Origin of the sequence: Paraburkholderia sp. Ac-20340, from assembly GCF_017104965.1 — a bacterium.
GTDB lineage: Bacteria > Pseudomonadota > Gammaproteobacteria > Burkholderiales > Burkholderiaceae > Paraburkholderia.
Genome location: NZ_JAAGPR010000007.1, coordinates 115,344 through 172,002, shown reverse-complemented (window position 1 = coordinate 172,002; position 56,659 = coordinate 115,344). Strand labels below are relative to the sequence as shown.

The 56,659-nt window shown below is 61.7% G+C and carries 53 protein-coding genes and 1 riboswitch (1 of these 54 running past the window's edge); of the genes, 30 read left to right on the top strand and 23 right to left on the bottom strand.

Annotated elements, in window-relative coordinates:
- The 3 genes in view from G3N59_RS11945 to G3N59_RS11935 are tightly spaced (each overlapping or abutting the next) and all read left to right on the top strand, a layout consistent with a single transcriptional unit that may run on beyond the window.
- Positions 1–1,566, top strand: partial view of a molybdopterin cofactor-binding domain-containing protein gene (locus tag G3N59_RS11945; RefSeq protein ID WP_205982815.1) — the 3' portion only. Its footprint begins 1,284 nt before the window's first position; 1,566 of the gene's 2,850 nt are visible here — the last part of the coding sequence; the start codon falls outside the window, past its left edge; the stop codon is at positions 1,564–1,566.
- The gene (locus tag G3N59_RS11940; RefSeq protein ID WP_205982814.1) at positions 1,563–2,228 is read left to right on the top strand and encodes a (2Fe-2S)-binding protein; all 666 of its coding nucleotides are present in this window, start codon (positions 1,563–1,565) and stop codon (positions 2,226–2,228) included. Before G3N59_RS11945 ends, G3N59_RS11940 begins: the two co-directional genes overlap by 4 nt.
- Complete coding sequence (locus G3N59_RS11935; RefSeq protein WP_205982813.1) at positions 2,225–3,478, top strand: cytochrome c; 1,254 nt, start codon at positions 2,225–2,227, stop codon at positions 3,476–3,478. The genes G3N59_RS11940 and G3N59_RS11935 overlap by 4 nt, the downstream gene beginning before the upstream one ends.
- 33 nt (positions 3,479–3,511) lie before the next feature.
- On the opposite strand, the gene G3N59_RS11930 is transcribed toward G3N59_RS11935, so the two are convergent.
- A complete protein-coding gene (locus tag G3N59_RS11930) occupies positions 3,512–4,819 on the bottom strand; it encodes a chloride channel protein (RefSeq protein ID WP_205982812.1) in 1,308 nt (435 codons plus the stop codon).
- Positions 4,820–4,906: 87 nt separating this feature from the next.
- Positions 4,907–5,326: a MarR family winged helix-turn-helix transcriptional regulator gene (locus G3N59_RS11925; RefSeq protein ID WP_205982811.1), complete on the bottom strand. Its 420-nt coding sequence runs from the start codon at positions 5,324–5,326 to the stop codon at positions 4,907–4,909.
- Between the two features lie 145 nt (positions 5,327–5,471).
- Here G3N59_RS11925 and G3N59_RS11920 point away from each other — a divergent pair, with 145 nt between their 5' ends.
- On the top strand, positions 5,472–5,843 hold the full coding sequence (locus tag G3N59_RS11920) for a hypothetical protein (protein WP_205982810.1): 372 nt from the start codon (positions 5,472–5,474) through the stop codon (positions 5,841–5,843).
- Between the two features lies 1 nt (position 5,844).
- On the top strand, positions 5,845–6,798 hold the full coding sequence (locus G3N59_RS11915; protein WP_205982809.1) for a 4-hydroxy-tetrahydrodipicolinate synthase: 954 nt from the start codon (positions 5,845–5,847) through the stop codon (positions 6,796–6,798).
- Here G3N59_RS11915 and G3N59_RS11910 read toward each other — a convergent pair.
- The 3 genes from G3N59_RS11910 to G3N59_RS11900 form a co-directional block, all read right to left on the bottom strand.
- Positions 6,707–7,975 (bottom strand): D-amino acid dehydrogenase, encoded by a 1,269-nt coding sequence (locus G3N59_RS11910; RefSeq protein WP_205982808.1) that lies wholly within the window; start codon positions 7,973–7,975, stop codon positions 6,707–6,709. The genes G3N59_RS11915 and G3N59_RS11910 overlap by 92 nt on opposite strands.
- Before the next feature lie 165 nt (positions 7,976–8,140).
- Positions 8,141–8,231, bottom strand: a riboswitch (glycine riboswitch).
- Between the two features lie 180 nt (positions 8,232–8,411).
- Positions 8,412–9,521 carry a porin gene (locus G3N59_RS11905; protein WP_346777877.1) on the bottom strand — a complete coding sequence of 370 codons (1,110 nt, stop codon included), beginning with the start codon at positions 9,519–9,521 and terminating at the stop codon, positions 8,412–8,414.
- Positions 9,522–9,740: 219 nt separating this feature from the next.
- A complete protein-coding gene (locus G3N59_RS11900; RefSeq protein ID WP_205982807.1) occupies positions 9,741–10,469 on the bottom strand; it encodes a GntR family transcriptional regulator in 729 nt (242 codons plus the stop codon).
- Positions 10,470–10,646: 177 nt separating this feature from the next.
- Between G3N59_RS11900 and G3N59_RS11895 the strand changes: the two genes are divergently transcribed.
- The 7 genes from G3N59_RS11895 to G3N59_RS11865 all read left to right on the top strand — a co-directional run bounded on the left by G3N59_RS11895 (position 10,647) and on the right by G3N59_RS11865 (position 18,033).
- Positions 10,647–11,072, top strand: a complete 426-nt coding sequence (locus G3N59_RS11895; RefSeq protein ID WP_205982806.1) for a heme-binding protein — start codon at positions 10,647–10,649, stop codon at positions 11,070–11,072.
- A 12-nt stretch (positions 11,073–11,084) separates the two neighbouring features.
- Positions 11,085–12,113, top strand: a complete 1,029-nt coding sequence (locus tag G3N59_RS11890; RefSeq protein WP_205982805.1) for an amidohydrolase family protein — start codon at positions 11,085–11,087, stop codon at positions 12,111–12,113.
- Position 12,114: 1 nt separating this feature from the next.
- Positions 12,115–13,026 carry a VOC family protein gene (locus G3N59_RS11885; protein ID WP_205982804.1) on the top strand — a complete coding sequence of 304 codons (912 nt, stop codon included), beginning with the start codon at positions 12,115–12,117 and terminating at the stop codon, positions 13,024–13,026.
- A gap of 51 nt (positions 13,027–13,077) precedes the next feature.
- Positions 13,078–13,944, top strand: a complete 867-nt coding sequence (locus G3N59_RS11880; RefSeq protein WP_205982803.1) for a fumarylacetoacetate hydrolase family protein — start codon at positions 13,078–13,080, stop codon at positions 13,942–13,944.
- Positions 13,941–15,527, top strand: a complete 1,587-nt coding sequence (locus G3N59_RS11875) for a bifunctional 3-(3-hydroxy-phenyl)propionate/3-hydroxycinnamic acid hydroxylase (protein ID WP_205982958.1) — start codon at positions 13,941–13,943, stop codon at positions 15,525–15,527. The genes G3N59_RS11880 and G3N59_RS11875 overlap by 4 nt, the downstream gene beginning before the upstream one ends.
- A 102-nt stretch (positions 15,528–15,629) precedes the next feature.
- Positions 15,630–17,036: an MFS transporter gene (locus tag G3N59_RS11870; RefSeq protein ID WP_205982802.1), complete on the top strand. Its 1,407-nt coding sequence runs from the start codon at positions 15,630–15,632 to the stop codon at positions 17,034–17,036.
- Between the two features lie 85 nt (positions 17,037–17,121).
- Positions 17,122–18,033 carry a LysR family transcriptional regulator gene (locus G3N59_RS11865; RefSeq protein ID WP_205982801.1) on the top strand — a complete coding sequence of 304 codons (912 nt, stop codon included), beginning with the start codon at positions 17,122–17,124 and terminating at the stop codon, positions 18,031–18,033.
- Between the two features lie 21 nt (positions 18,034–18,054).
- Here the strand turns inward: G3N59_RS11865 and G3N59_RS11860 are convergent, their stop codons facing one another.
- From G3N59_RS11860 to G3N59_RS11845, 4 genes are read right to left on the bottom strand one after another with little or no spacing between them, the layout of a single operon-like run.
- Positions 18,055–18,951, bottom strand: coding sequence for a transporter (locus G3N59_RS11860; RefSeq protein WP_205982800.1), 897 nt, complete (start codon positions 18,949–18,951; stop codon positions 18,055–18,057).
- Positions 18,952–18,996: 45 nt separating this feature from the next.
- Entirely contained in the window at positions 18,997–19,911 is a 915-nt protein-coding gene (locus G3N59_RS11855) for an alpha/beta hydrolase (protein WP_205982799.1), read from the bottom strand.
- 25 nt (positions 19,912–19,936) lie between these two features.
- Entirely contained in the window at positions 19,937–21,193 is a 1,257-nt protein-coding gene (locus tag G3N59_RS11850; protein ID WP_205982798.1) for an amidohydrolase family protein, read from the bottom strand.
- A 50-nt stretch (positions 21,194–21,243) separates the two neighbouring features.
- Complete coding sequence (locus G3N59_RS11845) at positions 21,244–22,410, bottom strand: MFS transporter (protein WP_205982797.1); 1,167 nt, start codon at positions 22,408–22,410, stop codon at positions 21,244–21,246.
- A 204-nt stretch (positions 22,411–22,614) separates the two neighbouring features.
- On the opposite strand from G3N59_RS11845, the gene G3N59_RS37300 reads away from it, so the two are divergent.
- On the top strand, positions 22,615–25,260 hold the full coding sequence (locus G3N59_RS37300; protein WP_205982796.1) for an alpha-L-rhamnosidase C-terminal domain-containing protein: 2,646 nt from the start codon (positions 22,615–22,617) through the stop codon (positions 25,258–25,260).
- A 29-nt stretch (positions 25,261–25,289) separates the two neighbouring features.
- Complete coding sequence (locus tag G3N59_RS11835) at positions 25,290–25,469, top strand: hypothetical protein (protein ID WP_205982795.1); 180 nt, start codon at positions 25,290–25,292, stop codon at positions 25,467–25,469.
- A gap of 48 nt (positions 25,470–25,517) precedes the next feature.
- Here G3N59_RS11835 and G3N59_RS11830 read toward each other — a convergent pair whose 3' ends face one another.
- Positions 25,518–26,885 (bottom strand): amidohydrolase, encoded by a 1,368-nt coding sequence (locus G3N59_RS11830; RefSeq protein WP_205982794.1) that lies wholly within the window; start codon positions 26,883–26,885, stop codon positions 25,518–25,520.
- 115 nt (positions 26,886–27,000) lie between these two features.
- Between G3N59_RS11830 and G3N59_RS11825 the strand changes: the two genes are divergently transcribed.
- From G3N59_RS11825 to G3N59_RS11805, 5 genes are all read left to right on the top strand, one after another.
- Complete coding sequence (locus G3N59_RS11825; RefSeq protein WP_205982793.1) at positions 27,001–27,891, top strand: LysR family transcriptional regulator; 891 nt, start codon at positions 27,001–27,003, stop codon at positions 27,889–27,891.
- Between the two features lie 58 nt (positions 27,892–27,949).
- Positions 27,950–28,555 (top strand): TetR/AcrR family transcriptional regulator, encoded by a 606-nt coding sequence (locus G3N59_RS11820; protein ID WP_205982792.1) that lies wholly within the window; start codon positions 27,950–27,952, stop codon positions 28,553–28,555.
- Between the two features lie 114 nt (positions 28,556–28,669).
- Positions 28,670–29,362 (top strand): type 1 glutamine amidotransferase domain-containing protein, encoded by a 693-nt coding sequence (locus G3N59_RS11815; protein ID WP_205982791.1) that lies wholly within the window; start codon positions 28,670–28,672, stop codon positions 29,360–29,362.
- Between the two features lie 107 nt (positions 29,363–29,469).
- Positions 29,470–30,624, top strand: a complete 1,155-nt coding sequence (locus G3N59_RS11810; protein WP_205982790.1) for an alkene reductase — start codon at positions 29,470–29,472, stop codon at positions 30,622–30,624.
- Positions 30,624–31,364, top strand: a complete 741-nt coding sequence (locus tag G3N59_RS11805; protein WP_205982789.1) for an SDR family oxidoreductase — start codon at positions 30,624–30,626, stop codon at positions 31,362–31,364. The genes G3N59_RS11810 and G3N59_RS11805 overlap by 1 nt, the downstream gene beginning before the upstream one ends.
- A gap of 127 nt (positions 31,365–31,491) precedes the next feature.
- On the opposite strand, the gene G3N59_RS11800 is transcribed toward G3N59_RS11805, so the two are convergent.
- A complete protein-coding gene (locus tag G3N59_RS11800) occupies positions 31,492–32,403 on the bottom strand; it encodes a LysR family transcriptional regulator (protein ID WP_205982788.1) in 912 nt (303 codons plus the stop codon).
- A gap of 230 nt (positions 32,404–32,633) precedes the next feature.
- Between G3N59_RS11800 and G3N59_RS11795 the strand changes: the two genes are divergently transcribed.
- Positions 32,634–33,995 carry a multidrug effflux MFS transporter gene (locus tag G3N59_RS11795; protein WP_241023384.1) on the top strand — a complete coding sequence of 454 codons (1,362 nt, stop codon included), beginning with the start codon at positions 32,634–32,636 and terminating at the stop codon, positions 33,993–33,995.
- Positions 33,996–34,048: 53 nt separating this feature from the next.
- On the opposite strand, the gene G3N59_RS11790 is transcribed toward G3N59_RS11795, so the two are convergent.
- The 3 genes from G3N59_RS11790 to G3N59_RS11780 form a co-directional block, all read right to left on the bottom strand.
- Positions 34,049–35,338 carry an SUMF1/EgtB/PvdO family nonheme iron enzyme gene (locus G3N59_RS11790; RefSeq protein WP_205982787.1) on the bottom strand — a complete coding sequence of 430 codons (1,290 nt, stop codon included), beginning with the start codon at positions 35,336–35,338 and terminating at the stop codon, positions 34,049–34,051.
- A 145-nt stretch (positions 35,339–35,483) separates the two neighbouring features.
- Positions 35,484–36,239, bottom strand: coding sequence for a helix-turn-helix domain-containing protein (locus G3N59_RS11785; RefSeq protein ID WP_205982786.1), 756 nt, complete (start codon positions 36,237–36,239; stop codon positions 35,484–35,486).
- 174 nt (positions 36,240–36,413) lie between these two features.
- A complete protein-coding gene (locus tag G3N59_RS11780) occupies positions 36,414–36,884 on the bottom strand; it encodes a universal stress protein (RefSeq protein WP_205982785.1) in 471 nt (156 codons plus the stop codon).
- A gap of 384 nt (positions 36,885–37,268) precedes the next feature.
- Here G3N59_RS11780 and G3N59_RS11775 point away from each other — a divergent pair, with 384 nt between their 5' ends.
- On the top strand, positions 37,269–38,843 hold the full coding sequence (locus G3N59_RS11775; RefSeq protein WP_205982956.1) for an MFS transporter: 1,575 nt from the start codon (positions 37,269–37,271) through the stop codon (positions 38,841–38,843).
- A gap of 167 nt (positions 38,844–39,010) precedes the next feature.
- On the opposite strand, the gene G3N59_RS11770 is transcribed toward G3N59_RS11775, so the two are convergent.
- Complete coding sequence (locus G3N59_RS11770) at positions 39,011–39,601, bottom strand: acyl-homoserine-lactone synthase (protein WP_205982784.1); 591 nt, start codon at positions 39,599–39,601, stop codon at positions 39,011–39,013.
- Positions 39,602–39,769: 168 nt separating this feature from the next.
- On the opposite strand from G3N59_RS11770, the gene G3N59_RS11765 reads away from it, so the two are divergent.
- Positions 39,770–40,096: an XRE family transcriptional regulator gene (locus G3N59_RS11765; RefSeq protein ID WP_205982955.1), complete on the top strand. Its 327-nt coding sequence runs from the start codon at positions 39,770–39,772 to the stop codon at positions 40,094–40,096.
- On the opposite strand, the gene G3N59_RS11760 is transcribed toward G3N59_RS11765, so the two are convergent.
- From G3N59_RS11760 to G3N59_RS11750, 3 genes are all read right to left on the bottom strand, one after another.
- Positions 40,080–40,784 (bottom strand): LuxR family transcriptional regulator, encoded by a 705-nt coding sequence (locus tag G3N59_RS11760; RefSeq protein WP_205982783.1) that lies wholly within the window; start codon positions 40,782–40,784, stop codon positions 40,080–40,082. The genes G3N59_RS11765 and G3N59_RS11760 overlap by 17 nt on opposite strands.
- 166 nt (positions 40,785–40,950) lie before the next feature.
- Entirely contained in the window at positions 40,951–41,094 is a 144-nt protein-coding gene (locus G3N59_RS11755; protein WP_205982782.1) for a hypothetical protein, read from the bottom strand.
- Between the two features lie 234 nt (positions 41,095–41,328).
- On the bottom strand, positions 41,329–41,781 hold the full coding sequence (locus G3N59_RS11750) for a DUF3005 domain-containing protein (protein WP_205982781.1): 453 nt from the start codon (positions 41,779–41,781) through the stop codon (positions 41,329–41,331).
- A gap of 326 nt (positions 41,782–42,107) precedes the next feature.
- Between G3N59_RS11750 and G3N59_RS11745 the strand changes: the two genes are divergently transcribed.
- Together G3N59_RS11745 and epsC are read left to right on the top strand one after the other, a co-directional pair.
- Complete coding sequence (locus G3N59_RS11745) at positions 42,108–42,341, top strand: hypothetical protein (RefSeq protein ID WP_205982780.1); 234 nt, start codon at positions 42,108–42,110, stop codon at positions 42,339–42,341.
- Between the two features lie 98 nt (positions 42,342–42,439).
- Positions 42,440–43,363, top strand: coding sequence for a serine O-acetyltransferase EpsC (epsC, locus tag G3N59_RS11740; RefSeq protein WP_205982779.1), 924 nt, complete (start codon positions 42,440–42,442; stop codon positions 43,361–43,363).
- Positions 43,364–43,468: 105 nt separating this feature from the next.
- Here the strand turns inward: epsC and folE are convergent, their stop codons facing one another.
- The 4 genes from folE to G3N59_RS11715 all read right to left on the bottom strand — a co-directional run bounded on the left by folE (position 43,469) and on the right by G3N59_RS11715 (position 47,073).
- Positions 43,469–44,140: a GTP cyclohydrolase I FolE gene (gene folE, locus G3N59_RS11735; protein ID WP_205982778.1), complete on the bottom strand. Its 672-nt coding sequence runs from the start codon at positions 44,138–44,140 to the stop codon at positions 43,469–43,471.
- A 113-nt stretch (positions 44,141–44,253) separates the two neighbouring features.
- Entirely contained in the window at positions 44,254–45,177 is a 924-nt protein-coding gene (locus G3N59_RS11730) for a LysR family transcriptional regulator (protein WP_205982777.1), read from the bottom strand.
- Between the two features lie 214 nt (positions 45,178–45,391).
- The gene (locus G3N59_RS11725; protein ID WP_205982776.1) at positions 45,392–45,865 is read right to left on the bottom strand and encodes a hypothetical protein; all 474 of its coding nucleotides are present in this window, start codon (positions 45,863–45,865) and stop codon (positions 45,392–45,394) included.
- Positions 45,866–46,506: 641 nt separating this feature from the next.
- Positions 46,507–47,073, bottom strand: coding sequence for a hypothetical protein (locus G3N59_RS11715; protein ID WP_205982774.1), 567 nt, complete (start codon positions 47,071–47,073; stop codon positions 46,507–46,509).
- Positions 47,074–47,659: 586 nt separating this feature from the next.
- Here G3N59_RS11715 and G3N59_RS11710 point away from each other — a divergent pair.
- Positions 47,660–48,379 (top strand): hypothetical protein, encoded by a 720-nt coding sequence (locus G3N59_RS11710; protein WP_205982773.1) that lies wholly within the window; start codon positions 47,660–47,662, stop codon positions 48,377–48,379.
- 147 nt (positions 48,380–48,526) lie between these two features.
- A complete protein-coding gene (locus G3N59_RS11705; RefSeq protein ID WP_241023382.1) occupies positions 48,527–50,227 on the top strand; it encodes a DUF4041 domain-containing protein in 1,701 nt (566 codons plus the stop codon).
- A gap of 662 nt (positions 50,228–50,889) precedes the next feature.
- Here G3N59_RS11705 and G3N59_RS11700 read toward each other — a convergent pair.
- Complete coding sequence (locus tag G3N59_RS11700) at positions 50,890–51,990, bottom strand: hypothetical protein (RefSeq protein WP_205982772.1); 1,101 nt, start codon at positions 51,988–51,990, stop codon at positions 50,890–50,892.
- A gap of 1,359 nt (positions 51,991–53,349) precedes the next feature.
- Here G3N59_RS11700 and G3N59_RS11695 point away from each other — a divergent pair.
- The 4 genes from G3N59_RS11695 to G3N59_RS11680 all read left to right on the top strand — a co-directional run bounded on the left by G3N59_RS11695 (position 53,350) and on the right by G3N59_RS11680 (position 55,930).
- Positions 53,350–53,775, top strand: coding sequence for a hypothetical protein (locus tag G3N59_RS11695; protein WP_205982771.1), 426 nt, complete (start codon positions 53,350–53,352; stop codon positions 53,773–53,775).
- 558 nt (positions 53,776–54,333) lie between these two features.
- Complete coding sequence (locus G3N59_RS11690; protein WP_205982770.1) at positions 54,334–54,657, top strand: hypothetical protein; 324 nt, start codon at positions 54,334–54,336, stop codon at positions 54,655–54,657.
- A 152-nt stretch (positions 54,658–54,809) separates the two neighbouring features.
- On the top strand, positions 54,810–55,253 hold the full coding sequence (locus G3N59_RS11685) for a hypothetical protein (RefSeq protein ID WP_205982769.1): 444 nt from the start codon (positions 54,810–54,812) through the stop codon (positions 55,251–55,253).
- Between the two features lie 269 nt (positions 55,254–55,522).
- Complete coding sequence (locus tag G3N59_RS11680; RefSeq protein WP_205982768.1) at positions 55,523–55,930, top strand: hypothetical protein; 408 nt, start codon at positions 55,523–55,525, stop codon at positions 55,928–55,930.
- Positions 55,931–56,659: the final 729 nt, after the last annotated feature.

The window sequence follows — 56,659 nt, the reverse complement described above, 5'->3', positions numbered from 1 at the left end:
CCGAAGAACGACTTCGCGGCCGTGGCGATTGCGTCGCGCGCCATCGACGCGGGTTCCGCCCGCGGCTACGGCACGCTGCAAAGCATGGCCGCAACCGAAATGGCCGTCGATGAAATCGCCGCTCAACTGGGTGTCGATCCGATCGATTTCCGCATCAAAAATGCGCTGCGTTCCGGCATGAAAAACACGCAGGGCGCGATTCCCGCCGGTGCGATCCGCGTGGACGATGTGCTCGAGCGTGCGAAGGTGCATCCGCTCTGGACCGGTCGCGCGAAACGCAAGACCGAGTACGAAGCGGCGAATCCGGGCAAGCGCTATGGCGTGGGTTTTGCCTGCGTGCAAAAAGACTTTGGTACGGGATCCGAAGCATCGCTTGCGAAAGTCGAATTCGACGAAAACGGCAATATCGCTTTGCAGCATACGGGCGCGGAAATCGGCACGGGAATGTCGACTTCGCAGGCCGTGGCGGTGGCGAAGTGGCTCGGCAAGCCCGCAGCGGATATTCGCGTGGCCGTGACGGACTGGCCGGATCTGCCGGTCGTCACGAGCGGCGATCCTTATATGATGAGCCAGGCCGATCAGGACAAGGCCAGTGCGAATCCGCGCTGGACGCCCAATATCGCCTCGCCGTCGAGCGCGACGAATTCGGCGTTCTACTTCACGCATAGCACGCGCGAAGCGGCGCGCGCGCTGTTTCGCTTCGGCCTGTGGCCGGCGGCGATGGCGATCTGGGGGCAGGGCATCGGCGGTGGCCAGGCAGCGCCGCTGGTGGTGCGTATCGAAGACGCGCGCTGGGTCGATGGCAAGCTCACCGCAGCCGGGCTCGAACCGCTGCCGCTCGAACGGCTTGCAAAGCAGGCGCATACGATGGGCTTGCCGACGGGCGCGGCCGTGCACGTGTTCAACCGCTGGCAATGGGCCGAAGCCGAGTTCGATATGGGCGGCACGATCGAGCGCATGCCGATCGACGCGTTGTCGCTGCGTTACGGTAAGGGCGATAACAGCGCAGCCAGTAACAAAACCGTTGCGCCCGCAACGTTGCCGGTGACTGCAAACGGTTACCGTGTGCTGGACCGCAAGCGCGTTTTCATTCCGCCGATGAGCCGCAATAACGCGGCCGTGACTTACTACAGCGCGGTCGGCACGCTGGTCGAACTCGCGGTGCACGAAGCCAGCGGCAAGGTCGAACTGCTCACGCATCACTCGATCATGGAGTGCGGTAATCAGATCTCGCCGCAACTGGTTTCTGGCCAGTTGCAAGGCGGTCTGGCGATGGGCATCGGCCACGCGCTGCACGAATATCTGCCGCTCTATGAGGACGGCCCCGGCAACGGCACCTGGAACTTCAATCGTTACCAGTTGCCGCGCGCATCGGACGTGGCCGTCTGGTCGCAGACCGGCGAAGTGCTCGCGCCGCTGTCCGATACCGATCCGCCCAAGGGCATCGCCGAAGTGGTGATGATTCCCGTGGTTGGCGCGATCGTAAACGGCATCGCGCACGCCATCGGCCATCGTTTTACCGACCTGCCGGTGACCCCGCAAAACATTCAGGAGGTGCTCGCATGACGCAGGCCCAATCCGCTGCTTCCGCGGTGAGCGCCAGCGCCGCCGCGGCGTCCGCCACCGCGGCTTCGGCCGTGCCCGCTCAGCCGGCTGCGCCGGTCGAGCGTCCGCTCGTGCAATACAAGCCCAAGGCGCTTGCGCTGACGATCAACGATAAAGCCGTCGGCCCGATGCAGGTTCCCGAAGGTCTCATGATGATCGAGTTCCTGCACGAGTACGCGGGCCTCACGGGCTCGCGTCTGGGCTGCGGGCAGGGCGTGTGCCACGCCTGCGTGGTGATCGTCGATCAACCCGACGGCACGAGCGAGGAAATGCGTACCTGCATCACCGGCGCGCACTTCTTCAATGGCCGCAAGATTCGCACGATCGAAGGCCACGCGAAGCGCAACGAAGCGGGCGAAGTGGTCGAGCTTTCGCCGGTGCAGCAGAAGTTTCTCGAACACTTCAGCTTCCAGTGCGGCTACTGCACGCCGGGCTTCGTCAACGCCGCAACGGTGCTGATCGAACGCCTCAAGCGCGAACCCGTTGCGAAGGCCGATGTCGAAAGCACCATCATGAGCGCGCTCGACGGCCATCTGTGCCGTTGCACGGGCTACGTGCGCTACTACGAGGCAGTCAAGGACGTGGTGATGAGCACGCCCGGTCTCGTGAAGGACGCGGCATGAAGCGCGCTCTCGTTGATCGATTCGCGCATGGCGTGCTGGCGGCGGCCTGCGCGCTGAGTGTGCTCACGCTGGCGGCCTGCGGTCAGGAAGAATCGACCCCATCGCACGACGCCTTCACGCCCACGCCCGAACAGGTCGCGCACGGCCGCTATCTGGTCAAGGCCGCCGACTGCGCCGCGTGCCATACCTCGCAGGACGGCGCGCCGTTCGCGGGCGGCGTGAAAATCGCCTCGCCTTATGGTGCGTTCTACGGCTCGAATATCACGCCGGACAAGCAACACGGCATCGGCAACTGGAGCGCCGACGACTTCTATCGCGCCCTGCACGACGGCAATGCACGCGGCAAGCATCTGTATCCGTCGATGCCTTACACGTCGTACCGGCAGCTCACGCGCGCGGATTCGGACGCGATCTACGCCTACCTGATGACGGTGAAACAGGCGCCGGTCGAGAACCACGCGCACGACCTCAAGTTCCCGTACAACCTGCGCTTCGGCATGGCGTTGTGGGACATGGTGTTCCTGAAGGATACGTTGCCGGATGCCTCGGCGGGGCAATCGGCGGACTGGCAACGCGGACGCTACCTCGCGAACGCGCTCGGCCACTGCGCCGAATGCCATACGCCGCGTAATTTCGCGGGCCAGCTGGTGGATGCGAAACCGCTTTCGGGCGCGGCGCTCGGGCGCGTGATTGCACCGGACATCACGCCGGCGGGTCTCGCGGCGCGCGGCTGGACGGCCGCCGATCTGCAGCGTTTCTTCAGCGTGGGCATCGCGCCGCAAGGCTCGGCGTTCGGCGAGATGTATCCGGTCGTGCATCTGAGCACGCAATACCTCACGAACGACGATGTGCGCGCGCTGGGTGTCTATCTGCTCGGCGATACGCCGCCTGCGCCGCAACCGCTGCCGGCGGTCTCAGCCGATGGCGCTGCGCTCGCGGCAGGACGTTCGGTCTATCTGGCCGTGTGTGCGGGTTGTCACGGACTGGCGGGCGAGGGCAAGCCGCACGTTGCGGTGGCGATGAACGGCAATTCCACGCTGCGTCAGGCCGATCCGCACAACCTGCTGGTGGCGATGCTCGATGGTATCGATACGCAGAAGTTCGCGGGCGTCGAAAACATGCAGGCAATGCCGGCGTTTGCGTCGACCTTGAGCGACGAGGAACTCGCGCAACTGGCGAACTATCTGCGCGCGACGTGGGGCGGGCAAGCCGCTAACGTGGCCGCAGGCGATGTGAAGGCGCTGCGTTAATCGCGTGCGAGGAGGACGGTGCTTGCACCGTCCTCATGCGCGGATATAGCGCTTCGCCAGCGCCTCATAAAGCGGCGGCGCGAAAATCTTCGACACCTGGCTCGAAATCAGCGCGGTCGCCATCAGCGAAAGCACCAGCGCGTGTCCGTTGATCATTTCGATCACGATGACAAACGCCGTAATCGGGCTTTGCGTGACCGCGGCCAGGTAACCCACCATGCCGAGCGCGATCAGCATCGGCAATTGCATTTGCCCGAACACCATATGCAGGGCATTGCCGATGCCCGCACCAATCGCCAGCGACGGCGCGAACAGACCGCCCGGCGTGCCCGGCAGATACGAACCCACCATCGACGCCATCTTGAGCAGCGGATAAGCCGCACCGAGTTGCGAATGTCCTTCGAGCATGTTGCGCGCTTCCGCGTAGCCGCTGCCGAACAGATGCCCGCCGCTGGCCACGCCGATCACGGCGATAAAGAGCCCGCACGCGGCGCCGAATACCACCGGTCGTTGCGTGCGCAACGTCAGCAGTTTCGACGGCATCCAGCGCGGCGTATTGAGCAATAGCCAGCAGAAAAATCCGCCTGCCACACCCGTCAGCACGCCCACGAGCAAGACGGCCGCCGCGAGCAGATTCGGAAAATGCCCGTCGATGGCGATGGTGCCGAAATAAACGTAATTGCCTTGCAGCGCGAGCGAAACGACGCCTGCAAAGATGATTGCCGTAATCAGCACGCCGCTGGTGCGCTGCTCGAAACTGCGCGTCAATTCTTCGATGGCGAACACGACGCCCGCAAGCGGCGCGTTGAATGCCGCCGACAGGCCGGCCGCCGCGCCCGCAAGCGCGAGCTTGTGTTCGAGCCCGACGCCATAGATGCTGCGCAGCCGCGCCGGATAGAAACGCCGCAGGCTGAACATCAGCGCCGCGCCGACGTGGATCGTCGGACCTTCGCGGCCAATGGTGAAGCCGCCGAGTATCGCCAGAAACGAAACCGCGATCTTGCCGACCAGAATGCGCAGCGTCAGCAGACGCGGGCCGAGTGTGCGCACGTCATGCAGCGTGGCGATGACCTGCGGAATGCCGCTGCCTTCCGAACCCGGGAACCATCGGCGGGTGATCCAGACGCCCAGCGCCGCGACCGCCGGCGTGACGATCAGCGGCAGCCAGAAGGCGTGCGCGGTCATCTTCAGGAACAGGTCGTAGCCGTAGTCGATCAGCCGCGCGTAGAGCACCGCGACGAGACCCGTCACGACCGCGCCGAGCCAGAACATGCCGAAATAGAGCCAGCGTCGCTGGCTGCGCAGGATGGCGCGGCGGTCGATAAGGGTCAGGATTCGCATAAGAGCGCTGGGAAAATGCCGATTAAGGCATATTGTGACATAAATTTTAACGTCACCCAGGCCGCGCGGGCAAAGCGAGGCCTGGTGCTACTCGGCGGCTTGATCGAAGACCCAGCGGAACGCGCCGTACAGCGCCTTGTGCTGGGCCGCGAGATCGAGCAGGAAAGACTCGCCTTTGGGCGTGAGATGCACCTGTACCTGACGGCGATCGGCGGGATCGGTTTTACGCGTCACGAGTCCGGCCGATTCGCAGCGGGAAACCAGCGCGGCGGTGCCGTTGGGCGCGGCCTGCAGGCGTTCGGCCAGTTCGCCCACGGTGGCCCATTGCCGGTCCGGGAAGCCGCAGACATGCAGCAGCAACTGATATTGGAGCGTGGTGATGCCGGCGGCATTGGCGATTTCCTCGGACGCGCGCAGGAATTTACGCAAGTCGTAGCGGAAGGCCGACATGGCTTCGAGGTCGTGCTTGTGCGGAAGCGTGGGGCGGGCGGGTTTGGCGGGGTTCATCTGTGCTCCTTGGTGCGTTGCCGGCTGTGCTGTACAGGTGCCAGCACGGCCAGCCGCCAGGAGGTTACCACGCGCCTGCATTCACGGTCTTTGCGGCGCTGCCCATGATTTTTACGCCTGCTTTACGCGAAGCCCGATACGCTGCTTGTCATCGACACAACGCACGCTTGCCGTGCCCAATCGCATGCAACACGCTCATTCCGTAGCGGTTTCTTCGACGCTTCCTGTCCTGCGCCGTTCGAGCGCCGCGGTTCTGCCGTTTCGCGCGCCGCGCGCGTGGCTCGATATTGCGCTCGAAAGCAAGACGCTGGCCGATTCGCGCGCAAATCTGGTGGCGCTGCTGCATTCGGCATTAGGTGTCTATGTGACGCGCACGTGCGAGCGCGGCGAGTCGGTGATCGTTCGGCTCGATATCGCGCCCGAGGATTTCGGCTTCACCTTGCATACGCTGCTGGGTGTCGTGCCGGAGGCAACGGTGAGCGCACTGCGCCCGCGCCACGACAGCGAGGCGAACTAATATGTACAAAGGAATCTGGCTGCCGCTCGTGACACCGTTTCGCGAAGGCACCGTGGACGTGGCCGCGCTCGAAGTCTTGACGGAACTATCCGTCGATAGCGGAATCGCAGGGCTCGTCGCATTGGGGACGACCGGCGAGGCGGCCTTACTGGACCGCAGCGAACGCAGCACGGTGATGCAGGCGATTATCGAAGTCGTCGCGGGACGTATTCCCGTGATCGCAGGCGTGGGCGGTATCGACACGGCAGATTTCGTCGATGAAATCCACCGGCTGGAAGTCTGGGATCTGGCCGGTTATCTGGTGAGTGCGCCGGCGTATCTGTGCCCGAATCAGGCTGGGCTGCTCTGGCATTTCACTCAGACGGCTCAGGTCACCGGGCGCGATATTGTGCTTTACGATGTGCCGCATCGAACTGGAGTTGGTATTTTTGCGGAGACAGTTTCCGAATTAATACGTATTCCTAATATAAAGGCGATCAAGGCATGCGCGCGCGAACGCTTCGATGCGTTCGGCGCGCTGCCCATCGCCATGTTGTGCGGCAACGACGATGCGTTTCTCGATTGCCTGCGTGCAGGCGCAACCGGTGGCATTCTGGCGAGCGCCCACGTGTGTGCCGATCTGCTCGCACACGTGCAACAGCTTTTCAGCGCAGGGCAGGGAGAAGAAGCAACGCAGTTATTCGCGCATCTCGAACCGGTTCTACGTTTGCTGTTCGCCGCGCCCAACCCCAGCGCAATCAAGGCGATGATGTCGCTCGACGCAAGCATGCGCGCCGAAACGCGCATGCCCATCACGCCCGCCGACGAGACTCTCGTGCGCCGCCTCGCAGCGGCGCGCATTGAACTCGACGAATTGCGGGCGCTTATCGGCCAGCCGCAGCCGCCTGCGCAACAAGCGGCGCACGCGCTGCTGCGACGTCTTCGTCAACCAGCGACGCGACCGCATCGGCCGTAGCCGCCGAAAGCGTCCAGCCCAGATGCCCGTGCCCCGTGTTGTAGAAGACGTTGCGCTGCCGCCCGCGTCCGACCTTCGGCAACATGCTGGGCAGCATCGGCCGCAGACCCGCCCACGGGATCACGCGCGAAGTCGAGATCGAAGGGAAGTGCTCACGCGCCCAGCGCACCAGCGGCTCGATGCGATCCGAGCGGATATCGCGATTCGCGCCATTGATTTCGGCCGTGCCGGCGATGCGAAAACGATCCGCTCCCAGCCGGCTCGTGACGATTTTTGCGGCGTCGTCGAGCAGGCTCACCCACGGTGCGGAGGCGCGGCTCGCTTCGTCGTCCAGACACACGGTAATCGAGTAGCCTTTCACGGGATATACGTTGACGTGATCGCCCACCTGCGCGGCCAGAGCGCGGCTGCCTACGCCCGCGCAAATCACGACGCGGTCGAATGTGGCCGTCGAAGGCAAGGCGTCGCGCACGGAAGCGATTTCAACTTTGCCGCTTGAAGCATCGACAATCGATTGCACGCTTGTGTCGTATTGAAACGCCACGCCCAGACGCTCGCAGGCTTGCGCGAGACCCCGCGTGAATTTATGAATATCGCCGGTGGAATCGGATTCGGTGAAGAAGCCGCCGAAGAAGTCACCCTGAAGCGTGGGTTCGATGGCGCGGATTTCATCGGGCGTGACGGCGCGCCGGTCGAGTCCGCCTTCGCGCAAGAGCGTATTCACTTTCGTCGCGGCATTGAATTCATTTTTCGTTGCATAGAAGTGCAAAATACCGCGCTGTTCGTGATCGAAATCGATGGACTCTCTTTGCGCAATCGAAAAGAGATGTTCGCGCGCCGCAATGGCGAGCCGCACCGTTTCGATCGTATTGCTGCGGTAGTTTGGAATCTGGCGCAGAAACTCGCCAATCCACGAGTATTTATGCCAGTTGGGGCGCGGATTCATCAGCAGTGGCGCATCGCGCCGCATCATCCAGCGCAGGCCTTTTAGCACCGTGGCGCGGCTGTTCCAGACTTCCGCATTGCTGGCGGATAGCTGGCCGCCGTTCGCAAACGACGTTTCCATCGCTGCATAGCGGTGACGATCGATGACGGTGACGCTATGGCCGCGCCGTGCGAGTGCATAGGCGGTGGTGACGCCGGTAATGCCGGCGCCGATAACGGCGATTCGTGACATGACATGGTCCAGAGTGCGTGAAGCGCATTAGGCATCGCCGGCCGATTGCAACCGGCGCCGATGCCCCATCTGTCCATGTACCTGAGAGTTTCGCCTGCGTGCTTACGGCGCGCGAGGCTCCCCTTCGGTGGGCGCCATCGTTGCGATGCGCCGCTCTCCAGATGTTCCGGCTGCGTGGTCCTTTTGCCTGAGAGTTTCCGGGGCGGTTGCTCCGTCGGCGTCGTTCCGGTAGGACGATCTCTTCCATGCAGCGTATGAGAACGCCTCAAGATTAGCGGGGCACAGTGCTCACGGCAACCGCTTTTTCAAAATTCGCTCTGCGATGTTTCGCCGATAGATTTTCTATCGCGCGGCGCGATGGCGTTCTATCGGCACGCGTGCGGCACCGATTTGCGCGGCTTGCCCGCGGCATCCGCCATCGCTTTTAATTCGCGTATCAGAAGTTGTGCACCAGACCGATGATTTCCGTCGTGATGTTTTTGCCCGCGCCCACGGCGATGCCTGGGCCGGCGGCATCGGTCACGGTAAATGCCGTCGATCCGTGGTTGCGCACGCCCGCCACGCCCGCGTAAAAACCCGTGCGTTTCGACAGCAGATAGTCATAGCGCAAGGCCCACGAGAGCGCGTGGCCGTCGCCGCCCGAACGCAACCAGTACTGGCCGAAGCTCGCCAGCAGCGAGCCGCCCGCAACATGGCGGATCAAGGCGTTCACTTCGTAGAAGTCGTGATTGGGCGTGGCGTAGGCACTCGAAATCGAACTGCTCACGCCGGTGGCGTTGCGGTGCATCTGATAAAGCGCGGCGGTTTTCACGGCGCCGAAATCGTATGACGCGCCGATCAGGTAATAGCGCCCGGTGCCGACTTGCGTGCTCGTCGTGAGCGTGGCGGTGGGCGCGAAACGCTGCTGCAGATAATCGACATCGGCGGAAAACGCGCCTGCCTTGAAGTTCACGCCTGCCGAAAGCGTGTCGCCCAGCGACGCCGGCACGCCGCCCGATCCGTTCGCGCCGCGTGCATAGAGCGCGCGCAGCGTGAAGCCCGCGATTTCCGGCGACACATAACGCAGCGAGTTCGCCGTGCGCGCAACCGGCACGAACACGTAGTTGTTGGTGGCGTTGCCCCAGGCCAGCGCATTGAGTTCGCCGATCGAATAGGTCACGTAGCTCAGGAACAGCGGCGTGTAGTTGTTGCCCGCCTGAATCTGCCCGAACGGACCGCGGATGCCAACCCACGCCTCGCGGTTGAAGAGCGCAGTGCTGCTGGCCATCGCGCCCGAATTCACGTTGAAGCCGTTTTCCAGCTTGAAGACGACGGTATAGCCCGCGCCCAGATCCTCCTTGCCGAAGAAGCCCCAGCGCGAAGGTGCGACGGAACTGGACGCCTCGCGCACGACGGTCTGGCCGCCCGTGTTGGCGACCTGGATGGCCGTATCGACGATGCCGTAGAGCGTGACCGACGATTGAGCGTGGGCGCAAGGCGTGCCGAGCGCGGCGGCGGCCAGCGTGACCAAAGCGGTGGTGGCGAAGGTTGCGGATTGGGGCTTCACGGTGTCTCCTGAATGGCGCCGTCGAAATGCAGCGCTCTGTGGAAACAGGAGTTTTGTGTACGAGCGAAGCTTGGTCAACAAAAAATATACAAAACTATCGAAAACACCAGGTTATGTATTCGATGAGCGAAAAACGCGCGCACGCGTTCCGCGCGCCTCGAAGGGCACGCGGAACGGCTCTGGAAGGGGAAAAACGGGGAGCGCGCCTGGCCGGACGGCTTAGCGCGAAGGCGGGAACAGATCGGCGTCCGCGAGGATGATGTCCGCGGTCTGGCGGTAGTGCGTGGTCAGCAACTGGATGGCGAGCGCGGCGTCGCCGGCCACCACGGCGTCGAGCATCGACTTGTGTTCGGCGCCTTCATGGCGTTTGGGAAACACGCGCCGCACCGAAAGCTGGCGATAGCGATAAAGCTGGTCGGCCAGTTGCTCGCAGAAGTTGATGAGCCAGCGCGACTGGCAGCCGCCGATCAGCGCGCGATGGAATTCGCGGTGACGGCGCTCCCACTCGGGGTTCTCCTTGTACTCGCTGTCGCTGAGCGAACGCGGCACTTTCGAAAGTCGGTGATAGGCCAGCACGACTTCCTCTTCCCACTCGACCGAGCGGCTTGCGAAAGCCTCGCGCAGCGCGACTTCCTCCAGCCAGCAGCGCGTTCGGGTGATTTCCTGCAGATCGCTCGCGCTGATGCCGGCCACCGCGAAGCCGCGCTGGTCGCGCCGCTCCACCAGGCCGTCCGAGGTCAGGCGATTGAGCGCTTCTCGCACGGGCGTCTGTCCGGCCTGATACTGGTCGCACAGAAACTCGATCTGAAGCTTGCGCCCCGGTTCGAGCTTGCCGTCGAGCAGGTCGGCGCGGATGCGGTCATACAGGTTCGTGGCCAGCGTGGCGGCGCTTGCGCCGCCCGCGCCCGCGGGTGTCGCGGGATAAGTCACTGTGCGGGACAAGTTCACACCTCTGCAATGTTTCGTTTGCGAGAAAGTATATCCGATCCGCGAATGTTTCCCGCTGCCTGGCTGGGCTATGGGGTTTTCCCCATGTAAATACACAAAATTATCGACATCGACGTTTTGTATATATTATGATCATCGACAGATCGAATCGCTAGACGCATGCAGGAGACAGGAAAGATGGAGACGTTGACGCTGGATCAGGCCAACCGCATTGCCACCGCCGCGCTGGGCGCCGCCCGCCGCGACAGGTTGCGGCCGATGTCGCTCGTGGTGCTCGACGAAGCAGGCCACGTCAAGCTCGTGACGCGCGAAGACGGCGCCACGCAACTTCGCACGGATATCGCCCAGGGCAAGGCCGCCGCCGCATTCGGCATGGGCGTCAATACGCGCACGCTGCACGAACGCGCGAGCGGCAACCCGGTGTTCTTCAACGCCATCGGGCCCGCGAGCGGCGGCAAGTTCATCGCGCAGACCGGCGCGGTGGTCATCGTCGCGGCCAGCGGGCAGGTCGTGGGTGCCATCGGCGCGAGCGGCGGCACCGGTGACGAAGACGAAGCCATCTGCATCGAAGGCCTGCGCGCAGCCGGCCTCGCACACCGCTAGGAGCGTCGCGCAATGCAGACCGCTTATCGCTGCGCCTGCCACGGCATCGACATTCACACGCATATCGTGCCCGCCGAATTCCCGCGCTATCTGGGCGCGCGGGTGCCGCGCGACTGGCCGTCGATGCAGGACGCGCACGCCTGCCATCGCCATGTGGTGATCGACGAGAAAATCTATCGCACGGTCGCCGATCTCTGCTGGGACACCGACAAGCGTCTCGCCGATATGGACGCGCAGAACGTGGCCATCCAGGCCATTTCGCCGATGCCCGAGCTGCTCTCCTACTGGATGGAGCCCGCCGACGCGCTGCCGCTGCTGCAATACCTCAACGACACGATTGCGCGCATGTGCGACGCCAGCGCGGGCCGCATGGTGGGGCTCGGCGCGGTGCCGTTGCAGGACGTCGACATGGCGATCCGCGAACTCGAACGCTTGATGCTCACGCCGGGTTTCGCGGGCGTGGAGATCGGCAGCAATATCAATGGTGCGCCCATCGGTGCGCCGCAATTCGAGGCGTTTTTTGCCGCCTGCGAAGCGCTGGGCGCGGCGGTGTTCGTGCATGCGCTGCGGCCCACCGGCAAGGAGCGTCTGGTCGGCCCGGCGCAACTGGTGCAGGCGCTGGCGTTTCCCACCGATGTCGGCTTGGCTGCCGCATCGGCCATCACATCGAATCTGATCGTCAGGCATCCGAAGCTTCGTATCGCCTTTAGTCACGGCGGCGGCACGCTGGCTTCGCTGCTGCCGCGTCTGGAGCAGGCCAGCCACGTATTCGCGCCGTTGCGCGAATCGCTGGAGCAGACGCCGCGCGAGCAGGCGCGCCGCCTCTGGTACGACTCGCTGGTGTTCGACACGCCTACCTTGCGCCATCTCGTCGATACCTTCGGCGACACACGCGTGATGCTGGGCACCGATTACCCGTTCGCGTTCCGCGAGCGCGACCCCGTGGGCGGCGTGCAGGCGCTCGGCCTCGACGCGGCCGCCGCCGAACGGCTCATCTATCGCAACGCCCGGGATTTCCTGGGCATCAGGAATGGAGCATGACATGACGCAGTGCCTCGTTACGGGCCTCAGAGGCATCGAGATCGGCGTGCCCGATCTCGAACTGGCCGCGCGCTTCTACGCGGACACCTGGCATCTCACCGAACTCACGCGCCGTCCGGAAAAAGTCTATTTTCGCGGCACCGGCGAGACGCATCACATTCTCACGCTGACACAAAGCGATCGCGCCGATGTGCGCGCTGTCGAATTCAGCGTGGCCGAAGTGGCGCATCTGGATACGCTCGCGCAGGCGATTGTCGAGCATGGCGGCCAGATCGTTTCCGGTCCTGCGCCCACGACCATGCCGGGCGCGGGCACGATGCTCGAAGCACTCGATCCGCAGGGCCGTGTGCTGCGCTTTATCGCGGGCGGCCGCAGCCATGCGAATACGGAAAGCGTGAAAGACCGGCCGATCAAGATCACGCACGTCGTCCTCAATAGCGAGAATGTGGCGGTGGCGCAGGCGTTTTTCGAAAACGCGCTGGGATTCAGGCTTTCGGACCGCACGCGCATCATGGCCTTCATGCGCTGTTCGAGCGATCACCACAGCATTGCGCTGGCGGACGCGCAGGAGAACAGCCTCAATCACATCGCTTTCGTGATGCCGGATCTGGATTCGGTGATGCGCGGCGGCGGCCGCATGAACGATGCGGGTTATCCGATCGAGTGGGGCGTGGGCCGTCACGGTCCCGGCAACAACGTGTTTGCCTATTTCCTCGGACCGTTCGATTTCGTTATCGAATACACGGCCGAAGTGCAGCAGGTGGACGACAGCTATCCCACGGGCGGCCCGGAAGACTGGAAGTGGCCGCCGGGACGTATCGATCAATGGGGCGTGGGCCGTCACCCGTCCGACAAGCTGAAGACCGCGCAAAAGACCATCTTCTTTCGCCCGGCGCAAGTCGACGCAAGCTGAATAAAGAATAGTTCGTATAACAGATCAATTCAAAAGGTTAGATAAAACATCATGAAACTGGTTACTTTCCGTTCGGGCGATAGCACGCGTCTTGGCGTTATCGATGGCGACGACGTTGTCGATCTCAACAAAGCCGATCCTTCCGTGCCCGCCGATCTGCGCGCCGCGCTCAAGGCCGGTGTCGATCTGAACGCGGCGGCGCAGCGCGCCATCGCCAGCGGCGAGCATCGCGCGCCGTATGCGTCGCTCGACCTCGCGCCGGTCGTGCCGGAGCCGGGCAAGATCGTCTGCCTCGGTCATAACTTCTACGATCACGCGAAAGAAGGCGGCAATCTCAAGCCGGTTTATCCGCTGATTTTCTTCCGCGGCGCCTCGTCGCTGATCGCGCATGAAGATCCGGTGATCCGTCCGCGCGTGTCGGAAAAGCTCGACTACGAAGCGGAACTCATGATCGTGATCGGCAAGCGCGCGCGTCATGTCAAGCGCGAAAACGCGCTCGACTACGTGTTCGGCTATGCGTGTTTCAACGATGTGTCGGTGCGCGATTATCAGAAGCGCACTTCGCAATGGACGATTGGCAAGAACTTCGACGGCACCGGCGCATTCGGTCCGTGGCTCGTGACCGCCGACGATCTGCCGCCGGGCGCCGAAGGCTTGTCGCTGCGACTGATCCTCAACGGTCAGGTGATGCAGCAGGCCAGCACGAGCGACATGATCTGGGGCGTGGCCGAAACCATCGAGCTGCTCAGCGAATGTCTGACGCTCGAACCGGGCGATGTCGTGGCGATGGGCACGCCGGCCGGTGTGGGCTGGGCGCGTGAACCGTCGGTGTGGCTCAAGCACGGCGACCGCGTGGAAGTCGATATCGAACGCGTGGGCCGTCTGCAAAACACGGTGCAGGACGAACAGAGCGCATAACGATGGCGGCGAACAATCATTACGAAGTGCTGGTGGCCGGCTTCGGGCCGTCCGGCGCGGTGGCGGCGGGCCTGCTCGGCCAGCGCGGGCGCAAGGTGCTGTGCGTCGACCGCGCGCGCGAGGTCTACGACAAGCCGCGCGCGATTGCCGTCGATCACGAAATCATGCGGGTTTTTCAGGGCCTGGGCGTGGTCGAGCGCATTGCCGAACACGTGGCCGTGTTTCCGCCTTCGGAGTTTTACGGCGTCGACGGCCAGCTGATCAAGCGTATCGACACGGTGGCCAAACCCTGGCCGCTCGGTTACATGCCGACGATGGTGTTCACCCAGCCGCCGGTGGAAGCCGCGCTGCGCGAGCATGCGTGCGCGTATGAATCGGTCGAAGTGGCGCTGGGCACGGAACTCGTAAGCTTCGAGGAAAGCGCGCAAGGCGTGAGCGTGCAACTGAAGGACGATGCGGGCAACACGCGCACGGTGACCTGCGATTACCTGATCGGTTGCGATGGCGCGTCGAGCACGGTGCGCACGCAACTGGGCATCGCCTACGAAGACCTCGTGTTCGACGAGCCGTGGCTGGTGGTGGATGTGCGCGTGAACGAGAGCGGCATTGCGAAGCTGCCGAAGACGGCGATCCAGTATTGCGAGCCGTCGCGGCCGTGCACGTATATCGTCGGTCCGGGCGGTCATCGCCGCTGGGAAATCATGCTGATGCCGGGCGAAGACCCGCGCGACATGCAAAGCGAAGCGCAGGTGTGGAAGCTGCTCTCGCGCTGGCTCACGCGTGAAGACGGCGAATTGTGGCGCGCTGCCAGCTATCGCTTTCACGCGCTGGTCGCGCAGGAATGGCGGCGCGGGCGCGTCTTTATCGCCGGCGATGCGGCGCATCAGCAGCCGCCGTTTATCGGCCAGGGCATGTGCCAGGGCATCCGCGACGTGGTGAATCTCGTCTGGAAGCTCGACGCCGTGATGCAGGGCGAAGCGCAACCGGCGCTGCTCGACAGCTACGGCGAAGAGCGCGGCCTGCACGTGCGGCGCCTGACCACGCGCATCAAGGAGATCGGCAAGCTGATCTGTGAGCGCGATGTGGCGGCGGCGCGCGAACGCGATGCGCGTCTGCTGCGCGAAGCGGGCGGCGAAGTGAAGACGATCGCGCGTCAGGACATCGTGCCGAAGCTCGAAGCGGGTCTGCTCGTCAGCACGCAGCACGCGGCGAACGGAACGTTGTTCCCGCAACCTTTCGTGCAGCATGCCGACGATGCCGCCTTGCTCGACCTCGTCGCGGGCGGCAACTGGCGTGTGGTGACGCTGGGCGCGGAGCCTGCCAGCGAAGCCGTGCAACTGGCCGCGAAACGCATTGGCGCGCAGATCATCGAGCTTGCGCCCGATGGCGATGCGCATCACGCAGCGGTGCTGCCCGATACCCATCGCATCGTCGAAATCGACGGCGTGCTGGCGGCGTGGTTCAAGCGTAACGAGTGCTGCGCGGCGATTGTGCGTCCGGACCACTACGTCTACGGCGTGGCGGCCGATGCTGGCGCGCTGGCGGCGGCGCTCGCGCAACTGGATGAAGCGCTGCACGGCTGAAGTACCGGCGTAGCGGGGCGCCGATTGCCGGCGTCCCGCAAACGCTGACCGGTTAACTGCCCAGAAGAGGCGGTGCCGGCAACCAACAACACGGAGACAACCTTGGCAACATCGATCAATGTCAGGGAGGAGCTGGCGCACGCGCGCATCGGCGGCTTCCATCTGCGCTTTGCCGTACTCGTCGCGTTCATCATGTTTTTCGACGGTTACGATCTTTTCAACGCTGCCTATGTGATCCCGCTCGTGCGCCACGCGTGGCAGCCGTCGCCCGCGATGATCGGCATGATGCTGTCGAGCGGGATCGTCGGTTTATCGATTGGCTCGGTTTTGCAAGGGCTGATCGCGGACCGCATCGGCCGGCGCAAGGTCATGCTCGGCGCGCTCTGGACGCTCACGGCGGCAAGCGCGCTGCTGGCAACCGTGGTGCATTCCGCGGTGGAATTTGCGCTCGCGCGTCTGGTGCTGGGCACGGCGCTGGGCATGGTCACGCCGCTTGCGCTCACCTGCATCAACGAATGGGCGCCGCGCCGCAATGCCAATACCTTTGCGACCTGGGTGTTTCAATTCGGCTTCTCGGCGGGCGGCATTTTCGCGGGCATCGCTGGGCTCACGCTCACGTCGCGGCTCGGCTGGCAATCGCTCTATTTCGTGGGCGTGCTGTCCGCGTTCGTGGCGTTAGCGGCGATGCGCTGGTTGCCCGAATCGGCGCAATTCCTTGCCTTGCGCGGCCGCACGGACGACGTGCGCAAGCTGCTCGCCGCCGCGCGGCCCGAACGCGCCGAGGTCTATCGCGACGCCACCATCCAGTCGATGCGGGCCGCTTCGCGCACCGGTTCCGTCGCCGATCTGCTTTCGCGCGAGTATCGCCATAACACGCTCGTACACTGGATCGCGGGCGCGCTCAGTCTCTTTTGCATTCACGGTCTGACCGGTTGGCTGCCTTCGCTGGTGGTGGCGAGCGGCGGCGGGGTGTCGTCGGCGTTTGGTTATGGCACGCTGGTGATGGTCGCGTCGGTGTTCGGCGGGATTTCGATGGGCTGGCTCGCGGATCGCCTGCAGAGCCGTATCCGCGCGATGATCGTCGGCTATCTGGGCGCGGGCCTGTTCATGGCGGTGCTGTCCGTCGCGCTGGGCAAACCGTTCGCGATGGTGCTGGTGGCGGGCGCGGGTTTCTTCGTGTTCGGCGCGCAGGCTGTCATGAACAATTACCAGGCGATGTGTTATCGCACCGAGATTCGCGGCACCGGCATGGGCATGGCGGTGGGGTTGAACCGGATAGGCGGGATACTCGGGCCTGTTATCGTGGGCGTCGTCGCGTCGATCAACCCCGATCCGATGTGGACCTTCGCGCTCTTTACCGGCGCGCTGGTCGTGGCCGCTGGCGTGATCGCGCTGGGCCGCACCGAAATTGCCGCCTTGCCCGCCGACGTACCCCACACCGATCGGATCGACCCTAAAGCCGATACCGGGCAAGGCAATGTAAGCCACGACCCCGGCGTGGCCGGATAAGCGTCGCGATGCGCCAATGCGCATGAGCCTTTGAAACACGACAGGGCCGCCCGGCGAGGCGGCCTTTTGCATGGAGACGCGCGCGATGCGCTTCAACAGACTGGACCTGAATCTGCTCGTCACGCTCGATGCGTTACTCGACGAGCGCCGTATCACGCGCGCGGCGGAGCGCCTGAACCTGAGCCAGTCGGCGATCAGCGGCATGCTCGCCAAGCTCAGGGAATATTTCGACGACGAACTGCTCGTGCCGGTCGGCCGCAACCTCGAACTCACGCCGCTCGCGCAGGAACTGGTGCAGCCGGTGCGCGATCTGCTGCTGCAAGTGCAGACGATCGTTGCCATCGACCCGGCTTTCGAGCCCGCGCAGGCGCGCCGTCACTTCAAGATCGCCACCTCGGACTATGTGATCAACGTGCTGATGCGCCGCGTGATTCCCGCCATCGAAGCGGTCGCGCCGCACATCACGCTGGAATTCATGCCGCAAGTGGAGGATTCGGCGGAAAAGCTGCGGCGCGGCGAATACGATCTGCTGATCATTCCCGAGCCTTTCATCGCGAACGATCATCCGCATCGTCCCTTGTTCGACGATAGCTATACGTGCGTGGTGTGGGAGGGCAATACGCAGGTGGGCGAGCGCCTGAGCATGGAGGAATTCGAGCGTCTCGATCATATCGCCGCCTTGCTGGGCTGGCCGCGCGCGCCGACTTACGACAGCCGCTATATGGAGGCGCAAGGCATACGCCGCCGCGTGCGCGTGACGACATCGGATTTCAGCTCGATTGCGCCGACCTTGATCGGCAGTCAGATGATCGCGACGATGCACCGGCGGTTCGCCAATGAACTGGCGCGCACCATGCCGCTGCGGCTGGTCGAGCCGCCGCTGGCGATTCCCACGGTGCGGGAGTTTCTGCAATGGCACGAGTATCGCGAGAAAGACCCGTGCCATCGCTGGCTGCGCGAGCGCATCGTCGAAGCCGCCGCCGCGCTCGCGGCTTGAGCGCGGCGCGGCATCCGCCATTTAGAACTTCACGAAGAGGTTGAGCCAGAGCAGATCGCCCTTGGCCGTATTGCGTGCGTAGACCTGATGCTGCCACGCCAGATAGCCGCCGTACTTCTGCGTGCCCCAGCCCACCTGCGGACCGACGGCGACATCGCGCACGCGATAGCCGTCTTCGTCCACCACGTTGCCGTTGAGCGTGTCGTTGGTGAGCTGGTTGTGCCAGTAGCCGCCGACGCCCGCGAAAAAGCCATACGGCAGGTGATAGTTGAGCGCGTAGTCGAGATCGGTTTCGATACCGGATTTATAGCCGTCCGAGTGATTCTTCGCGTTGAAGATCACCTTGAACATGCCGCTCAATTCCCAGCCGCGCGCGAAGAACCAGCTTGCCGCGTAATCCGCCTGCAGCGCGTAGTAATTGCGGCCCACGTTGACCGCGCGCGTGGCTTCGTACGAGCCCGTGGGCAGCACGGCGAGCAGCGAGACCATCTGGTGAAAGGTCGGGCTATGCCAGCCGATCGACGGCCCGAGCGACGTATCGCCGATCCCGCTGCTATGGCCGTTCGCGTAGAGCGAACTCAGGTTCGAATCCACATAGGCCGAGGCGACTTCGAACGCCGTATCGCCGCCCGCGATCTTGAAGTTTTCGAACACGTGCAGATAGCGCAGCGAATGCGCCTGCACGCGCAGATTGCCGTCGGGCAGCGAGTTCTTGCCTTCGTTATTGGGGAAGCTGTTGGCGTAGACCCAGGTGTTGTAGTTGAGCAGATAATCGCCCGGGTCCTGCAAGACGCCCGAGGCGATGGTCTGCACGCCAATCGGCACTACGGTGCCGCCGCCTTCGGTGGCGTGTGCTGCGCCAGCGAGGCAGGCGGATACTGCAATGGTTCGGAATGCGAAAGAAGTGAGGGTTTTCAAGGCCGGTGTCTCCTGGAGTTATTGTTTTTATGGTTGTGGGTTTTTTTAGCGGCGCTGCATGAAATCAAGTAGTTTGAGCGCCAGTGTGTCGTCGACGGTGTTGATCGCTTCGAGCTGGGAAAGATGGTTGTGATTCGCAATCACGGCGATATCGGGATCGAAACCATGCTGCGTGGTCAGGCGCGCGAACAGTTCGCCGGCCTGGATCTGCATCTGCGGCGGATCGAGTTCGGCCCAGGTGATCAGCAGCGGGAACGGCGCGCTGTCGACCAGTTCGACCGTGGACATCGACGGATAACTCGCGAAATCGCTGCCGAAATAGGCTTCGTTGCGCGGGTCGGGGCTCGGCACGCCGAACTGGCGGCGCGCGAGCTTTTCCAGATGCACGTTATAGACGCCGGAGATCAGCACGGCGGCGCGCGGCGCGGGCACGTTGGCCGGGCGCAGGCGCTGGATCAGCGTGGCGGCGGCCACGTGCGCCGCGCCCGCCGATTCGCCGGCGACGTAGATGCGCTCCGGGTCCGCGCCCAGCGATGCGGCATTGGCGTAAGCCCAGGCCCATGCAGCGGCGATGTCCTGCGCGCCCGCGGGCCAGTGGTCTTTAGGCCCGAGGCGATAGCTCGGCAGCACGGTCACGAAGCCCGCGCGCGCGAAGCGCAGGCCCACGTTGGCGCGCTCGCGGCGGTCGCCGCGCACGAAGCCGCCGCCGTGCACGAAGAGCAGCAGCGGGCGGCCCTTCGCGTTGTCGCCGGTGGCTTCGGCGGTAGGCAGATAGACGTCGAGCTTTTGCCGTTCGTCGTCGCCGTAAGCGATATCGGCGCGCAGTTCCGCGCCTTCGCGCGACTGGGTTTCGCGAAACGGCGCGTACCAGCCTTTGACCAGCGGCGGGTCGATCACCGCGCCGGTCGTGCGGATCAGTTCGGCGAGTTGCTGCGCGGTGGGGAGATCGTTCTGGCTCATCGTCGTGTGTCGGTGTTGGCGGGGTTTACCGGGCGGCGCGCAGCGCGTGCGGCGTCTTGTGGAAGCGGCCGTCCTTCATGATCGCGGTGAGGCGCTGCTTATCCTGGAGGATCGCCACATCGACGCTCGGATCGCCATCGACGAGCAGCAGATCGGCGAGATAACCCGGCTCGATACGGCCGAGTTCGCCGGCCAGGCCCATCAATTCGCCGCCCAGTGCGGTGGCCGCATGCAGCGCCTGCGCGGGCGTATAGCCGAACAGTTCGACGAACAGTTGCAGATCGCGCGCGTTGCGGCCGTTCGGGTTGAACGGGAAACCGTAGTCGCCGCCGGGCAGCACCCGCACGCCGCGGCGCACCAGTTCGGGAATCAGGCGTTGCTGCAGTTCGCGCACTTCGGCGGCGCTTTCCTTCATGTGCTTCATGTCGAAATGCGGCGGCGGCACGGCGTCGAGCGTGGCCTGAATGATGCCGATGGCGGGCGCGACGAAGATGCGCTCGCGCGCCGCTTCAAGCATGTCGAGCGCTTCGGCGTCGGCGTAAGTGCAGTGGTAGAGCACGCGGAACCCATTGCGCAGCGCCATTTTCACGGCATCGGCGGCCTGCGCGTGAGCGGCGAGCCAGACGTTCGATTCGGCGGCCTGTTCGCCTGCCGCGCGCGCTTCTTCCTCGGAATAGAGCAGTTGCTGCGAGGCGCCCGGTTGCAGCGCGTCTTCGCCCGAGAGCAGGAACTTGACCGAGCGCGCGCCCATGTCGGCGCACGAGCGCACGAAGGCGCGAATCGCATCGGGGCCGACGCCGTGCGGATCGACTTCACCGGGGTTCAGCGCCTGTTCGTCGGCGGCCACGGGCGGCGTGCGCTCGATCGACGATGCGACCAGACGCGGGCCGGGCATGCCGCCGCTTTCGATCTGTTCGCGCAGCGCGACTTCGACACGCTTGCTCAACGAGCCTGCCGAGTAGGCGCTGGTGAAGCCGTGGTCGAGCAGAATGCGCGCGTTGCGGGCGGTCGTCAGCACGAGTTCCTCGGGCGGCAGCGCCATGCCGGGCACGAACTTTTCGACCGAGCTGGGCCAGGACAGATGCGCGTGCGCTTCGACCAGACCGGGCATGAGCGTCGCGCCTGCGCCTTCGTAGACTTCGTCGCCGGGCTGCACGAGCGAGGCTGCGCCGGGCGCGGCGAGCGCCGCGATGCGGTTGCCTTCGACGCGCACCTGCGAGGGGAAGGGCGCCGAGCCGCTGCCGTCGAATACGCGAACGTTGTTGAAAACGATGCCTGCCATTTTTAGTGCCTCAAATAGGTTGCCGAAGCGAAATCGCCGTAGCGTGAAGTTCAATGTGCGGAAGGAAGCTGCAGACCCGTTTGCGACGCGGCGAGCGCACGCAGACGGCCGAAGCACGTAAAGCTGACGATGGCGATCAGCACCGCCGCGATGCCGAGCGCGCCAAAGCCGTAGCGCACGATCAGCGCGCCGCCGAGCACCGGGCCAACGGCCGAGCCTGCCATCAGCATCGCCGGCGTGTAGGCGACGGCACGGCCGGAGCTGTCGAGCTTCGCGAGCAGGCCGAACAGGAAGGTGTGCGTGAAGATCATCGCGAAGACCCAGAGGCTGGCGGCCAGCGCATAGGGCATGAAAGTCGTGGCATTGCCGATGACGAGCGCGAGCACGGCCTGGGCGATGGGACCGGCCAACGCCACGTTGCGGGCGTCGAAGCGGCGCTGCAGCAGTGCGGCCAGTACGGGCGGCAGCATGTTCACGAGACCGACCGCCACCAGCATCGCGTTCACATGCGCTTCACCGAAGCCGCGTGCGAGGCCGATGCGTTGCGCAAAGCTGAACACCATCGCCTGATTGATCGCCATGAAGACGATGCCGGCGATCGCGCTCCAGCAGCCGCGTTCCAGCCGCGCGCCGCGTGTGGCCGCGAGGCGCGGGGTGGCATCGACATGGGCGAGGCCGGTCGGCCACGCGACGATCAGCGCGAGAAAGGCCACCAGCGAAAGCGCGACGAACACGAGGAACAGCGCCGCGCCGCCATGCGTGATCACCAGTTGCGGCACGGCCGCGAAATAGGCCACGCCGAACACGGCCAGCGCGAGATGGCCCATCGCAAAGAGACGATGCGGATTGGCCGTCTTGCCGATGGCGCCGTGCGCCACCGACAGCCCGCAGCCAACGCCCGCGCCCGCAATCGCATGAGCGGCGATCATCGCGCCGAAGGTGGTGGCGCTCGCCGCAAAGCCGAAGCCGCAAGCGGCCAGGCCAAAGCCGAATGCGGATGCCAGGCGTCCCGGCAGGCGTGCAAACAGCGGCGCGATGCACACGGAGCAGAGCACCGCGCAGGCCAGATAGGCCGTGGCCAGCGCGCCTGCGCGCTGGGCGTCGAAGTGAAAACGTTCGATGAGCGTGTTGACCCAGACCGGCAGGGCCACCAGATCGATCATCCCCGCGACGTGGGCAACTACGAGCGCGCCATTCGATCCTCGGCGTGGGGGCATGTCTGTCTCCATTTGTATTGATTTCGCGCAAAGTGGGGCGCGTGGCGAAAGTGTAAGGACTCGTCGCGAGGCGAGCTGACGCGTTTCGCGATGTGACGTATCGCGATTTACGAGGGATGGATCGCGTGAAGTAGGGCAAGCTCCATGGCGCGGCGCAAGACACTGCGCCTTCATACAAAGACATAACAGGCAATGGAGACAGACATGCCCCCGCATTCCTCATGCAGGCGCGCCGCCACGCGCGCTACTCGCACATCACCACGTACCACGCCGCTGCTTGCTGCCATCGCCGCTGCCTGCGCGGCTGCCTGTGCGGTCGCAGCGTGCGGCGGCGGGCTCGCGGGCGCGAGTAGCGCCACGCCCTGGCCCGCTACCGTGAACGCGGCCAGCTATCTGCCCGAAGCGGGCAACCTGCGGCCGGTGAAGGTGGTGAGCGTGTCGGGCTCGGTTACGGGCGCGGATTCGCTGCTGAGCGGCGGCGCGCTCACGCTGAAGTACGTGGCGGGCGGCACCGCGCCCACGGTCGTGCTCGATTACGGTCAGGAAGTGGGCGGCCTGCCGACCTTCGGCATCGCGGCGCAAAGCGGTCAGCCGACGCTCTCGGCCACCTTCAGCGAAAGCCGCACGACCGCCACGACGGGCGATGTGAGCGCGGGCCTGACCGTCTCCGTCGATCCGCAGCGCACGAGCCTGTATCCCGTGAGCGGCACGGGGACGCTCAAGGCCAGCGCCGTGCAGGGCGGCGAACGCTACGAAACGCTTTCGCTCGCCACGCCTGGCGAAGTGACGCTCAACAGCGTCGGCATCCAGTCGCTTTATTCGGCGCCCACCACGGCCACGCGCGGCAGTTTCGTTTCCAGCTCCGATGCGCTCAACCGCATCTGGACGGCCGGCGCGTACACGGTGGAGATGAACCGGCTGGCGGCGACGGCGCTGCCGCTCGCATGGCAGCCAACGGCGGAAGGCATGACGATCGGCACGAGCGGTACGGGCATCGTGCAGAAGAGCGGCACCTGGCCGTCCGATTACGCGATGGCTTTCGACGTGCGCGTGAACAGCAATAGCGCCGGCTGGACGATGCGCAACGCGAACAACCTCACGAGCCTGCGCTTCATCCTGCATTCGGCGAGCGACACGCAAGGCACGCCCGATACGCTCGAACTCGATGCGTTCAGCACCTTTGCGGGCGGCGCGGTCAAACTGGGTTCGCTGCCGGTTTCGGCGGGCATCGCGACGGGCACGTGGCATAGCGTGAGCACGTCGCTTAGCGGCAATACCGTGAGCATTACGCTGGACGGCACGGCGCTGGGTACGCTGGATGCGTCGGGCGCGACTTCGGTGTTGCTGACCAATTACGGCACGGCGGGCTTCTTCAATCTGCCGGCCAGCCAGGCCACGTATCGCAATCTCGCGATCACCGCGAACGGCGCATCGCTCTACACGAATACGCTGATGACATCGGCGGCCCTCGACGATTTTTCCGCGAACACCAATACCTTGCCTTTACTGATCGACGGTGCGAAGCGCGACCGTACGGTCTGGTCCGGCGACATGGCGGCGCAGGCGCCCACCTTGTTCTATACGACCGCGCAAAACGATGCGGTTGCCGGATCGCTCAAGCTGCTCGGCAGCTATCGTCTCGCGAGCGGCGAAGTGTCCACCACGCACAGCCCGCAAGACCCGTTGATCTCGACGGCGGCCGATCCTTATGGTTCGGCGAGTTTTTATTCGACGCAGTATTCGATGTACTTCGTCACGGTGCTGCACGATTACTACCTGTTTTCAGGCGATTCTGCGTTGCTGTCGTCGCAATGGGCGGCCGTGCAGGGCGAGTTGGCTTATCTGCAAACGCTGGTCGATTCGAATGGCCTGATTGCCGTCAATGCGGGCAATGCGCAGGACTGGTTGCCGAATTTCGCGAGCCCGGTAGTGGGCGAAGTGACATCGACGAATATGTTGTACTACCAGGTATTGAGCGATGCCGCCGAGCTGGCGAGCGCAGTGGGCGATGCAAGCACCTCCGCGACCTATTCGCAGCGCGCTGCTGCGCTGAAGCAGGCGATCAACACGCATCTGTATAACGCGGCCAGCGGCTATTACGGCATGAGTGCGACGAGCATGAACGCGGTGGCGCAGGACGCCAATGCGCTCGCGGTGGTGACGGGCGTGGCGTCGCAGGACAGCGCCGCGAGCCTGCTTTCGACGCTCGCACAACGGCTCGCGAATCAGTATGGGCGGCTCGCGTTTTCTTCGGACAGCGGGCGTACGGCGGTCGTGAGTCCGTTTGCGAGCGATATCGAAGTGCGCGCGCGTTTTGCGAGCGGCGACACGCGCGGCGCGCTGGGTCTGATCGGCACGCTCTGGGGCAACATGATCGCGGATGGCGATCACTACACGGGTACGGTGTGGGAAGCGCTTGGCACCGATGGCGCGCCGGTGAGCGCGCAGACGAGCCTCGCGCACGGCTGGGCTTCGGGGCCGACGGCGGCGCTCTCGCGCTACGTGCTCGGTGTGCGGCCGGCTGCGGCGGGTTTCAAACAATGGCTGATCAAGCCGCAAACCGGCGATCTGCAGTGGGCCGTGGGCACGGTGCCGACGCCTTATGGCGCGGTGTCGGTGAAATGGGGGCGGCCGCGAGGCGGCGCGTTCCGTATCGACGTGACCGTGCCGTCCGGGACGACCGGAACCATCGCGCTGCCGGCTGGCGGGACGGTCAAGGTCAATGGGGCGGTGACGGCTGCTGCGTCGTCGTCGAGCCTCGATCCGGGCGCGGTCGCGAGCGATGGCACGGCCTGGCAGTATCTCAACGGCATCGGGCCGGGGAGTTATTCGATCGTAGTGGGCGAGTAAGACGAAGGAGAACCGGCGCGCTGGCTTTTGTGCCGTTGCGCGGGCGCCGGGTGCGGCCGCTGGCGCTTGCGCTGTGCGTGGCGCGGCGGCGTCAGCTTTCGCGCGCCGCGCAGATGGTCATGCAGCAGGTGATCGCCGCGATGGAAAGCCTGGCGGCGGCGGGTTCCGTCGCGCTCGCCGAGCCGGAACCGGTGCGCAAACGCAGGTAGCGTTGGCGTGGTGCGCGTGCCGGCGTATCAGGCACGCGACATCCGACATCAGGCATGCAGGGCGTCGATCGTGCCGTGCGCGCGCAGCCAGTTTTCCCGGCGCCGGAACAGATCGGGCACGGCCGCGTTGGCCTCGGCGATCAGGGACTGCAGATCGCCGGTGCACAGTTGACCTTCGTCCACCACGATGCGTCCGGCCACCATCGTCATCGCCACGTCGCCGCCTTGCACGGCATGCACGAGGTTGTGGTGCAGATTGCCGTCCGCGCCGCCGAGCAGAGGTGTCATGCGGGGCGTGTCGGTGCGCACGGCGATCAGGTCGGCCTGCTTGCCCACTTCGATCGAGCCGGTCTGTGCATCGAGCCCCAGCGCGCGCGCCGCGTCGATGGTCGCCATGCGGCACACCGGCCACGCGCCGAGCGCGGACGCATCGAGTGTCGAGAGTTTGGCCAGCAGCGAAGCCGTCTTCATTTCCTCGAACATGTCGAGGTTGTTGTTCTCCTTCTCGCCATCCGTGCCGAGTCCGACCGCCACGCCGGCCGCCCGTAGTGCTTCGATGGGCGCCGCGCCGCTGGCGAGTTTCATATTGCTGACCGGGTTATGCGCCACGCCAATCCCGCGCCTCGCGAGGATGTCGATTTCATCGTCCGAAAGCCATACGCAGTGGGCGAGCAGCACGCGCGGCGCGTCGAGCAGGCCGAAACGCTCCAGCGCCTGAATCGGCCTGACGCCATAGCGTTTTTGTGTTTCTTCCACGTCGAAACGGCTTTCGTTGCTGTGCGTATGAAAGCCCACACCGTAACGTTGGCTGATGTCGATCGCGCGTTGCCAGGCTTTCGGCGTGGCGTAAAACATATGTTCGAGGCCGACCCAGACGTTGATGCGCCCATTCGCGCCGCCGTGCCATTGCTGGATCAGCGCTTCATTGTTGTCGAGCGTTTCGAAATAATCGTGATCGGGATGTTCCGCCACATAGGGCACCAGCACGGCGCGAATGCCCAGATCGTTCGCGGCTTGCGCGCTGCCATGCATGTAGCGCCACATATCGACGATGGTGGTCGTGCCGGATAACAGCGCTTCGGCGTAGCACAACTGCGAGGCAATGTGCGCTTCGCGCGGCGAGACGACCCGATGCATCGGATCGATATAGCGCTGCAACCACTCCCACACGGGCAAGCCTTCCGCCGTTCCGCGCAACAGGCCCGAATGCGCGTGCGTATTGATCAGGCCGGGCATCAGCAGCCGATCCTTGAGCCGCTTGACGGGAATGCCGGGGTGATTCGCAATCAGATCGGCCGCAGTGCCTGTGGCTGCGATTTTTCCATCGCCATCGATCAATACGGCGGCGTTGGACAGGATGGTGTTGTCGGCGTCCATCGTCAGAAGATGGTCGGCGTGAAGGATCAGGGCGGGCATGGAGAAACCTGTCGTTGGAAAGCACTGCTGAGTGATTGACTGGCCATTGCGCGCATTTTCGGCGGGTGGAATCGATATGTAAAAATGGGATCTATCAGAAACGGAGATAGATCCGATGCAACTCTCCCTCGATCAACTGGAGGTGTTCGTTATTGCGACGCGTGAACCGTCGTTTTCCGCGACGGCGCGGCGCCTGGGCAAGGCGCAATCTGCGGTGAGCACGGCGATCGGAGAACTCGAGATCGATCTGGGCGTGACGCTGTTCGATCGTCGCGGGCGTTATCCGGTCCTCACACCGGAAGGCGAGGCGCTGTTGTCCGAGGCCGAGGCCATCCTCTCGCGTTGCGTTGGGCTCAAGGAGCGCGCGAGCGCACTCACGGGCGATCTGGAAACGCAGATTGCGATAGGCGTCGACGATGCGTTTCCTGGAGCCGCGCTGGCCCCGATCCTCGCGAGCCTGCCGGGCAGATTTCCCGCTGTTCAGGTCGACATTCGTCAGCCTTCCGATTGCGATCTTCTGGATATGGTGATGAAGGAAAGCGTCTCGCTCGGGTTGGGTTGCACACGCGCGCAATATCCTGCGGGCATTGGATTTTGCCGGTTAGGGCAGGTCGCGTTTGTGAATGTCGTGCATCGCGACCATCCGCTGGCGCGGTATGAAAGCGTGCGTTTTGCCCAGTTGTCGGATCATCTGCATCTGCAATTGATGGGGCAGAATCGGCATCTTCTGACTGCGGAATATTTGAAGTCGCCCAGGACATGGACGGTGCAAAGTCACACGATCCTGATCGATCTGCTGAAGAGCGCTGCCGGTTGGGCGAGCGTGCCGCGATGGTCGGTGGCGAAGGAACTCGCTGGCGGCGAATTGGTGGAGTTGCAGCTTGAGGCCTATCCGTTCACCGAATGGACCGTTGGCCTCGATTTGCTCTGGAAGGCGGAATCCGGACCGGGCGCGATCGCGCTCTGGTTGAAATCCGAACTCATGCGTACGCCGTCTTTTGTCTGATGATAACCGCAAAAAAAATTACTAGACGACCGGTCGACTACGTGTCATAGTTCGACCCATGGAAACGACCAACACCTCTGAAACCGCTGACGTTCGCGAGAAGATCATCGCGATCGGGCAGAGCATCATCGGCGCGAAAGGCTTCGCTGCGGTGGGCTTGAGCGAGATTCTCGCGGCTGCCGGCGTGCCGAAGGGGTCGTTCTACTATTACTTCGCGTCGAAGGACGCGTTCGGCGTGGCTTTGCTCGAAAGCTATTTCGAGGATTATCTCGCCGAACTCGATAAGACACTGAGCCTGCCCGGCATGAGCATGGCTGGGCGGTTGATGCAGTACTGGCAGGTTTGGCGCGAAACGCAGTCGTTCTTCGACTGCCAGGGCAAATGCCTCGCCGTGAAACTGGGCGCTGAAGTGGCCGATATGTCGGAGCCCATGCGGGCAACGCTCAATCGCGGCACCGCCGGCGTAGTCGAGCGGTTGGCGCGGGCCATCGAGGCAGGCGCTGCGGAAGGTTCGCTCACGGTCGATGCCGAACCGCGAGTGGTGGCGCAAAGCCTTTATCAGCTTTGGCTCGGGTCCAGCGTGATGGTCAAGATCGTGCGCAATCTGCAGCCTTTCGAGGTCGCACTCGAAACCACGCGTCGCACGCTTCATCTGCCGGCCTGATCGGCGCAATAAGGTTTTCCGGGCACTTCTTCCGAAGTGCCTTTTTTAAGGCCCGGTTACTAGACGACCGGTCTACTATTTGGGGCAAATGGCCTCGCTTGACGGAGCAACAACATGAAAGTCCTGATGGTTCTGACCTCGCACGATCAACTGGGCAATACGGGCCGCAAGACGGGTTTCTGGCTCGAAGAACTGGCCGCGCCGTACTACGCGTTTCAGGACGCGGGCGCGCAGATCGTCCTCGCTTCGCCGCTGGGCGGCCAGCCGCCGCTCGACCCGAAGAGCGACGAGCCGGCCTTCCAGACCGAGCTGACGCATCGCTTCCAGGCCGACGCTGTAGCGAAGGCGCAACTCGCGGCCACCGTGCGGCTCGATAGCGTGTCGCACGAAGACTTCGACGCGGTCTTCTATCCGGGCGGCCACGGCCCGCTGTGGGATCTGGCCGAAGATCCGGTTTCGATCGCGCTGATCCAGTCTTTCTTCGCCGCCGGCAAGCCCACGGCGCTGGTCTGCCACGCGCCGGGCGTGCTGCGCCACACCAAGGCGCCGGATGGGCGTCCTCTCGTGGAAGGCCGCAAGGTAACGGGCTTCACTAATACCGAAGAAGAAGCCGTGGGCCTGACCGACGTCGTGCCGTTCCTCGTCGAGGACGAATTGAAGGCGAAGGGCGGTGTGTATTCGAAGCTCGACGACTGGGCGCCCTATGTCGTCACCGACGGCGTGCTGATCACCGGCCAGAATCCGGCGTCGTCCGGTCCGGCCGCGATCGAGTTGCTCGCGCACCCGGCGCTCAACGTCCAGCGCTAAAAACGAGGGCCCGGCACAGGGCTCCGTCGATCTGATCGACCACTAACTTTCACGCAGCGCGGGCTGACGGGCCCGCCGCCTCTCGCAGTCCGTTTCAAGGAAAAATTATGCAGCACTCCGAATTTTTCAAATCCGTGGCGCTCGGGCCGTATCGGCTCAAGAACCGTATTGTGCTGCCGCCGCTCACGCGTCAGCGCAGCGCGCGCGAAGGCGACGTCGCCACCGATCTGATGGCCGCGTACTATCGCCAGCGTGCGAGCGCCGGTCTGATCGTGAGCGAGGGCACGCAGATCGAACCGCGCGGTCAGGGCTATGCGTGGACGCCCGGCATCTACAGCGCAGACCAGATCGCCGGTTGGCGCAAGGTCACTACTGCCGTGCACGAAGCGGGCGGCATCATGTTCGCGCAACTCTGGCACGTGGGCCGCGTATCGCATCACGCGCTGCAGCCGAATGGCGCGGCGCCGGTTGCACCATCGGCAATTCAGGCTGAAAAAGCGAAGGCGTTTATCGCCACCGGGCCCGACACGGGCACGCTGGTCGCGCCTTCGATGCCGCGTGCGCTGACCCAGGCGGAAATCGGCGAACTTGTCGAACTCTATGCTCAGGCCGCGCGCAATGCGCTCGAAGCCGGTTTCGACGGCGTGGAAATTCACGCGGCCAACGGTTATCTCGTCAATCAGTTTATTTCGGCGCATTCGAATCAGCGTGAGGACGAATACGGCGGTTCGCTGCAAAACCGTCTGCGTTTCCTGCGTGAAGTGGTTGAAGCGGTGGCGAAGGTCGTGGGTCCTGGCCGCCTGGGTGTGCGCTTTGCGCCGCTGTTCGCCAGTACCGATGAAGATCGCGTGTATATCGGCATGGTCGAGGACGATCCGCATCGGACTTATATCGAAGCCATCAAGATTCTCGACGAAATCGGCGTGGCTTATCTCTCGATCGCGGAAGCCGATTGGGACAATGCGCCGGATCTGCCCGACGATTTCCGCCGCGCCGTGCGCGAGACTTTCCGGGGCCGCATTCTCTATGCCGGGCGCTATACGGCTGAGCGCGGCGCGCGACTGCTGGAACGCGGGCTGGCGGATCTCATTGCATTCGGCCGTCCTTTTATTGCGAACCCCGATTTACCCGCGCGTATCGCCAATGGCTGGCCATTGAATGAAGTCGACGCCGCAACGCTGTATGGCGGCACGGAAAAAGGCTTTACCGATTACCCGGTCTATAGCGAATCCCAACATATCGTTAGCGAAGAGGTTCTGTGATGAGCAAGAACGTTGAAAACAAGGTTGTGCTGATTACCGGCGCGAGCAGTGGCATTGGCGCGGTGACTGCGCGTCATCTCGCGGCGTTGGGCGCGCACGTGGCGGTCGCCGCGCGGCGCACGGATCGGCTCGACGCGCTGGTTGCCGAAATCGAAGCGGCGGGCGGGCGTGCAAAGGCGTACGCGCTCGATGTCACCGACAAGACGCAGGTCGAGAGCGTGGTTGCGGGTGTCGTCAACGATTTCGGTCGTCTCGACGTGCTGATCAACAATGCGGGGCTCATGCCGATTCGTCCGATGGCGGAAGTGAACACGGACGAATGGGACGCCATGATCGACGTGAATATCAAGGGCGTGCTGTATGGCATTGCGGCGGCGTTGCCGCGATTCATGCAGCAGCAAAGCGGCCATTTCATCAATCTCAGCTCTGTGGCGGGCATCAAGGTATTCGCGCCGGGCGGCACGGTTTATTCGGGCACCAAGTTCGCTGTGCGGGCCATTTCCGAAGGGCTGCGGCAGGAAGTGGGCGAGAATATTCGCGTGACATCGATCGAACCGGGCGCCGTGGATAGCGAACTTAAACTCATTACCACGGGGACGGCGCAGCAGACCGTACTCGACTTTTACAAGCAGGCGGTGCCGGCCGAGTCTGTTGCGCGCGCAATTGCTTTCGCGATCGAGCAACCGGCGGACGTCGATATCAATGAGATTGTGATTCGCCCGACGCGGCAGGAGTTCTAGTCTCTCAGCAATCGGCAGCGCTGGTTAATGAATTGCGCTCACACAGGTGTAAAGCCTGTGTGGGATTGTTGATCCGGAAACCAGCGCCTTTGCTGCACTGTCCGGACTTCTGTTCGAAAGCGCGGCATCATCTGGACAATTCCTGAGTCGATGCCCATTCACGAATGGCCTCGCTAAACAGGCGCAAAGCGGTGGGTGGATGGCGGTTGGCAGGGTAGTAAAGGCATAAGCCCGCGAAAGACGGACTCCACTTGGGCAAAAGGTCCAGAAGCCTGCCGCTGGCCAGATGTTCGGTAATGCTGTGCTCCGGCACCCACGCGACGCCAATGCCGGCCAGCGCAGCCTCCACCATCATATTGATGTTGCCGAGCGTCATCGGGCCTTGCACATCGATCGATGTTTCGCGGCTGCCTTTTCGCAAATCCCAACGATAGATTTTTCCGCTTTCGAATCGAAAACGGATGCAGCGGTGTTTCAATAAATCCGCAGGCTTTTCGGGCTTGCCGAACTTGCCGATATATTCGGGCGAGGCCACGGCGGCAAGGCGAATGTCGGGGCCAAAGCGAACCGCAATCATGTCGCGCGGCACGTCTTCATGAACGCGAATGCCCGCGTCGAAACCTTCCGACACGACATCCACCAAACGACTGTCGATAACGAATTCGACGTGAATGTCGGGATACTTTTCCAGAAAGTCCGGCAGCACGTTGAGCAACAGCAGTTTGGCGCCGGATTCGGGCGCATTGATACGAATCGAACCCGATGGGCGCGCGCGTGACGAAGCAGTTTCTTCAAGCGCTTCCTCCAGGTCGCTCAATGCCGTACGCACGCGGGCGAGCAGACGCTCTCCGGCTTCGGTGAGTGATACGGCGCGGGTCGTGCGATTCAGCAGGCGAACGCCCAGGCGCGCCTCCAGACCCTTCATCGCGTGACTCAATGCCGATGGCGACACTTCCAGCGTGCGCGCGGCAGCACTGAAACTGCCGCTGGCCGCGACGGCAACGAAGGCATTCAGTTCAGAAAAACCGGCGCGGAGCATTGATGAATTCCTCTCATAAAGTCATGAAGCTGGGCGTCTATTGTTGAGGCCTATTGCCAATCCTACAATGTCTGCTCGACGCGTGCCCTGGCGGGCGCGTGGCATTCCGCTGGTGACCGAGTGACCGAAATCCATTTTCGTTATGAACGAAACAGAGCGAGCTTTGCTCGGCGAGCGATATCGCGTTCTCTCAACACGATTTGACGCGCTATGGGATCGCAACGTGCCTGATGCCACCGCAGAAAAAGACGAACTCGCCGCCGCGCTGCAAGAAATCGAAGCGCGTCTTTTTCCGCCTGCTGAATGATGAATGGGACGCGTCGGTAATGAATGGCGCGCCGGAAACAAAGATGAAAAATACTGCTGTATCCAGTACCCAGACGCAATACGCGCCGGCTTTCGACGAATCGACATCGCATCCACTAAGGATATTGCTGATCCTCAGTGCGTTGATGGCATTCGCCTCTATTTCTACGGATCTCTATCTGCCTGCGATGCCGGAAATGGCTCGCAATCTGCATGCAAGCGACGGCGAAATCGAACTGACTGTTTCGGGGTTTCTCGTCGGGTTTAGCCTTGGTCAATTGGTGTGGGGCGTGATTAGCGACCGCTGGGGCCGTCGTCTTCCCATCACACTGGGGCTTGTGCTTTTTATCATCGGCTCGATCGGATGTTCGATGTCGCACAGCGCCGTCGCATTGATTGCGTGGCGTATCGTGCAGGCAATTGGCGCTTGCGCCAATGTCGTGCTCGCGCGTGCCATGGTGCGCGACCTGTATGCGGGGCACCGCGCAGCCAGCATGATGTCGACGCTCATCACCATCATGGCCGTCGCGCCGCTGATTGGCCCGAGCGTAGGCGGTCAAATCCTGATCTGGTCGTCCTGGCGAGCGATTTTCTGGACGCTCGTTGTGGTGGGCATCTTGACGCTGCTTTCTCTCATCTGGCTGCCCGAAACGCATCCAGTCGAGCGACGTAATCAGGATTCGTTGATCAAAGCATTCTTGCGTTATGGCGAGCTTCTGGCGAACGGACGGATCATGGGGTATGCGGGCGTTGGCGCGCTGTTCTACGGTGCCATCTATGCCTATATCGCCGGGACACCGTTCGCTTATATCACCTACTATCACGTGCCGCCGCACTGGTACGGCATCTTGTTCGGAGTCGGTATCGCCGGAATCATGGCGACCAATATGATCAATGCACGCATCGTTCGGCGTTATCGCAGCGACGCTATTTTGACGTATGGCTGCATCGGAGCAGCGCTTGCCGCGTGCGTGCTTTTTATCGACGGTTTGAGCGACTTTGGCGGTCTCTGGGGACTTGTGATTCCGCTATTCGTTATCGTTTCGTCGACTGGGTTTGTTGTCGCAAACGCTATTGCGGGCGCGTTGCATGTCGCTCCCGAACGGGCAGGGTCACTGTCCGCGTTTATTGGTGCAACTCAATACGGCACAGGAATTGTGGGTTCGGGTCTGGTGGGGTTTTTTGCAGACGGCACGCCAGTGCCGATGGTGTCGGTCATAGCCGCACTCTGTATCGGATGCGCGGCATGTGCATTGTTCATACTCAAGAAAAATAAGGGTGCCTAATTATTCAATAAGGCATAAGTGCAGCAGCCTCAACTTATGCCTTATTCAACACATCACTTCACACACCGAAACCCTGCATAAACGTATTGGTATCTCGGTTGAAACCAGTTGCGGAAGGTGGACCTGAGCATGCACGCGGCGGTGCGCGACGAACCGCCTTTCATGGCGTAATGTTGACCGTCGAAGAAGTTCGCCGAATAACCTTCGTAGAACGGAAACGCTTCGAAGCCCGGCAGCGGCCCGAACACCGTCGACGTCCATTCCCAGCCGTTGCCGTAGAGTCCTTCGACGCCCCAAGTGCTCGCGCTATCGGGCGTTGCGTCCACGGCGACAGGGTTCCAGTTGCGGAAATCGAAGTTATCGGTCGCGCAGGGCAGTGCGCCATGCGCGGCGCGCTGCCACTGCGCTTCGCTCGGCAAACTCGCTCCGCGCCACCGCGCATAGGCCGCCGCTTCGGCGTGACTGACATAAACAGGCCAGCACAGCGGCAGCGGCACATCCTCGAACATCGTGCGCTGACGCCAGCCGCTGGCGCTATCGTGCGCATCGTCGCGCAGCCAGAACACCGGATGCTCGATGCCCTCCGCTTCCTTCCACGCCCAGTTGGCGTCGTCCCACAACGCCTTGCGCCGATATCCGCCATCGTCGATGAATTCGAGGAAGGCGCCGTTCGACACCATATAGCGATCGATCTCGAACGCCGGCACTTCCACCTGCTGCTCGCCGAATTCGTTATCCCAGCCAAAGACGCCGCGCTCGCGCGTCATGCCGAGTTCGGTGCGCCCGGCGGGCACGTTCACCATCGCCGGCGCTGCGGAATAAAGATGATCGGCGAATTCGCGCGCGTCAGCCGGCATTTGTTTGTAGGCGAACGGCAGCTGGTGGAGCATGTAAGCCAACGTCTCGACGTGCATCAGCCGATGCTCGATCGCCACGTTGAGCAATTGGGCTGGCGTGTCGTGCTGCGGCGCGTCATGCGGCAGATCGAGCGCGGCGATCTGCGCGTCGATGCGCGCACGCGCGTCGCGTGCATACTCGCGTACCTCGTTCAGACGCGGCCAGTCTGCGGGCGTATCGGTGGGAAAACCGCCATCGACGGGATCGATGCCGAAGGCGAACAACTGGTCGAGGCGCGCATCGGCGGACGGCAGATGGAACAGGCGCTGATCGAACAGATTGCGATCGAACGCTTCGAGATGGCCGATATAGAAAACGATCCGGTGGCGCTCGCGAATCGGGCGCTCGTAGAGGAATTCGGGCTTGACGATATCGAACAGGGCGTCGCTGGCGGCGCGGGCTTCGGCGAGCCGGGCGGCGAGCGTAGGCGTGAGCGGGAGCTGCATTGCGGCGAGTCTCCTGACTTGAGCGGGTTTTTGAGACTGTAACCGCTGCGCAGGAGTTGTGCCAACGCGCTGTCAGACGCTATAACGGACGCGCCGCCCGGCCGGAGCCAGGGCGGCGCGCCCCGAAAAACCGCCTGTCTGGGCTTTAGAGGTGCTTTAGACCTTCGAGGTCGATGATGCGGATAAGTTTGCCCTGCGCATCGATCAAACCGCGCTTTTGAAATCTTGACAGGGTACGGCTGACCGTTTCGAGCGTCATGCCAAGATAGCTGCCCATATCTTCACGCGTCATGCGCAGATTGAATTCCGCATGCGAATAGCCACGCAGGCCGTTGCGTTCGGACACGTCGAGCAGGAAGGCGGCCACGCGTTCGTCGGCGGACAGCGAGCCGAGCACCATCATCTGCGACGATTCGCGGATCAGCTGGTCGCTCATGAGGCGGTGCAGACGGTCCTGCATCGCGCCGGTTTCGCGGCACATATGCTTGAGCGCCGAGTAGGGAATGATGCACACGGAGCTGTCTTCGAGCGCCACGGCGCTCCAGTTGTGATGATCGGTGCTGATGCCGTCGATCCCCAGCGGGTCGCCGGCGAGGCGCAGGCCCGTGACCTGTTCACGGCCGTCGCGGTGCGCCATGACGGTCTTGAGCGAACCGGAGCGCACGGCGTACAGCGTGTCGAACGGGTCGCCCGCGCGATACAGCGCTTCGCCGCGGCGCACGCTGCGCGCGTTGCAAATCAGTGCTTCGAGTTTGGGGAGATCGTCGAGCGCCAGACCTTGAGGCATGCAGAGATGACGCATCGCGCAGCTCGAGCAGCGCGCCGTGGTGCGCGGGCTGGCTGCAGGCGTACGGCTGGCGCGGCGCACGGTGGTGTGATTGACGACGGTCGAGGTCAGCATGTCTTGCTCCTTTGATCGGTTTCGGAGCATTCTTGACCGCGAACAAATCTTAAAAAGGCGACAAAACGCCGCGCTTTTGAGATGCCGGCGCTTGCGCCTTGTCAGAAGCCGCTTTCGCGGAAAATGACCAAGCGCAAGAGGTTGCAGAAAGGTGCGATTCGACCGCTTATCTTTTTATTCCGCGTCCGTTTCGGGCGTTCCGGCGGCGCTCGGGATCAGCAGGACGGGCAGGGTCGACTGACGCACGCAACGCTCGGCCACGCTGCCCAGGATCAGACGCTGGAAACCGCGCCGTCCATGCGTGCCCATCACGATCAGATCCGCGCCTTGCGCTTTCGCGGCGTCGAGCACGAGCGTGGGCACGTCGTCGAGCGATGAAGCCTCGCCCGTCACCATGCCGCCTTGCACGCCGTGCGCGCTCATCGCCTTGTTCATGTCTTCGGCCAGCTCGTTGCCCTGGGCGATCATCTGGTTGCGCAGGATCGACGGGTCGTAACCGGGTGCGTCGAAATACATCGGCGTGTTTTCGATCACGTAAAACGGCTGCAGGATCGAGCCCATCGCTTTCGCCAGATCGAGTGCGGCTTCGAATGCGCGGCGCGACGTAGCGCTACCGTCGACCGCGACCAGAATGCGTTTGTACATGGAACCTCCGCGTGAGTTGAACGGGGATGCGCGCCGCCTGGCCTTGCGCCAACAGGCGTGCGCGGTCTGTATCGATTTCTTTTGAGCTTAATGGATCGGCTAAAAAGATGCAGCGCCGCTGTATGAAATGTGGAAGGCGGATGAAGGAGATCAAGAGGTCGGCGTCGGCAGGCCACAGGCAGCGTCTGTCAGGATAAGCTGAGGCGCCGCCGAGGCGCGATTCCGGCGCGCTGCCGGGTCATGGCATTTCGTCGGGTTGCGCCGCTCTCGCCTGACCGTTATCGTTGCGTCTCTTTCGCATACCCGCGGCACTCCCGCGCCGCAGCATCCCGATCCGTGACTTCTACCCATTCCCCCTTGCCGTTTCGCGACGCGCTGCTGGCCATGCTCGGCATCGGCCTCGTCAATATGCTGGTCGCGCTCGATCAGACCGTCGTCAGTACCGCGCTCCCGTCGATCGTCGCCGAATTGCACGGCTTTGAGTATTACGCGTGGATTGCGAGCGCCTATCTGCTGGCGTCGGTCGTGACCGTGCCGGTGTTCGGCCGGCTCGGCGATTATTTTGGCCGCAAGCGTTTCGTGCTGGCGGCCGTGATCGTGTTCACGGTGGCGTCCGTGCTGTGCGGTCTGGCGACCGATATGCGTTTTCTGGCGGCGGCGCGCGCCTTGCAGGGCGTGGGCGGCGGCATGATGGTCGGCACCGCGTTCGCCTCTATCCCCGATCTGTTTCCCGATCCGCGTGCGCGCGTGCGCTGGCAGGTGGTCATGGCGGCGGCTTACGGGATCGGCACGGCGGCGGGGCCGTCGCTGGGCGGCTGGCTTTCCGAGCACTTCGGCTGGCGTTCGACCTTCATGGTCAACCTGCCGGTGGGCGCGCTGGCGCTGTACTTCATCTGGGCGCATCTGCCGGCGTATCGTCCCGCGCGCACAGGCGAGATTCGCATCGACTGGACTGGCGCGGTGCTGGTCGCGCTCGTGCTGGGCGGATTTCAGACCGTCATTGAGGCCGTGCCGAAGGATGGCCTCACGACCGCCAATCTGGTGCTGATCGTACTCGTGGCGATTGGCGCGGCGGCTTTGCTGATCTGCGAGCGGCGCGCCACGCATCCGATCATCCCGCTCGATCTGTTTCGCGATCCGCAGCTCGTCACGCTGTTTACCTTGTCGACGCTGTCCGGTTTCGTGATGTTTTCGCTGATTTTCTTCGCGCCGCTGCTGCTGCAGGGCGGTTTTGGCCTTTCGCCGCAGCAGGCCGGTCTGCTGGCGACACCGATTGCTGCGTGCATTGCGCTCGGCAGTCTCGTCAACACGCGCATCGTGATTCACCTGAAAAAGCCGACCGCCATTCTGAGCGTCGGCTTCGGCCTGCTGGTGGCGGCGTCGGTTGGCCTCGCGTTCACCACGCGCGACACCTCTTATATATGGCTCGAACTGTCGATGGCCGCAGTCGGTATCGGGCTCGGCTTCATCCTGAACAATCTCAATATTTTCGGGCAGGAAATTGCCGGGCGCGAGCGCTTCGGCATTACCACCGCGCTGCTGCAATCGACGCGCATGGTGGGCGGCATGCTCGGCACCAGCATCGTGGCGACGATCGTGAACCATCGCTATGCGGCTGGCATCGGCGACGCGCTTGCCGTGCTGGGTGCGCCGGGTGCGGCGCGCTGGCAGCCGCAGCTGTCCGATCCGCGCGTGCTGATCGATCCGGCGCTGCGCGACGGCCTGACGCTCCATATGAAAGCGGCAGGGCTCGACGGCGCGGCGCTGATCGAGGCGGTGCGGCACGTGCTGGTCGACGCCATTCATCTGGGTATCGGCCTGACCGGTCTGGCGGCGCTCGTTGCGGCGCTGTGCGTGCGCCGCATCTCGCATATCCGCTTCAGCCGCGCCGCAGCGCCTGCTAATCCAGCAAAAGATTCCGAGAAAGATTCCGCAATCAATCCTGCTAAATCTGACTGAGTGTGGTTTTTATCTCACCCGAATCCGGGGCGGGCGGTCCGTCCGCTGCGGTGGTTTCTGCCACCTTTGGCACAATTCGTCAGACAAAAGCGTAAACTCGCTTGACGGGGTGCCACGGACCGCCTGCCGGAAACAGGGTCGATTCGAACCTTCTCTGCCCAGCGGGATCAAGCAGCGTCCGCCATCTGGCCGAACAGCGCATTACGCGTTTGCGTGCTGACGGCAATTTCCAGCGCCACCGCATTCTCCACGCCAATGCGCACCGGTGCGCCCAGACGGCTGACCTCAATGCCGGTGCGGCGCAGCATGCGCTCGATCGGCGTGGTCGTCACGGTGACGTAGCGGGAAATCGCCATACGGTCGGCAAACCAGACCAGCGAATGGATCGCGCGCATCGTCACATCGGCGAAACCGAAGGCGTGTTCGTTGCTCGATTCGATGGCGAAGCGGCTCAGTTCCCAGATGTTGCGCCCCGTTGGCGCATCTTTGCCGTGTAGAAGCTGCGGGAAGGTGTCGCGCAGCATGTTGGGGCCCTCGGTGGGCATCAGGCGCCAGCAGCCCCTCACTTTGCCGCCGCCGTCCTGGATCAGCATGTAGTGCGGGCCGAGCGCGTCGTACCCGTCGATCTCCATCCCGGCGATGGTGGGAATGTCCCAACCCATGCGGTCGCGGAAAACCCGCGCACGCAGCCGGTACATTTCGTTGATGTCCTCGTTGTCGAATTCCTGACGCAGTCCGATCCGAATCGCAGCTTGCATGACAACTCTCCCTTTTTGGTGTGGAGGGGGCAGCGGTATGGATCGAAAGCTATGCGTTATGAATATAAAAAAACACCTATCCAGATAGGTAGGTGCGGAGGGAGGGGGAGTTCTGGAGAATGGCTGGGCGGCGTCACTCAACAGGCATATCTGACAGCGAGATACAAAATGGAACTTCTGGACAATCAATGGCAGGCGGGCACGAACTCCCTTCACAATGCAGGGGACCTGTCGTCGGTAATCGACCGTGTCCTGATCATCGCGTATCGGAAAAAGAAGAAGGAAAGCCAGCGCCGCTTCTGGGCGCGCTTTGGCGTTACGCAGTCGCGTGGCAGCCGTTTTGAATCGGGCGCGGAAATTCCGCCGCCGGTCTCGATTCTGCTGGGGCTCTACTTCAACAAGACGATTTCCGACGGCGATCTGGGCCGCGCCGAGCGCGTGCTACGCCGCCCGGAACTGCCGTCGTCGATGATGATGCTTAGCCCGGGTCAATAAGACCCATCTGGGTAGCAATCACGGCGGCCGCCCGCCGTGAATTCACGCCGAACTTCCCTCGAATATTTTTCATGTGGAAGTTCACGACTGCTTCGGAGCAGTTGAGAATGTGCGAAATTTCCCAGGTGGACTTGCCGAGCGCAGTCCACTTGAGGCATTCCTTTTCGCGCGGCGTGAGTTTCGGGATCAGCGACTGGGCGTGGTCGTTCAGATGTCGCTGACTGGTGTCGAGCACCAGATCCCGCAGCAGCACCAGATTCGGCAGCGCACGATTGACGTCCTGCCAGAACGAGTCCGATGGGCTCGCGTCATTGACGAAACACAGCATGCCCGCCTCCTGGCGCGGGCCATGGATCGGCAGGGTAATGCCGGCGCGCAAGCCATGCGAGCGCGCTTCTTCATACATCGATTGCTGCTGCTCGGTGGCGAACAGTTCCGGCGACCAGATCAGCGGCGACGATCGCGTCGCGCAATGCGTGACGGTCGGATCGAAATACGCCATGTTGTGGTCGCTATAGCTTTGTCGCCAGGCGTTCGAATAGTTCGTCCGGATGAACGCGTCTTCGAGCCGCATACCTGGACGCGGCAGGATCGCCAGCATGACCTGGCCGAAACCCCACGAACTGGCGAGCTGAGACACCGCGTCGAACCACGCCGAATCCTCGGGCGCATCCAGTACGGATGACATCTGCTCAATGAAATGTAGAGGCACGTCAAGACTCTCCATCGGCGGTGGGCCAGACCGCAGGCGTCACACGGGCGAGCTGCTGCCCTCGCTAGCCTCGCTTCTTATGATGTAACAATTTATCACTAAATTCTGCAATGATCGTCTTTATCCCGCAGGGCTTCAGGCTTTACGCCAGGGATTTCCCCCTTCTTTCGGGAAAATCCCAGGCGGGTTTCAGGCCGTTGCTGAACAAAAGTGCCGGTTTTAGCCCGTCCGGGCGGTCGGGAATCGCGAGTAACGAAACGCGGCGGAATTGCATTTCCGCTTTCATTGCCGATTTCGTAAATCGCTAAATCGTATTTGGCAATAATCGCGGCAACCCAAATTGGCTAAATTGCGCGGACATCAAAAATCGCCGAATGCATTTTTGTGCAGCGGCGATTTTTTTATTCAAAACGCATAACTTTTTGGCGATTCGCGCCAATCTGTGAAAAATGCGACAGACCCGCATGACGAAATGGCGTCGTCATGCGGGCGGCGCGAATCTCGGCGCTGCGGCGGCGCATCAATTCTTGCGATGCAGTTCGAAGATGCGGGACGGGCGCAGATGATTGATCGCGAAGTGCAGGCGGCCTGGGCTGCGACGCTGTGGAACGTCGCTGGAGCCCGCAAATTGATCTTCGGATGCTTCGCGCGTGGCTGGCGCGCTCATGCCCAGATCCACGGCTTCGAAATCGGCCTGCGGGAAAAATGGCATGCGATGCGCGAGGCCGCGGCTGTCGAAACCGGCCAGGCCGTCGCCGCTTTCGGGCACGCTGTCGTCGAGCGATGCGTTGCTCGTGGTCACTTCGTCCGGGCCGATCGCGCCGGCGCCCGCGAGCCGGGCGGCTTCGCGGTTCTTGCCGTCGGTGTCGACGGTGCTGTCGTGAGTGCGGTCGTTATGCGACTCGGCGCTATGCGGGCGGACCGTCGGGGCGGGCATGTCGGCTGGGCGGCGGGTGCCATCGGAAGGAGCCATGGTTTCGTCCTCCATGAAAAGACGCAGAAGTGTCTGTTAAAGCCTCATTGCCGACGTCGCGCAAGAGGCGTTCCGGAGCCGCCGCCATAAACCCGCTGCGAACCCAATATCCGGCGGAAAAGCAAGCCCGGCCGCCAGGAAAACGCTTCCAGCCGCCGCGGTTTTTTTTCGTTGGATCGCCTTATTTTCTGGGAGTATGATCCTCTTTCAACGAGTTGGCGCGCTTTAGATAGACGGCCCGAACGAAGGGCCGCGCTGTGGCTTTGCCGCACGATCCTGCACGCGCCTACAAAAACGGACAAGGCAAGCAGGGGCGGACGAGACACATGCACTTCGACGCTGCATTCACGCATCGCGGCTATTTGCTCAATTGCGCACCGGCACGCACCGGCGACGGCGCTTATCAACCCTACGTGGTGATATCGCGCTCGAGCGACGGCGAACTGGTGGCCAACCGTTTCTTTCCCGCCGAACTGCGCTTTTCCGACGAAGCCGACGCCATCGCCCACGCGCGCGACTGGGCCGTGCGCTGGATCGATGCGAGCAGCGTGACGCTCTGAGCCGCCCAAAGGGCGCTTCGGCGAACTCTCCCAAAAAGCGGTAACCTCTGGGGTCGATTCACTCCTGGACGGCGCACCTTCGCCGCCGCCGCGTCACCATGTCAAATGCCGCTTCCCCCGACTGGGGCCTCGAACAGATCGTCGCCGATCTGCGCGCGTCGCGTGAAGAACGTCATCGCACGCGCCATCCGCTGGGTATCCGCGAACTGCCTTCGCGCGAAGCCGTGGTCAACATCGTCGCGGGCCTGCGCGCCGCGCTCTTTCCCACGCACTACGGCGCGCCCGATCTCACCGACGAAAGCGTCGATTACTACGTCGGTCATACGCTCGAAAGCACCTTGCGCCTGCTGGCGGAGCAGATCCGCCGCGCGCTGCGCTTCCTGCCCGAAAACGCCGAAGCCGGCGACGATGTCCTGCGTGCACGTGCCTTCGCAGTGGCGCGCGAATTCGGCCATCAACTGCCGGACATTCGGGCGTTGCTCGTCAGCGATATTCAGGCCGCGTTCACGGGCGACCCCGCTGCGCAGCACATCACCGAAATTCTGCTCTGCTATCCGGGCGTCTGGGCCATGACGCACCATCGGCTCGCGCATGCGCTGCATCGTCTGGGCGTGCCTTTGCTCGCGCGCTTCATCAACGAGATCGCGCATTCGGCGACCGGCATCGACATTCACCCAGGCGCGCAGATCGGTTCGAGCTTCTTTATCGATCACGGTACGGGTGTGGTGATCGGCGAAACGGCGATCATCGGCGAGCGCGTGCGGGTCTATCAGGCGGTCACGCTGGGTGCGAAGAGTTTCGCCGCCGATCTCGACGGCACGCTCGTGAAGGGCAATGCGCGTCACCCGATTGTCGAAGACGATGTGGTGATCTACGCGGGCGCGACCATTCTCGGGCGCGTGACGATCGGGCGCGGTTCGGTGATTGGCGGGAATGTGTGGCTCACGCATAGCGTGCCGGCAGGCAGCAGCGTGCGCCAGGGCAAGATCCGCGAGATCGAGCGCGGCAACGAAGCGCCCTGAAGAAAACCCCTTGTTTTAAAGGGTCGCGCGGGACATTGCAGTCTTGAAGTCCCGCGCGTGTCTTGAAGTTTCCGATCGGAAAAACGCGGAAAAATCAGCCGGCGTTCACGTATTCGGCACACTCATCACGCCGGGATTGCCGACGATGGAGAGGAATTCGCGGCGCGTCGAAGGATCGCTGCGGAAGGTGCCGAGCATGCGCGAGGTCACCATCGTCACGCCGGCCTTATGCACGCCGCGCGTGGACATGCACTGGTGCGCCGCTTCGAGGATCACGCCCACGCCTTTGGGCTGAAGCACTTCGTTGAGCGTATCGGCGATCTGCGCGGTCATCTTTTCCTGGATCTGCAAACGCTTGGCGAATGCGTCGACCAGGCGCGCGAGCTTCGAAATCCCCACCACGCGATGCTCGGGCAGATAGGCCACGTGCGCGCGGCCGATGATCGGCACCATATGGTGTTCGCAGTAGCTTTCGAAGCGGATGTCCTTCAGCACGATCATTTCGTCGTAGCCATCGACTTCGGAGAAGGTGCGCGAGAGGATCTCGCGCGGATCGTGCTCGTAGCCCGCGAAAAATTCTTCGTAGGAGCGCACGACGCGCGCGGGCGTATCGAGCAGACCTTCACGCGAGGGATCGTCGCCGGCCCAGCGCAGCAGCACGCGCACGGCGTCTTCGGCCTGCGCGCGCGAGGGACGCTCGACGCTGGCGGGCGCCGTCGTAACAGTGGACTTCGACTTCCGTTTCTTCGCTTTTTCGGCGTTCTTTTCGTCGCTCATGCATCGGCTCCTGTCAGGTGGCCGCGCCGCTGCGACGTCGACCACGAAAGGCGCATTGTTCCACGATTCCCGCACACACGCGCAGCTTCACGGCGCGATCGCCTTAACGCGCCTTATTTAGGCCATTCGTCCATCGCATCGTTGAACAGTTCGGCGACCGTGCTGCGCAGCCATTCGCCGCGCGGCGCGTTGTGATACTTGCGATGCCAGTGCTGCTTGAGATCGAAGCGCGGCAAGGGCAGCGGCGGCTCGACCAGGGTGATCGACGCGTGCTCGGAAACATAGGCGAAGCCGATCGCGTGCGGCACCGTCGCAATCAGATCGGTGCGCGTGAGGATGAACGGCAGACTCATGAAGTGCGGCGTTTCCAGCACCGCGCGGCGGCGCAGGCGGTTCTTCTCCAGATAGTGCTCGAGTATTTCCTGGCTGCGGCCTTCGGCGCGCACGACCGCGTGACCGAGGCCGAGAAACTGTTCCATCGTCATCGTCTTGCCGGCGAGCGGATGGTCGCTGCGCATCAGGCAGATGAAGCGGTGCGTGAAGAGGCGCTGCTGGAAGAAGTTATTGCCGCCCAGGTCCGGGAAATAACCGACGGCCAGATCGACGTCGCCCGATTCCAGGCCGCGTTCCACCTGGTTCGGCGGCAGCGAGACCGAGCGCAGATTCGCGTGCGGCGCGCGCTTCGCGAACATCTGCACAAGACGCGGCAAAAACACGATCTCGCCGACATCCGATAGCGCAATCGAAAACGTGTGCGTGCTGGTGGCGGGATCGAAATCCTGCGCTTCGAGCATGCCTTTCTCGATCCGCACCAGCGCATCGCGCGCCGCCGGAATCAGGCCAAGCGCGCGCGGAGTGGGCTCCATACCGCGCGAAGTGCGCACGAAAAGCGGATCATTGAAGTACTCGCGCAGCTTGCCCAGCGCGGTGCTCACACGCGGCTGGCTCACGCCCAGACGCTCGGCCGCGCGGCTGACGTTGCGCGTCTCCTCCATCGCCACGAGGTAGGGAATCAGGTTCAGGTCGAGGTCGTGCATCGGAAGGCGGGGCAGGCAGGACTATGTCGAAACGGGATAAACCTTAGTGCATGAATCGGAATTTCCGATATTGGGGAAACTGCGCACAGCCGCGCGGGGATTGGTATCAGCGCACAACAAAGTCTGCAGCAAGCAGAAATCCCACGTTCGGAGACAAGAAAGTCTGCAGAAACGAGGGAAATCGTTGTGCGGTGCACAAATTAATAGCTAATTGCTATCGGAATTGAGTATCGATTTTTTGTCTCGGTTCCTCGACTGTCTCCAGTTGCTGGCGGCAATCCACCTGCTCCCCAATAGCGGACCAGCCGTGAGCTGTCGAGGCGGCCGGCGACCGGTCAGCCTGCAAGCATCGCTCGACCAGAAGCCATTCCAGCCCTCCTGCCGGATATTCCTGTGGCCACAGCATCGCTAGCGACTCCATCGACTCACGCAGCATGTCGCCCATTTGCGGGCAACTCACTATGCGCACCTGCTTTGCGAGCAGGCCCCTAGCTACCGTCAGCCGGTCCTGCGAGCGGCGCAAGCGCATATAACTCTCGTCGGCAATGCCGAGGTCATTGGAAGCAACGCCGACGTCTGATAACGAATCGGCGAGCAAGGCGCACAGCAGGTCAAGTCTCGACTGCTCACAGATGCAGGTGGACGGGGCGGTGTGCAGAAAGCTAGGGGTGTTGTGTTCAGCGTACATCCACGGTGTAGGTACAGTGGCCTCACGGAATGCGCGACAAACCTCATGCGAGGAGCTGCCAGGCCTCGACTTGTACTGCCCCGGCTAGCGCGTCCAACGTGTCCAACGTTATCGAAACGTTCCTGCTTTCAATCCTATAAACGTATTTCCGAGGCAGGCCGGCTGCTTCTGCGACCTCGACCTGTTTCAAACCGAGCTGTCCACGAAATTTGCAAAGATTCGTGGCGAGCGATGCGTCCAGGTCCCTTTCCTTGTAGCCAGCCGACGGCTGGGCTTGCCGCCGGGACAGCAAGAGGCACGGGTCGACTCCTAAGGAGACGGCAAGCCGGTTGACCGTGTCGAGGCGGACATTTGACGCCTTAGTTTCTAGATTAGGTACGGTGTTCTTGCCGAGACCGGCAGCGATGCTAAGTTCCACCTGTGTAGCGCCTAGGCGCTTCCGATGGAAATTGACGCTTTCTGCAAACAGGGCGCGCGAGGTCATTGGCTGCATAGAGCTCATTGTTAGCTAAAGACTTTGCAAGCGTCATCTAAAATTTTAGCTCGCAACTAAAATTTTAGGTTACAGCGACTTAGGTTTCGGAAACGCGCGAATCGTGCGCATGCACGCGAGCGGCTAGAGGACAACCGCCGATTTGACATCAATCTTTGGCCGTGCCCGCAAGCACGACGTTTGCCAGCCAATCGCCGAGTGAATAACCTCTGGGCGACTCGAAGTTCCCCTCGCTGTCACCATAGAAAACTTCGATGCCGAGCTCGTCCATGATTTCAGTGTGTGTTTTCCTGTCCGAGGTGAGCTTATTCGGGAGAACGAGGGCAAGCTTCGCTTGCGGTACCTTGAGGAGGCAGCGATAGACGAAGAGTTGCCCGATTCCCTTGTAGAGCGCGTCTGAGATGTTGCCTGGGTTCGACTTGCACTCAAAAATAGCGAGGACTTTGCCATCGCGCCGGATAGCTATGTCGACGTTGCCGTTTTGTTCAGTTACGCAGTGTTCAGGCAAGTACTTGCGGATTGTCGCATCCAGCAAGTTCGTCAAGACACCGTGCTCCACATGGACCATTCGGGTGCTGGCTTCAACCGTCTGTAACTTCACACCCTCGAACTCCGCAATCGGTCTAAAGATATCGCGGGTGCGCGGTACCGACGTGAACTCAGGCACGGCTTCACCATCAGAGGTCGCGTCAGTGCTCAAAATCACGGTTGCCAAACCTTCCTTGTTGTCTGGTTGAAGCCAGCGCGCACACGCTCGATGTACTCGCTCGCTCAGGCCGGGTTCCCTTTGCTCACATAAACGACAGACGGATGCATAACCATGCATTGGAAGGAAGCCTCGTACACCCATATCGCTAACCAGTTCCTCCGCTGTTACTGCTCCAAATCGGCGAGTTGTGCGGCCAGATTTCCAGCGCGCGTGCGAACAATTAGCGAGATGAACATGACTCTTCGCAGGGTGACTAACGCGCGGAGTGAACAGGTACCCCGTCGATTCGTGCTTCGTCAACCAAGCGTCCAATTCCTTTTGTGAATTAAGCAGTTTTATTGTCATCACAGTTCCTTTGGAAGAAGAGTTTCTCTATTCGGCTCGTTGTCGAGCACTCACGCCGTGTCAGCCTCGCTGTGGCGCGTCCGAGCGAAAGTGATTCATCCATACTGCATAAAAACAGAGGTCGCCCTCAAGACCAGTGGCTAATTGCCGTTACTGAGTGGGCAACGAGGGCGCGTTTGAGGGCGCCAGCATTACATCTTCTTGAAATCGCCTGCGCAGACGCGCAAGTTGTTCTAGCTCAAAAACTATGAAACTGTCGGTTGGTGGCATATCTAAAGAATTCGAGAATTCAAAGTATGTCCTTTATTTGTTCCTTGCTTTTGCGCCGCTGTATATGCGACCACTTGGTTTCGTTGGCGCAGGAAAGCCAACGTACACGAAGCTCAAAGGGTTATGGACTACGCCGTTCGCTGGGGCAGCATTAGCGGTAGGTGGAGGTTCCAAGCTCCTTCAGTGGATATATTTTCAGCAGGCTTCGGTTGTCGCTAAAGACGGTAGTGCATTTCGTCAAATGGCGCACATTGTCAACACTGGTTCGCAGACCCTATTCGCGCTCACCGTAGGTCTTATCTATGGGGTCGCGATTCTTCGATGGGGTTATCATCTGGCCGCGTCGACTGTTTGTCGCCACTGGGGTATTCAGGCTGCTAGAGTACCTCTGCTGTATTTTGTGGTGACTACCGCAACGTTTGGATTCTGGCTTGGTGTGATGGTCTGGGCCATGGGGTGGTTGTGTGAGCACTGGGATGCTCGCGTTGAAGACCTTGTAACGACCCTACCAGTCACGCACCCCGGCGCAATTTTGTTGATGCTACTTTGCTTTGGAGCGATGCTGCGTTGGGCGTCGTTTAACGGTGACGCTGGGTTTCGTCAAGTCTATGGAAATTCCGCGAAGCTGGCCTCGTTTGTTCAACTAGCACCTGCGTGCTTGGCATTCGCTATTTTGTACGTCTTTGCGCGTCCATGACTGCTTCCATCGGGAACAAAGCACGTGGCTGAAACGCATTTCGCGCTTCAATGCTGTTTTTGTCGAAGTCGTGCGCGATAGCAAACGGGTACAGAAAATAATAATTTGACGCGCAAAGCTGCCAGCAGGTGGGCGGCGCGCAGAACCTTGAGAGAGACCGTGGCCTTAACACTAACAATACTTGTCATCGTTGTCGCTGTAATCCTATGGCGATATTCCATTGCTGCCAAGGCATTATCAGCAAGCAAGAAGGAGAGTGCTGACCTTGCAACGCGGTTCGACGCCCTGCGAACTGCAAAGGAGGAGTGCGACTCCACGAATGCCCACGCGATTGCCACCTTGCAGGAACAACTGCGGTCAGCCGCCGCAGATAGGGACTCTCTCGCGAAGTTTGTCGATGTTCGCGACACGGCGCTCGAAGCCGACCGCATTCGTGCTGAAGCAGCCCAACTCATGGGCTTTGCTGAGAGCAAGTCCGCTGCTTCGGTTGCAGCCGCCGAGCAAGAGGCGACGCGACTTGTGGCCGATGCGACGGCCGAAGCGAAGCTCAAACGTAGCGAGGCAGAGCAGGTGATTTCGCGCGCCAGTTTGCAGGCAGCGAAGGTTATCGATGATGCCAATGCTCGAGCGGAGGAGATTGGCGGCGACGCTTTGCGAGCACTACAGGACGCCGACCGCTTGACGGCAACGATTGCCGCGATGAAAAACGTCGTCGAAGGTTATGGCGATTCGTACATGATTCCCAGCCACAGCTTGCTTGATGACCTTGCCGAGACGTATTCGCATACGGAGGCGGGCAAGCAACTCAAGGTCGCGCGTGATTATTCCAAGTTGATGGCAACGCAGAACCGAGCCGCTGAGTGCGACTACTCGGAACGGAACCGTCGCGAGACCGCCATCAGGTTCGTGGTCGATGCTTTCAACGGCAAGGTGGATTCCATCTTGTCGCGAGCCAGGGTGGACAACTTCGGCACACTGCAGCAAGAAATCAAGGATGCCGCTGCGCTAGTGAATCACAACGGCGCCGCATTCCGAAACGCACGGATTTTGAGGGAGTACATCGACGCCCGCATTGAGGAGCTGGTCTGGGCGGTGCGCACTCACGAGCTTCGAGAGCGGGAAAAGGAGGAGCAGCGCCAGATTCGCGAGCAGATGCGCGAAGAGGAAAAGGCGCGCCGCGAGTATGAACGCGCCATGCGCGACGCCGCGAAAGAGGAAGACCTCATTCGCCGCGCGATGGAGAAGGCTCAAGGGCAGATTGCTCGGGCAACGGAGGAGCAGAAGGCGCAGTTTGAGGCCCAACTGGCCGAACTCGCCGAGAAGCTGCGCCAAGCTGAAGAAAAGAACCAGCGAGCGCTATCGATGGCGCAGCAAACGAAGGCAGGTCACGTTTACATCATTTCCAACATCGGCTCGTTCGGCGAGCATGTCTACAAGGTTGGACTGACGCGTCGCCTTGAACCTATGGACCGTGTTCGCGAGCTTGGCGACGCGAGTGTGCCGTTCTCCTTCGATGTCCACGCGATGATTTGGTCGGAGAACGCGCCCGACCTTGAACGCACGCTGCATCGCAAATTCTTCGAGGCTCAGGTCAACAAGGTCAATCCCCGCAAGGAGTTCTTCCGTGTTGGGCTAGCGGACTTGCGGGCCACCGTCGAAGATATGGGGTTGAACGTGTCGTGGACGATGATGGCGGCCGCTGTAGAGTATCGCGAGAGCCTTGCTATTGCGCGTCAGATTGAGGCGGACCCGGAGCTCCGAGACAAGTGGTTCCGGCAGCAAAATGCTTATGAAGCGACGCTGGAAGTTGATGAAGGTAGTGCGATGGATGCCGAAGCTGCGGCTTGATGCTGGCCGGCGGTGCCACCGACTCCGGAAACGGTTATCTCAGCGTTCTACGGAGCTTTCGACCAAGAGACGGCAATCCGGGAAACAGCTTCCAATTTTGCTGAGCCCGCAGCGGCGACATTGGGGACATTCAGAGCACTTCGTGACCTCCGTCTCGTTGGCCTCACGAAAGTGCCAGACCGTCCGAGCATCTTTGACACAGAATTCCGTCATTTGCGACTAGGCATACCGTCGGCACCTAGTGCAAAGGACAGCTAGGTATCTCGTGTGGACCGTTTGCGCGACAACGCCGACAATGTACTCGTGTTCGATATACGTAAGGTGAAACTCAGTCGTGTCGACAAGTCCACCGCACTTCGCACAGGCTTCAATCGGACCGAAGCCGGGCCTTTTTATAGGCACGCCTTCATCCAACATCACGTCGTGCCGGCGCGTTTCGAGACAGAGTTCTGAGCAGTAGCATTCGATGCCCAGTGAACCCCGTATCTCGATTTCGGGGTACCCCGGGCCGAAGATTACACGTTCCCAACCCCTTGAGATTTCGAAAACCCGCTTGCTGAACAGCTTGTCGCAGCAGAAGCATTCATAAGTGACCAACGAGTGTTCATCCATTTTGGACCTCAAGTTGTTCGTCAGCTCACCCTGTGCAGCATGTCGCTCGCTTAGCCATGGGACCTTGATTCCGCAGCCAGATGCGGCGTGACTGAGGCCCCATCTTCGACACGCACAATATGTCGGTGTCGCTTGATGGTCACGATTGGCCGCTTGCCAATCGAATCATTGGGAATAGGTTTGGTTGACGCGTACGTGTTCTCTCTGACCGCGTCTTCCGAATCACCCGAATCGACTTCTTCGGGCGCACCTCGCCGTAGCTCTTCGTAAGCATCCAAAATCGCAGTCGGACGCCATGCTTCGAGAAGCGAACGCGCATCATTGCCGTCGAGCTCTAGCACCCTTGAAAGCAGCTCAGCCTGCACGCTATATCTGGAGGCCAATTCGTCGGCGCTCAGATTCTCGTCCCACGCGAGAGTCTCTCTGCCCATCAGTTCTATCGGAGCATTCCTGTGCAGTTGCGAGTATCCGTCAAACCCGAACAATTTCGCGATGAGCTCGAGGGCGTGTCCGTGGCAGAAGCCTTCTTTTTGAATGAGCTTTCGCAGGTCACGCGCTCTGCGCCTGACGACCTCAACCGGGACGAAGAGCTTTGCAATCGAAGTGGCAACAGAATTGACCTCAAGTCTTGCGCGAAGAGCATACGTACTGTCTTGGCGTGTGTCTTGCACAATCGTCTCGGCGACAGTCTGCTTGTAGGGATGAAAGGTCTCGCTGAGGCGTTGCATGTACTCTGCGTCGAGCCCGGCGCCGAGGCGCTCTAATTCTCGCTTCGCTTCGTGCATTCGAGCTTGCATTCCATACGTTGCGGTCGCTGCGGTGCTACTTGACGGCTTCCACTGGTCGAGAATGCCGCGTGCACACTTTGACGTGACCCGAAGGCACTTCGCTAGCGAGTTTGTTTGGAACCTGAGTCGGTCCGACATCGTTGGTTTGTCAATCTCATGGTCCCATTTGACTGGGTATCCCCAATCGAATGCAAGGTACTCGAGGACGTTCGCATACGATTCGTAGCCAAAGACGAAAGCGGTGACGTCAAGAGCGCGACTTTCGCTCAGTTCGCGGGGAGCTATTTGACACAGCCTTTCGGCGATGCGTCTCATCTCAGTGGCGGAGGGCGGGAAAAACGTAAACCAGCGCGTGTCGTACATGGGTTGCTCCTTTCTGTCGGGTCCCAAGTGCAAGCGTGTTTTGCTTCGTCGATTCGACTGCGCCGGTGGGGCCAATTGACGGCAAGAAACTGAATGTTATGTGCGACATATCTTCGCGCACCAACTGGGGCGGATGTCAAAGGCGCGTGCTTCAACCTGCAACCAGCGCCGCCTCGCGCCGTGATGCAGTACCGCTGGCGTGGCCTTGCGGAAGTGAACGTGGCGCATTGTGGAATTGGCCCCAATTTCACGCAGGGAAAAGATACTTCGCACCATAGTGCTGTTCCTCAAAAATAGGGTATTTAAAAAACGGAGTAACTAGCAAGAAATATGTGTGTGACCAGGAAAAATACCTAGAAAAACTCGTGTGTCTGCGATGAAAATCGATTCTGAAAGTGTTGACGTCGTCCTACTTTTATTGTGTTATAACGAGCAGGCAGGAGATGCGAAAACGCGTGCAGCAGCATGGATTGCCTGATGCGCTGCAGTAGATGCGAATTGGCGTCAGAGCGTCGCTGAACCGAGGCTAACTGCGGAAAGCATGCGGCGACGGGCTTCGTACGCAATTCGTGTGTACGAGAACGGTAGCGAGCAGCCACTGGGGGCGGTCAGCTAGAGGAGTGCCAGCGTCGTGCCGGCAGCGTATGGAACCTTGTCATGGCTGCGATATCTGTGGTGCTCGCTGGCGACGAGGAACTGCCGCCAAGACCGATACATCCGTGGCGCAGAGAGCCCTGAGGTGTGACTTGGTCAGCCGTAGCGTAACGCTGCTACGTGGTGAATGTTGGAACGTGGTAATCGTTCGGACGACCTGGCAAACAGCGATTGCGCACAAGCAGGGTCCAACCAACAAGCCTAAGACAATAGTGCGGTCAGCCAAATGCACTCAGAACTGACACTGATAGCAGTGGTACTAGTCGGCGCCGCGGCGTTGGGCTTGTTGATAGGCCGGCTGGTTCGCGGGCGACGGCCCCGAGCAGAAGTGGAGCGGCCGCGTATTGCGCTCAGTGCGGCATGCCTTCGTGATGCCTTCTGCAAGCAGGTTTCGCCGCATACACGCGTGCGGTGCGCGTTTGACGCGAGCTATCTTTGCTGCTGCGAGCTTTCCGAGGCGAAGGGGCTTAAGGTGAACGAGTATACGCATCCAAACGCGCACCTAATATGTGTCGGACTACTAAATATAGACGCACTATCTGACATGGACGCTCTGAGGGCCCTTGCTGCCTGGAGTGCTGAGGTCGCTCCGTCGCTACCTAGTGTGAGTCTGACGGATGCGTGCAGGCTTGCTGCACGCATCCACTCGAGAACGGTCTCTGTCTTCTCGTAGGTGTCAACGGACTGGAATCGGCGGAGGAGGGAATGCGAGCGAAGCCTAAGGTGTTCCGGGACGCGCATGCCGAAGACGGCAACCCTGCGCTTGTCATCGAAATATACGACGGCGAGTACAGCGGCGACCTGAGCGTCTTAACGGACCTATGTAGCGTTGAGGGCAGCGCCCGAGCGTATGACAGGCCGCCCTATAGCACCCTGGAAGAGGTGCACAAAATACTGGACCTTTGCGAAAAGAGGTACAGCGCACCTTTGCCGCAGAGCAGCCTGCTAACGGTGGTCATCGGCCGAAAAGGCGCTGGTCCGTTGGTGCGGTTGGACGTGTATGCAAAAAACGGCCAAGCAAGCGCCAGCGTGCTGTCCAATACCGAACCGCGGTGGGACACAGGAGCGATTTGCTATCTGCCGGAGGACAACGTGATAAACATTGTCCGCAAGTTGCTGGCCTCAACATGACAGTCGCCTGAGGTTATCGTGGTCGGCTCAGATTGTGGTCGGAAGGCTTGCCGTGGGACTGCCTGATGCGAGATAGACCGAAAGCACTGTGGCGGGAAGCGAGCAACTACGAGCTCATGTCCGTGGCGGAAACGGCGCGACGGCTCCACGTTAGCCGGTCCTATGTTCGAAACAAGCTGTTTCGCAAACGCCTCCTGCTGCCTGTGCTCATCTGGCACGGCCGCCATTTTTTGCTGCGAGCCAAAGTCGACGCCTATCGCCAAAGGCGCCGGAGAATTGGGCTTAAGGTGCTGCGCGAGATGGCGCGCATACAACAAGAGGCGGGGGGCATACGAAGGAGGTCGGAAGAGTGAATGAATATGCACTGGCGACAGAGAGGCCGCCTCACGCCTGGGGCACGGAGAGGGGCCGGTATTTGCCTAGCGACGGTGCCGTGGATGTTGTGCCCAAAATTCTTGCCGCCATGGCTACGTTATGACATCGAGCCGTGGTGCGTGGCGCAATTCGGACCTGCAAGTACGCCTGAGGCGACGCCGACTAGTTCAGCGTGGAGAGCTTTTGTCCTCAGACCGCTTTCGAAGAAAATTCGGTCTCTCGCACGCCCGCTTGCAGGACATGGAGCGGCGCGGCGAACTGTTCTCAGTACCGATTGGCAACAACCGCTACTTTCCAGCGGTACTTGCGGACAAGTCGCTCGACCGTCACCGCTTAAGGAAGCTACTTCAACGGCTGCCGCCTGCCATGCCGTCAATGGAGAAATACCTCTTGCTGGTCAGTCGTCGCGGTTCACTTGCGGACAAGTCACCCTTGCAATCAACGCGCCGAGCCAAACGGTACCGCATCGCTTTGCGCGTTGCTGATGCTGAGGCGGACGCAACTTGACTCGAGAGGGCACTCAAGGCAGGTGAAGTTTCCGGGGCTGCCTCGCGTTTCGACGGTCCGGCATTCCTTTGGCGCATGGGGCAACGTTTCTGCGGTAAGGCGAGCTGAACGCTCGCGCGGAGCAACATCTCGGGAACTGGAGGAGTGGGCAAATGTTAAAGCTGAAGTTTTACCCAAACTCGCGCGGCGTCTGGGTCGGAGAACTGCTTTGCGACGAGACCAGGCTGCTTGCCACGACGCATCCGGCGACAATTGCCGCTGCCATTTTCGCAATGGACGAGTACAGTTTGTGCGTTGAGACGGGTGTGGGAAGCTTTGAGATAACGTATCCCTTCGATGCGGGCGAAGCAGACCAGGTGGGTGAGTTGGTACAGGACGCACCGATGGGTGAATGGATGAGGCTGTTCGTTATTTTCTCACGCTTCGATTTCGCCAATCCTCTTCCGTACGACACAAAGGCAGAAATTCATTTTCGTGTGGCGGTCTACCACCTTCCACCAGAACTTGTGAAAGTTCGTCCACTGGGACCGGAGCCGAAGGACTTCAAACGGCAGCTGAAGAATCGGAATCGATTCATCTACTATCCATGGTGCTGAGAGCGGCGCCACGGCTGAATTCGGCAGTCTGCCGACGCGGAAGTCGGGCATCGGAGAGGTCGACTGCTATCCCCTAGTGGCGACAGAAAGCTCGGTGCACGTGCACGCAGGTATGTATCTCGCGCACGACTTTTCGTCGCGATGTCCCTAGTGTGCATCGGGCGGCATTCGGCCATGCCGGGCAAAGTGCCTTGGGAACGAATCGCGCAGGCATTCCAACACATCGATACGCCGGTTGCATATGGGAATCCAGTGATAGAGAGGAACAGATGCGTGATGAACTTCAGAAAAGCCTGCGCGAGCGCTACCCGCTCATTTTTGGCGCTGCTCCGGGGCATCGTGACCCGTTCGGCCCGGTGCTAGGTCCATTCCCGGTCTGGGGATTCGAGTGTGGTGATGGCTGGTTCGACTTACTTGATGCGCTAGCCCTGAACCTTCAGTACGCGACCAAATCCGCAGGCGCACCGCAGGTGGTCGCAGCGCAGGTGAAGGAAAAATTCGGGCGCCTGTGCTTCTATACGGACGGAGCAGATGCCCGGCAGCGTGCCATGATTGAACTGGCCGAGACAATGAGCAGCCGGATTTGCGAGGTATGCGGAAACAGGGGAACACTGACCAGCGCAAATGGCTGGATGATGACACGCTGCCCTGCTCACGCCGCAGGTAGCGAAGAATAAGTGTGTCGCGTCGAGATGCCTGCTTCGCGAATGGGCGTTCTAGTGCGTCTTCGGTAACGCGCAGGAGCTGAGTCGCAGCGGTAAGTCACAGCGATGGACTCCACCTGTTTAGGGAAAATCGACAACCGTTTTTCTGGCTAGGTCGCCCCACACTAGGCAAGTGGACTCCTCAGTCTACGTGTAACCTCATATACAGTTTCTGGAAGGGCTACAAACTGGCGCAACCGTTTCGACTAGGTGATTACGGTTGAAATCCCTCTGGTCTAAATGCTGCAGGGACGGCTTATATGATGCAGATAGCCGTTAAATCGACTGTTCTGCGATAAACATTCTTGCCTAACCACGGAACGAACGTGTATTCGTCGTACGCGTTGCTTCCGATGAAAATCCAGTGACTCAGAACATTGGTCATGACACTCTCCTCGATACGCCATTAAAGTATTGCGGAGCGGGTGTCGAATCTCAATTTCGCTCAACAAGAAAAACTGACGCGGTTGGACGCCGGTGGTGCGGCGATGTGCGTCATATTTGTGGTGCGTGTTGAATCAGGTTGCTGGCTCAAATGAATAAGCTGACAAACTTCAGGAGGAGAAGTACGGCTCTTGATTTTACTTGGAATCGGAGTTTTTCTCTGCAGCGCACTCTCAAGGCTTTCAAAGTCTTAGAGTTTTCAGTACGCGACGCCTGCTAAAGCGGACCTCTGTTGCGGTGTACGGGACGGCGATGAAG

Coding starts and splice junctions, on each gene's coding strand:
- G3N59_RS11925 (WP_205982811.1), bottom strand. CDS start 5,326: ATGAACCCCGCCAAACCCGCCCGCCCCACGCTTCCGCACAAGCACGAC.
- G3N59_RS11730 (WP_205982777.1), bottom strand. CDS start 45,177: ATGCACGACCTCGACCTGAACCTGATTCCCTACCTCGTGGCGATGGAG.
- G3N59_RS11880 (WP_205982803.1), top strand. CDS start 13,078: ATGAAACTGGTTACTTTCCGTTCGGGCGATAGCACGCGTCTTGGCGTT.
- G3N59_RS11815 (WP_205982791.1), top strand. CDS start 28,670: ATGAAAGTCCTGATGGTTCTGACCTCGCACGATCAACTGGGCAATACG.
- G3N59_RS11680 (WP_205982768.1), top strand. CDS start 55,523: ATGCGTGATGAACTTCAGAAAAGCCTGCGCGAGCGCTACCCGCTCATT.
- G3N59_RS11930 (WP_205982812.1), bottom strand. CDS start 4,819: ATGCGAATCCTGACCCTTATCGACCGCCGCGCCATCCTGCGCAGCCAG.
- G3N59_RS11855 (WP_205982799.1), bottom strand. CDS start 19,911: ATGAGCCAGAACGATCTCCCCACCGCGCAGCAACTCGCCGAACTGATC.
- G3N59_RS11940 (WP_205982814.1), top strand. CDS start 1,563: ATGACGCAGGCCCAATCCGCTGCTTCCGCGGTGAGCGCCAGCGCCGCC.
- G3N59_RS11700 (WP_205982772.1), bottom strand. CDS start 51,990: ATGTACGACACGCGCTGGTTTACGTTTTTCCCGCCCTCCGCCACTGAG.
- G3N59_RS11895 (WP_205982806.1), top strand. CDS start 10,647: ATGGAGACGTTGACGCTGGATCAGGCCAACCGCATTGCCACCGCCGCG.
- epsC (WP_205982779.1), top strand. CDS start 42,440: ATGTCAAATGCCGCTTCCCCCGACTGGGGCCTCGAACAGATCGTCGCC.
- G3N59_RS11755 (WP_205982782.1), bottom strand. CDS start 41,094: ATGAAAGCGGAAATGCAATTCCGCCGCGTTTCGTTACTCGCGATTCCC.
- G3N59_RS11780 (WP_205982785.1), bottom strand. CDS start 36,884: ATGTACAAACGCATTCTGGTCGCGGTCGACGGTAGCGCTACGTCGCGC.
- G3N59_RS11785 (WP_205982786.1), bottom strand. CDS start 36,239: ATGCTGACCTCGACCGTCGTCAATCACACCACCGTGCGCCGCGCCAGC.
- G3N59_RS11915 (WP_205982809.1), top strand. CDS start 5,845: ATGTACAAAGGAATCTGGCTGCCGCTCGTGACACCGTTTCGCGAAGGC.
- G3N59_RS11830 (WP_205982794.1), bottom strand. CDS start 26,885: ATGCCCGCCCTGATCCTTCACGCCGACCATCTTCTGACGATGGACGCC.
- G3N59_RS11810 (WP_205982790.1), top strand. CDS start 29,470: ATGCAGCACTCCGAATTTTTCAAATCCGTGGCGCTCGGGCCGTATCGG.
- G3N59_RS11795 (WP_241023384.1), top strand. CDS start 32,634: ATGCCACCGCAGAAAAAGACGAACTCGCCGCCGCGCTGCAAGAAATCG.
- G3N59_RS11765 (WP_205982955.1), top strand. CDS start 39,770: ATGGAACTTCTGGACAATCAATGGCAGGCGGGCACGAACTCCCTTCAC.
- G3N59_RS11750 (WP_205982781.1), bottom strand. CDS start 41,781: ATGGCTCCTTCCGATGGCACCCGCCGCCCAGCCGACATGCCCGCCCCG.
- G3N59_RS37300 (WP_205982796.1), top strand. CDS start 22,615: ATGCCCCCGCATTCCTCATGCAGGCGCGCCGCCACGCGCGCTACTCGC.
- G3N59_RS11935 (WP_205982813.1), top strand. CDS start 2,225: ATGAAGCGCGCTCTCGTTGATCGATTCGCGCATGGCGTGCTGGCGGCG.
- G3N59_RS11910 (WP_205982808.1), bottom strand. CDS start 7,975: ATGTCACGAATCGCCGTTATCGGCGCCGGCATTACCGGCGTCACCACC.
- G3N59_RS11745 (WP_205982780.1), top strand. CDS start 42,108: ATGCACTTCGACGCTGCATTCACGCATCGCGGCTATTTGCTCAATTGC.
- G3N59_RS11805 (WP_205982789.1), top strand. CDS start 30,624: ATGAGCAAGAACGTTGAAAACAAGGTTGTGCTGATTACCGGCGCGAGC.
- G3N59_RS11685 (WP_205982769.1), top strand. CDS start 54,810: ATGTTAAAGCTGAAGTTTTACCCAAACTCGCGCGGCGTCTGGGTCGGA.
- G3N59_RS11890 (WP_205982805.1), top strand. CDS start 11,085: ATGCAGACCGCTTATCGCTGCGCCTGCCACGGCATCGACATTCACACG.
- G3N59_RS11885 (WP_205982804.1), top strand. CDS start 12,115: ATGACGCAGTGCCTCGTTACGGGCCTCAGAGGCATCGAGATCGGCGTG.
- G3N59_RS11845 (WP_205982797.1), bottom strand. CDS start 22,410: ATGCCCCCACGCCGAGGATCGAATGGCGCGCTCGTAGTTGCCCACGTC.
- G3N59_RS11850 (WP_205982798.1), bottom strand. CDS start 21,193: ATGGCAGGCATCGTTTTCAACAACGTTCGCGTATTCGACGGCAGCGGC.
- folE (WP_205982778.1), bottom strand. CDS start 44,140: ATGAGCGACGAAAAGAACGCCGAAAAAGCGAAGAAACGGAAGTCGAAG.
- G3N59_RS11725 (WP_205982776.1), bottom strand. CDS start 45,865: ATGTACGCTGAACACAACACCCCTAGCTTTCTGCACACCGCCCCGTCC.
- G3N59_RS11710 (WP_205982773.1), top strand. CDS start 47,660: ATGAAACTGTCGGTTGGTGGCATATCTAAAGAATTCGAGAATTCAAAG.
- G3N59_RS11865 (WP_205982801.1), top strand. CDS start 17,122: ATGCGCTTCAACAGACTGGACCTGAATCTGCTCGTCACGCTCGATGCG.
- G3N59_RS11695 (WP_205982771.1), top strand. CDS start 53,350: ATGCGAGCGAAGCCTAAGGTGTTCCGGGACGCGCATGCCGAAGACGGC.
- G3N59_RS11770 (WP_205982784.1), bottom strand. CDS start 39,601: ATGCAAGCTGCGATTCGGATCGGACTGCGTCAGGAATTCGACAACGAG.
- G3N59_RS11775 (WP_205982956.1), top strand. CDS start 37,269: ATGCTCGGCATCGGCCTCGTCAATATGCTGGTCGCGCTCGATCAGACC.
- G3N59_RS11790 (WP_205982787.1), bottom strand. CDS start 35,338: ATGCAGCTCCCGCTCACGCCTACGCTCGCCGCCCGGCTCGCCGAAGCC.
- G3N59_RS11800 (WP_205982788.1), bottom strand. CDS start 32,403: ATGCTCCGCGCCGGTTTTTCTGAACTGAATGCCTTCGTTGCCGTCGCG.
- G3N59_RS11825 (WP_205982793.1), top strand. CDS start 27,001: ATGCAACTCTCCCTCGATCAACTGGAGGTGTTCGTTATTGCGACGCGT.
- G3N59_RS11760 (WP_205982783.1), bottom strand. CDS start 40,784: ATGTCATCCGTACTGGATGCGCCCGAGGATTCGGCGTGGTTCGACGCG.
- G3N59_RS11820 (WP_205982792.1), top strand. CDS start 27,950: ATGGAAACGACCAACACCTCTGAAACCGCTGACGTTCGCGAGAAGATC.